The sequence below is a fragment of the Seonamhaeicola sp. ABD4_175 genome (assembly GCF_056160885.1).
The window spans coordinates 576714-634384 of the sequence record NZ_JBSWYC010000003.1 but is presented as its reverse complement, the minus strand read 5'-3'; the positions used below and the strand labels follow the sequence as shown (position 1 = coordinate 634384).

General features: G+C 33.7%; 59 protein-coding genes (2 of these 59 cut by a window edge). 36 read left to right on the top strand and 23 right to left on the bottom strand.

Features of this window, described 5'->3' with window-relative positions; genetic code table 11:
- From ACXAG4_RS12550 to ACXAG4_RS12520, 7 genes are all read right to left on the bottom strand, one after another.
- Positions 1-92, bottom strand: the 5' portion of a protein-coding gene (locus ACXAG4_RS12550; protein ID WP_475296423.1) for a CatB-related O-acetyltransferase. Its footprint begins 550 nt before the window's first position; 92 of the gene's 642 nt are visible here — the first part of the coding sequence; its start codon is at positions 90-92; the stop codon falls past the left edge of the window.
- Between the two features lie 6 nt (positions 93-98).
- Complete coding sequence (locus ACXAG4_RS12545; protein ID WP_475296422.1) at positions 99-1634, bottom strand: lipopolysaccharide biosynthesis protein; 1536 nt, start codon at positions 1632-1634, stop codon at positions 99-101.
- A gap of 2 nt (positions 1635-1636) precedes the next feature.
- Entirely contained in the window at positions 1637-2593 is a 957-nt protein-coding gene (locus tag ACXAG4_RS12540) for a glycosyltransferase family 2 protein (protein WP_475296421.1), read from the bottom strand.
- Complete coding sequence (locus ACXAG4_RS12535) at positions 2580-3878, bottom strand: nucleotide sugar dehydrogenase (RefSeq protein ID WP_475296420.1); 1299 nt, start codon at positions 3876-3878, stop codon at positions 2580-2582. Before ACXAG4_RS12535 ends, ACXAG4_RS12540 begins: the two co-directional genes overlap by 14 nt.
- Positions 3879-3890: 12 nt before the next feature.
- The gene (locus tag ACXAG4_RS12530; RefSeq protein WP_475296419.1) at positions 3891-5270 is read right to left on the bottom strand and encodes a nucleotide sugar dehydrogenase; all 1380 of its coding nucleotides are present in this window, start codon (positions 5268-5270) and stop codon (positions 3891-3893) included.
- Positions 5271-5285: 15 nt separating this feature from the next.
- Positions 5286-6269, bottom strand: coding sequence for an SDR family oxidoreductase (locus ACXAG4_RS12525; RefSeq protein WP_475296418.1), 984 nt, complete (start codon positions 6267-6269; stop codon positions 5286-5288).
- Positions 6270-6376: 107 nt separating this feature from the next.
- Positions 6377-7405, bottom strand: coding sequence for an NAD-dependent epimerase (locus ACXAG4_RS12520; protein ID WP_475296444.1), 1029 nt, complete (start codon positions 7403-7405; stop codon positions 6377-6379).
- A gap of 530 nt (positions 7406-7935) precedes the next feature.
- Between ACXAG4_RS12520 and ACXAG4_RS12515 the strand changes: the two genes are divergently transcribed.
- From ACXAG4_RS12515 to ACXAG4_RS12500, 4 genes are all read left to right on the top strand, one after another.
- Positions 7936-9069 carry a DegT/DnrJ/EryC1/StrS family aminotransferase gene (locus ACXAG4_RS12515; RefSeq protein ID WP_475296417.1) on the top strand — a complete coding sequence of 378 codons (1134 nt, stop codon included), beginning with the start codon at positions 7936-7938 and terminating at the stop codon, positions 9067-9069.
- The gene (locus ACXAG4_RS12510; RefSeq protein WP_475296416.1) at positions 9066-11027 is read left to right on the top strand and encodes a polysaccharide biosynthesis protein; all 1962 of its coding nucleotides are present in this window, start codon (positions 9066-9068) and stop codon (positions 11025-11027) included. The genes ACXAG4_RS12515 and ACXAG4_RS12510 overlap by 4 nt, the downstream gene beginning before the upstream one ends.
- Positions 11028-11116: 89 nt before the next feature.
- On the top strand, positions 11117-11842 hold the full coding sequence (locus ACXAG4_RS12505) for a polysaccharide biosynthesis/export family protein (protein WP_475296415.1): 726 nt from the start codon (positions 11117-11119) through the stop codon (positions 11840-11842).
- A gap of 15 nt (positions 11843-11857) precedes the next feature.
- Positions 11858-14230, top strand: coding sequence for a GumC family protein (locus ACXAG4_RS12500; protein WP_475296414.1), 2373 nt, complete (start codon positions 11858-11860; stop codon positions 14228-14230).
- Between the two features lie 362 nt (positions 14231-14592).
- On the opposite strand, the gene ACXAG4_RS12495 is transcribed toward ACXAG4_RS12500, so the two are convergent.
- The 3 genes from ACXAG4_RS12495 to aroB all read right to left on the bottom strand — a co-directional run bounded on the left by ACXAG4_RS12495 (position 14593) and on the right by aroB (position 16439).
- Complete coding sequence (locus ACXAG4_RS12495) at positions 14593-14763, bottom strand: type II toxin-antitoxin system RelE/ParE family toxin (protein ID WP_475296413.1); 171 nt, start codon at positions 14761-14763, stop codon at positions 14593-14595.
- 3 nt (positions 14764-14766) lie between these two features.
- On the bottom strand, positions 14767-14985 hold the full coding sequence (locus tag ACXAG4_RS12490; RefSeq protein WP_475296412.1) for a hypothetical protein: 219 nt from the start codon (positions 14983-14985) through the stop codon (positions 14767-14769).
- A gap of 386 nt (positions 14986-15371) precedes the next feature.
- Positions 15372-16439 (bottom strand): 3-dehydroquinate synthase, encoded by a 1068-nt coding sequence (gene aroB / locus ACXAG4_RS12485; RefSeq protein WP_475296411.1) that lies wholly within the window; start codon positions 16437-16439, stop codon positions 15372-15374.
- A 97-nt stretch (positions 16440-16536) separates the two neighbouring features.
- On the opposite strand from aroB, the gene ACXAG4_RS12480 reads away from it, so the two are divergent.
- Entirely contained in the window at positions 16537-17715 is a 1179-nt protein-coding gene (locus ACXAG4_RS12480; RefSeq protein WP_475296410.1) for a proline dehydrogenase family protein, read from the top strand.
- Between the two features lie 188 nt (positions 17716-17903).
- Here the strand turns inward: ACXAG4_RS12480 and ACXAG4_RS12475 are convergent, their stop codons facing one another.
- The 7 genes from ACXAG4_RS12475 to ACXAG4_RS12445 form a co-directional block, all read right to left on the bottom strand.
- Positions 17904-18227, bottom strand: coding sequence for a type II toxin-antitoxin system PemK/MazF family toxin (locus tag ACXAG4_RS12475; protein ID WP_475296409.1), 324 nt, complete (start codon positions 18225-18227; stop codon positions 17904-17906).
- Positions 18218-18463, bottom strand: a complete 246-nt coding sequence (locus ACXAG4_RS12470; protein WP_475296408.1) for an AbrB/MazE/SpoVT family DNA-binding domain-containing protein — start codon at positions 18461-18463, stop codon at positions 18218-18220. Before ACXAG4_RS12470 ends, ACXAG4_RS12475 begins: the two co-directional genes overlap by 10 nt.
- A gap of 222 nt (positions 18464-18685) precedes the next feature.
- A complete protein-coding gene (locus ACXAG4_RS12465) occupies positions 18686-19750 on the bottom strand; it encodes an SDR family NAD(P)-dependent oxidoreductase (protein ID WP_475296407.1) in 1065 nt (354 codons plus the stop codon).
- A gap of 69 nt (positions 19751-19819) precedes the next feature.
- Entirely contained in the window at positions 19820-20581 is a 762-nt protein-coding gene (locus tag ACXAG4_RS12460; RefSeq protein WP_475296406.1) for an NYN domain-containing protein, read from the bottom strand.
- Positions 20582-20726: 145 nt separating this feature from the next.
- Complete coding sequence (locus tag ACXAG4_RS12455) at positions 20727-21320, bottom strand: sugar transferase (protein ID WP_475296405.1); 594 nt, start codon at positions 21318-21320, stop codon at positions 20727-20729.
- A 1-nt stretch (position 21321) separates the two neighbouring features.
- A complete protein-coding gene (locus tag ACXAG4_RS12450) occupies positions 21322-21675 on the bottom strand; it encodes a hypothetical protein (RefSeq protein WP_475296404.1) in 354 nt (117 codons plus the stop codon).
- Between the two features lie 21 nt (positions 21676-21696).
- Positions 21697-22896 (bottom strand): alanine dehydrogenase, encoded by a 1200-nt coding sequence (locus tag ACXAG4_RS12445; RefSeq protein WP_475296403.1) that lies wholly within the window; start codon positions 22894-22896, stop codon positions 21697-21699.
- Positions 22897-23080: 184 nt separating this feature from the next.
- On the opposite strand from ACXAG4_RS12445, the gene ACXAG4_RS12440 reads away from it, so the two are divergent.
- Positions 23081-25507, top strand: a complete 2427-nt coding sequence (locus ACXAG4_RS12440) for a TonB-dependent receptor domain-containing protein (RefSeq protein ID WP_475296402.1) — start codon at positions 23081-23083, stop codon at positions 25505-25507.
- A 1-nt stretch (position 25508) separates the two neighbouring features.
- Here the strand turns inward: ACXAG4_RS12440 and ACXAG4_RS12435 are convergent, their stop codons facing one another.
- The 4 genes from ACXAG4_RS12435 to porX form a co-directional block, all read right to left on the bottom strand.
- Entirely contained in the window at positions 25509-26030 is a 522-nt protein-coding gene (locus ACXAG4_RS12435; protein ID WP_475296401.1) for a hypothetical protein, read from the bottom strand.
- On the bottom strand, positions 25993-26136 hold the full coding sequence (locus ACXAG4_RS12430; protein ID WP_475296400.1) for a hypothetical protein: 144 nt from the start codon (positions 26134-26136) through the stop codon (positions 25993-25995). Before ACXAG4_RS12430 ends, ACXAG4_RS12435 begins: the two co-directional genes overlap by 38 nt.
- A gap of 207 nt (positions 26137-26343) precedes the next feature.
- On the bottom strand, positions 26344-26748 hold the full coding sequence (gene tsaE, locus ACXAG4_RS12425) for a tRNA (adenosine(37)-N6)-threonylcarbamoyltransferase complex ATPase subunit type 1 TsaE (RefSeq protein WP_475296399.1): 405 nt from the start codon (positions 26746-26748) through the stop codon (positions 26344-26346).
- Positions 26749-26840: 92 nt separating this feature from the next.
- Positions 26841-28394 carry a T9SS response regulator signal transducer PorX gene (gene porX, locus ACXAG4_RS12420; RefSeq protein ID WP_475296398.1) on the bottom strand — a complete coding sequence of 518 codons (1554 nt, stop codon included), beginning with the start codon at positions 28392-28394 and terminating at the stop codon, positions 26841-26843.
- 65 nt (positions 28395-28459) lie between these two features.
- Here porX and ACXAG4_RS12415 point away from each other — a divergent pair, with 65 nt between their 5' ends.
- The 27 genes from ACXAG4_RS12415 (at position 28460) to ACXAG4_RS12285 (ending at position 53255) form a co-directional block, all read left to right on the top strand.
- Positions 28460-29683: an HD domain-containing protein gene (locus ACXAG4_RS12415; RefSeq protein WP_475296397.1), complete on the top strand. Its 1224-nt coding sequence runs from the start codon at positions 28460-28462 to the stop codon at positions 29681-29683.
- 96 nt (positions 29684-29779) lie between these two features.
- Positions 29780-30790: a UDP-3-O-(3-hydroxymyristoyl)glucosamine N-acyltransferase gene (gene lpxD / locus ACXAG4_RS12410; protein WP_475296396.1), complete on the top strand. Its 1011-nt coding sequence runs from the start codon at positions 29780-29782 to the stop codon at positions 30788-30790.
- A 2-nt stretch (positions 30791-30792) separates the two neighbouring features.
- Positions 30793-32199, top strand: coding sequence for a bifunctional UDP-3-O-[3-hydroxymyristoyl] N-acetylglucosamine deacetylase/3-hydroxyacyl-ACP dehydratase (locus ACXAG4_RS12405; protein ID WP_475296395.1), 1407 nt, complete (start codon positions 30793-30795; stop codon positions 32197-32199).
- A gap of 54 nt (positions 32200-32253) precedes the next feature.
- On the top strand, positions 32254-33039 hold the full coding sequence (lpxA, locus tag ACXAG4_RS12400) for an acyl-ACP--UDP-N-acetylglucosamine O-acyltransferase (protein WP_475296394.1): 786 nt from the start codon (positions 32254-32256) through the stop codon (positions 33037-33039).
- A gap of 4 nt (positions 33040-33043) precedes the next feature.
- Positions 33044-33610, top strand: a complete 567-nt coding sequence (gene efp, locus ACXAG4_RS12395; RefSeq protein WP_475296393.1) for an elongation factor P — start codon at positions 33044-33046, stop codon at positions 33608-33610.
- A 75-nt stretch (positions 33611-33685) separates the two neighbouring features.
- A complete protein-coding gene (locus ACXAG4_RS12390; protein WP_475296392.1) occupies positions 33686-34630 on the top strand; it encodes a UDP-3-O-(3-hydroxymyristoyl)glucosamine N-acyltransferase in 945 nt (314 codons plus the stop codon).
- A 93-nt stretch (positions 34631-34723) separates the two neighbouring features.
- A complete protein-coding gene (gene sucD, locus ACXAG4_RS12385; protein ID WP_475296391.1) occupies positions 34724-35596 on the top strand; it encodes a succinate--CoA ligase subunit alpha in 873 nt (290 codons plus the stop codon).
- Between the two features lie 162 nt (positions 35597-35758).
- Positions 35759-36505, top strand: a complete 747-nt coding sequence (gene fabG, locus ACXAG4_RS12380) for a 3-oxoacyl-[acyl-carrier-protein] reductase (RefSeq protein ID WP_475296390.1) — start codon at positions 35759-35761, stop codon at positions 36503-36505.
- An 81-nt stretch (positions 36506-36586) separates the two neighbouring features.
- Complete coding sequence (locus tag ACXAG4_RS12375; RefSeq protein WP_475296389.1) at positions 36587-38623, top strand: VWA domain-containing protein; 2037 nt, start codon at positions 36587-36589, stop codon at positions 38621-38623.
- A gap of 11 nt (positions 38624-38634) precedes the next feature.
- The gene (locus ACXAG4_RS12370) at positions 38635-39450 is read left to right on the top strand and encodes a prohibitin family protein (RefSeq protein WP_475296388.1); all 816 of its coding nucleotides are present in this window, start codon (positions 38635-38637) and stop codon (positions 39448-39450) included.
- Between the two features lie 285 nt (positions 39451-39735).
- On the top strand, positions 39736-40593 hold the full coding sequence (hisG, locus tag ACXAG4_RS12365) for an ATP phosphoribosyltransferase (protein WP_475296387.1): 858 nt from the start codon (positions 39736-39738) through the stop codon (positions 40591-40593).
- Between the two features lie 56 nt (positions 40594-40649).
- Complete coding sequence (gene hisD / locus ACXAG4_RS12360; RefSeq protein ID WP_475296386.1) at positions 40650-41939, top strand: histidinol dehydrogenase; 1290 nt, start codon at positions 40650-40652, stop codon at positions 41937-41939.
- Positions 41940-41999: 60 nt separating this feature from the next.
- Entirely contained in the window at positions 42000-43052 is a 1053-nt protein-coding gene (hisC, locus tag ACXAG4_RS12355) for a histidinol-phosphate transaminase (RefSeq protein WP_475296385.1), read from the top strand.
- A gap of 24 nt (positions 43053-43076) precedes the next feature.
- The gene (hisB, locus tag ACXAG4_RS12350) at positions 43077-44213 is read left to right on the top strand and encodes a bifunctional histidinol-phosphatase/imidazoleglycerol-phosphate dehydratase HisB (RefSeq protein ID WP_475296384.1); all 1137 of its coding nucleotides are present in this window, start codon (positions 43077-43079) and stop codon (positions 44211-44213) included.
- Positions 44214-44274: 61 nt separating this feature from the next.
- Positions 44275-44856 (top strand): imidazole glycerol phosphate synthase subunit HisH, encoded by a 582-nt coding sequence (gene hisH, locus ACXAG4_RS12345; RefSeq protein ID WP_475296383.1) that lies wholly within the window; start codon positions 44275-44277, stop codon positions 44854-44856.
- 64 nt (positions 44857-44920) lie between these two features.
- Complete coding sequence (gene hisA, locus ACXAG4_RS12340) at positions 44921-45676, top strand: 1-(5-phosphoribosyl)-5-[(5-phosphoribosylamino)methylideneamino]imidazole-4-carboxamide isomerase (protein ID WP_475296382.1); 756 nt, start codon at positions 44921-44923, stop codon at positions 45674-45676.
- A 64-nt stretch (positions 45677-45740) separates the two neighbouring features.
- Complete coding sequence (hisF, locus tag ACXAG4_RS12335) at positions 45741-46496, top strand: imidazole glycerol phosphate synthase subunit HisF (protein WP_475296381.1); 756 nt, start codon at positions 45741-45743, stop codon at positions 46494-46496.
- 72 nt (positions 46497-46568) lie between these two features.
- Positions 46569-47174 carry a bifunctional phosphoribosyl-AMP cyclohydrolase/phosphoribosyl-ATP diphosphatase HisIE gene (hisIE, locus tag ACXAG4_RS12330; RefSeq protein ID WP_475296443.1) on the top strand — a complete coding sequence of 202 codons (606 nt, stop codon included), beginning with the start codon at positions 46569-46571 and terminating at the stop codon, positions 47172-47174.
- 52 nt (positions 47175-47226) lie between these two features.
- A complete protein-coding gene (locus ACXAG4_RS12325; RefSeq protein WP_475296380.1) occupies positions 47227-48633 on the top strand; it encodes a right-handed parallel beta-helix repeat-containing protein in 1407 nt (468 codons plus the stop codon).
- A gap of 18 nt (positions 48634-48651) precedes the next feature.
- Positions 48652-49440, top strand: a complete 789-nt coding sequence (locus ACXAG4_RS12320; RefSeq protein ID WP_475296379.1) for a tRNA pseudouridine synthase A — start codon at positions 48652-48654, stop codon at positions 49438-49440.
- Positions 49441-49592: 152 nt separating this feature from the next.
- On the top strand, positions 49593-50099 hold the full coding sequence (locus ACXAG4_RS12315; protein WP_475296378.1) for a Dps family protein: 507 nt from the start codon (positions 49593-49595) through the stop codon (positions 50097-50099).
- Between the two features lie 47 nt (positions 50100-50146).
- On the top strand, positions 50147-51049 hold the full coding sequence (locus ACXAG4_RS12310) for a mechanosensitive ion channel family protein (RefSeq protein ID WP_475296377.1): 903 nt from the start codon (positions 50147-50149) through the stop codon (positions 51047-51049).
- Between the two features lie 220 nt (positions 51050-51269).
- Positions 51270-51431, top strand: a complete 162-nt coding sequence (locus tag ACXAG4_RS12305) for a DUF1328 domain-containing protein (RefSeq protein WP_475296376.1) — start codon at positions 51270-51272, stop codon at positions 51429-51431.
- A gap of 49 nt (positions 51432-51480) precedes the next feature.
- Positions 51481-51642, top strand: a complete 162-nt coding sequence (locus tag ACXAG4_RS12300) for a hypothetical protein (RefSeq protein ID WP_475296375.1) — start codon at positions 51481-51483, stop codon at positions 51640-51642.
- 37 nt (positions 51643-51679) lie between these two features.
- Positions 51680-51892: a hypothetical protein gene (locus ACXAG4_RS12295; protein WP_475296374.1), complete on the top strand. Its 213-nt coding sequence runs from the start codon at positions 51680-51682 to the stop codon at positions 51890-51892.
- A gap of 20 nt (positions 51893-51912) precedes the next feature.
- Positions 51913-52476, top strand: coding sequence for a hypothetical protein (locus tag ACXAG4_RS12290; protein ID WP_475296373.1), 564 nt, complete (start codon positions 51913-51915; stop codon positions 52474-52476).
- Positions 52477-52571: 95 nt separating this feature from the next.
- Entirely contained in the window at positions 52572-53255 is a 684-nt protein-coding gene (locus ACXAG4_RS12285; protein ID WP_475296372.1) for a DUF2461 domain-containing protein, read from the top strand.
- Positions 53256-53267: 12 nt separating this feature from the next.
- Here the strand turns inward: ACXAG4_RS12285 and ACXAG4_RS12280 are convergent, their stop codons facing one another.
- Positions 53268-54578, bottom strand: a complete 1311-nt coding sequence (locus tag ACXAG4_RS12280; protein WP_475296371.1) for a T9SS type A sorting domain-containing protein — start codon at positions 54576-54578, stop codon at positions 53268-53270.
- A 209-nt stretch (positions 54579-54787) separates the two neighbouring features.
- Positions 54788-55204: a glyoxalase gene (locus ACXAG4_RS12275; RefSeq protein WP_475296370.1), complete on the bottom strand. Its 417-nt coding sequence runs from the start codon at positions 55202-55204 to the stop codon at positions 54788-54790.
- A gap of 125 nt (positions 55205-55329) precedes the next feature.
- On the opposite strand from ACXAG4_RS12275, the gene ACXAG4_RS12270 reads away from it, so the two are divergent.
- The 3 genes from ACXAG4_RS12270 to leuC all read left to right on the top strand — a co-directional run.
- The gene (locus ACXAG4_RS12270; protein ID WP_475296369.1) at positions 55330-56217 is read left to right on the top strand and encodes a DUF72 domain-containing protein; all 888 of its coding nucleotides are present in this window, start codon (positions 55330-55332) and stop codon (positions 56215-56217) included.
- A 45-nt stretch (positions 56218-56262) separates the two neighbouring features.
- Positions 56263-56649 carry an acyl-CoA thioesterase gene (locus ACXAG4_RS12265; RefSeq protein ID WP_147132975.1) on the top strand — a complete coding sequence of 129 codons (387 nt, stop codon included), beginning with the start codon at positions 56263-56265 and terminating at the stop codon, positions 56647-56649.
- 236 nt (positions 56650-56885) lie between these two features.
- Positions 56886-57671, top strand: partial view of a 3-isopropylmalate dehydratase large subunit gene (gene leuC, locus ACXAG4_RS12260; protein ID WP_475296368.1) — the 5' portion only. Its footprint extends 618 nt past the window's final position; 786 of the gene's 1404 nt are visible here — the first part of the coding sequence; the start codon lies at positions 56886-56888; its stop codon lies off the right edge, out of view.

Sequence of the window (57671 nt, the reverse complement as noted above, 5' to 3'; positions counted from 1 at the left end):
TTTTTTAAAAATACATAGTCATGAATTTTTAGTGTGTGATTGTAATCTACACCTAATATTCGCCATAAAATGTATCTTATTTTTCTTAGCATTTATTTTTATTTTATAAAGTTTACTATTAAAGATTTAACTCTTTCAAATACAAATCGAAAATGTTTAACCATGATTAACATCATTATTACATAAATGGTAAATGACATTAAACATATTTTAAATGCATATATAAAAAATTCAAAAAAGCTATTTATGTTTGTATCTAGAAATTTATTTTTAAATACAAAAACAATAACGACAGATATTGATAAAACAAATGTATTATATATAAAGCCTTTCCAATACAGCATTACATTTAAATTAAAACCATTTTTAAAAAGGTAATATGGTTTCCACATTAGCACAATAATACTCATACTAATAAATGTGCCAAGCATAATACCCAGCATGCCAAAATTTTTAGCTAAAATTATAGATAATATCAAATTTAATAAACCTTCAGTAATAGGAGCCCAAGTGTCATCATATAAGCCATATGCTTGTATGAAATTATCAACAGTGCCTCGAATTTGAAGAATAAATAAATTAAGAAGCATGAATAAGAATATGTTTTTATCTAGCAAATATTTGTCTCCAATCCATAAACTTATAAATTGTTCAACGGTAGAATAAAGAATAAAAAAGCTTATACCAGCAATAAAAAAGCGTAAGGACATAATTTCCCAAAACACTTTATTAATTTTATTTTTATCATTCTCTGCTACTAAATTGCCAACTCCAGCGCCAACTCCTGAGAAGAAGTTGTTTATTACTTTTGAAAAATTATTAATAATTAATTGATAATTTCCAAAAAATGCAACACTGGATACACTAATAAAGATAAAAATTAATAATTGATCAGTACCAACTAGTATAAAAGAACTTAGTCTATGAACTGACATTTGTTTAATTTTTTTAATTATTACAGGATATTCTTTTAACAAAGAAAGTTTGTTTGTGTTATACTGTAACCAAGGATAATTTTTTTTAATAGCTTTCCTTAAAAAAATACAGTTTAATGTTGATATTAAGACATCTATTAGAATATATCCTATAAAACTCTTATAGTGATAAACAACAATAATTTGTATAATAATTTTTAGTAAATTAAATAACGAGAAATATGACGTTATTATGTAGTTTTTTTGATCTGCTTGTAATAAAATTATATTATAGTTATAAAAATAATTTTGTAATGTTGAATAAAGTAGAGCGTAGAATAAGATATAAACAAGATATAATGGCAGATTTAAACTTTCAAATATATAAGGGAAGAAAAAAGATAGAATAACACCACAGATAAAAACCACATAACCAATTTTTTTATATATGGAACCAAAAAGGTTAATAATATCATTTATTTTCTTGTGATTATTTTTGAAAATAGGTTCATACAATGTAAAACCTATAGCAGAACCAATACCTAATTCAGCTAAATTTAAAAAACCTAGAAAACCTAAAAGTGTACCATTTAAACCTATGAATTCATCACCCAAATACTCTAAAAATAATTTTCTAGAAAAGAAATAAGCAGGAATACTCAATAAGGAGAAAAAAACTCCAAATTTTGCATTTTTAACTATATTAGAAACTCTAGACATAATTAAAAAACAGATTTAATATTTAAAATCATACCGTATAGTTTTATAGGTAGCAATTTTATCAGCTTTACTTTTGTTTTTGTTTTAAGAGGTAACTTATAATTAGAAATTATTTTCTTTATTTGCTTTCTATATGAGAGGTCTTTATCTAAAAATTTATTTTTAAAAATTTCATCATAAGTGTTGGCTAAAAAAATTATTTGTAATTTTTCAGCTTCTTCTTTTGCTTTTATTGTAAATAAGTCACTGTACTTGTTTAAACTTAAAACGCATTCAATTGAATCTAACCTGTTTTTTGATAATTTTGACCTAATAGCACTACTATCTTCAACAAAATATGTGTACAATTTTTTATTTAAGTAACCTATTGAATCAACTTGTTTCATTACCTCCATCGTAAAAGGTATGTCTTCGTAAATTTTATTAGGTACAAAACGCAAATTTTCAAGTATACTTTTTTTATATAGTCTACGCCATACAGCAAATTTTTTGTGTTTAATGATTCTTTCTACAGCGTCTTTTTTTGATTCAATTATAAAATTTTCTTCGTAATTGACATCAAAATCATTGATTGCATCTGATTTTATCATATCACATTCAACAACTGATAACTTTTTACTAATTGAAAAATTAACAAGGATTTCTATCATTTCTTTAGAGACCCAGTCGTCACTATCAACAAAACTTATATATTCCCCTCTAGCCGCAATCAAACCACCATTTCTTGCATCACCAATGCCACTTTTTTTTTGTTTAATAAGTTTAATTCGGTTATCTTTTTTTTGTAATTCAGTGCATATTTGAAAAGTATTATCTGTTGAACCATCATCAACTAAAATGATTTCAATATTCTGATAAGTTTGATTTAAAACACTGTTAACGCATCTAACAATATACTTTTCCCTATTAAAAAAAGGAATAATAATACTTACTAAAGGGTGTGTTTTAGAGTCTACCATCAATATTCATTTTTAACACCCCTTTAACATCATATAATACCCCTTTAGGCGCTAAGAGGCGCTGGAGGTTTTGTTGTAAAAAGGCTTGGTGTGCTACGGTTAACACCACGGCATCATAAGTACCTGCTTCGCCAGCCTTAGTAGCTTCAAGGTTTTGGGTGGTTTTTAAACCGTATTCATGCATAACCTCCTCGGGGTTTGCCCAAGGGTCATAAATGGTGATGTTTGTACCATAGCTTTGTAATTGGGTAATGACATCTACCACTTTGGTGTTTCGTACATCGGGGCAGTTTTCTTTAAAGGTAATGCCCAATACCAAGATGTTGGCATTTTTAATAGTGATGTCGTTTTTAATCATCAGTTTAATGACCTCTGAGGCTACATACTGCCCCATACCGTCATTAACGCGGCGGCCTGCTAAAATAATTTCTGGGTGGTAGCCCACTTCTTGTGCTTTTTGCGCTAAATAATAAGGGTCTACACCTATACAGTGGCCACCTACCAAACCGGGTTTAAAGGGTAAAAAGTTCCATTTGGTACCTGCGGCTTCTAATACAGCATGGGTATCAATGTTCATGAGGTTAAAAATTTTAGCCAACTCATTCACAAAGGCAATGTTAATATCGCGCTGTGAATTTTCTATCACCTTAGCCGCTTCGGCTACCTTAATGGTAGGGGCTAGGTGGGTGCCTGCGGTAATAACGCTGGCATATAAGTCATTCACCTGTTGGCCAATGGCTGGTGTAGAACCGGCAGTCACTTTTAATATTTTTTCAACGGTATGTTCTTTATCACCGGGGTTGATGCGTTCTGGCGAGTAGCCTGCAAAAAAATCGGTGTTAAAACGCAAACCACTCACTTGTTCTAAAATAGGCACACATTCGTCTTCAGTAACTCCGGGGTATACGGTAGATTCATAAATAACAATATCGCCAGCTTTTAAAACCTTGCCCACGGTTTCACTAGATTTGTACAGCGGTGTTAAATCGGGGCGGTTGTTTTTATCAATGGGTGTTGGTACGGTTACAATGTAATAATTGCAGTGTTTGATAGCCTCTAGGTCTGTGGTGCAGTACAAACCGTTTTGCGCATTGGCTTGTGGTTTGATAACTGCTTGCAGCACGCTGTTGTCTACTTCTAAAGTGCTATCAACGCCTTGCATGAGTTCGTCTACACGAGCTTGGTTAATATCAAAACCTACCACTGGGTATTTGGTGGCAAATAAACGGGCGAGGGGCAAGCCTACATAGCCCAAACCTATAATGGCAATATTTGGTGTATTCATGAGTGTGTGTTGTTATTGGCCAATGGCATGGTATTCAAAACCAATGGCTTCCATAGTCTGTTTATCTAATATGTTGCGGCCATCAAAAATAAAGGCCGGTTTTTGCATGCTGTTGTAAATAGCGTCCCAATCTAAGCTTTTAAAGGCATCCCATTCCGTCATAATGGCAATGGCATGGGCCTCTTTAACCGCGTCATACGGATTTTGCAATACCGCTACGTTGTTTTGGTTCTCATCTTCGGTACGGGTGTTTAAATAATTAAGGTCGGCATATACTTTTTGTGCCGGTACCTTGGGGTCGTACACCGCTATATGCGCTTGCTCGTTCAATAAATGATCGGTGACGTAAATGGCGGCCGACTCGCGGGTATCATTGGTGTCTTTTTTAAAGGCCCAACCTAATACGGCTATTTTTTTACCCGATACAGTGTTGTATAGGGTTTTAATTAAACGATCGGCAAAACGGCGCTTTTGGTGGTCGTTCATAATGATAACCTGTTCCCAGTAATTGGCCACTTCTTGTAAGTTATACGAACGGGCAATGTATACCAGGTTTAAGATATCTTTTTGAAAACACGACCCGCCAAAGCCTACCGAGGCTTTGAGGAATTTAGGGCCTATACGCGAATCTGTACCGATGGCTTTGGCAACCTCATCTACGTTAGCACCCGTGAGCTCACAGAGTTCTGAGATGGCATTGATAGACGATACGCGTTGCGCTAAAAAGGCATTGGCCGTAAGTTTAGATAACTCTGACGACCATAAATTGGTACGTAAAATACGGTCTTGCGGCACCCAACTGGCATAAACGCTGGCCAAACTTTCAATAGCGGCCTCGTTTTCGCCGCCTATAAGCACACGATCGGGCTGTAATAAATCATCAACCGCCGTTCCTTCGGCTAAAAACTCAGGATTGGATAAAATATGAAAATTAATACCATTACCGGTATTGTGTAAAATGCTTTTAATGGCCTCGGCCGTACGTACGGGAAGGGTTGATTTTTCAACCACAATTTTATCGGTAGTAGCCACTTTGGCAATGTTACGGGCACATAGCTCAATATATTTTAAATCGGCCGCTTGCCCTTTGCCTTTACCGTAGGTTTTGGTAGGGGTGTTTACCGAGATAAAAATCATATCGGCCGCATCAATGGCTTCATCAATGGCTGTAGAAAAAAACAGGTTTTTACCACGGGTAGCGCCCACAATATCGGCCAACCCCGGTTCATACACCGGTAATTTTGTTAGGTCTGCATCATTCCAGGCCGCAATACGATCGGCATTGATGTCAACAATGGTTACCTTGATATTAGGATTTTTTTGTGCGATGACCGCCATGGTAGGCCCGCCGACGTAGCCAGCCCCAATACAACAAATGTTTTTAATAGTCATGTAATTATAGTAATATTATAAATGCTCCCAATACCAACGTACGGCGGCTTTTAAGCCTTGGCTAACGCTGTATGCGGGATTGTAATTGAGTAATGTTTTTGCTTTATCTATAGAAGCCAAAGAATGTGGAATATCGCCCGCTCTGTTATCACGGTGTTTGATGGCCACATCGGCTATTTTAGGGTCAAATTCCGACAAATAGTCTTTTAATAATGTGGTAAGTTCTAACAGTGTAGTACGCTCACCAAAGGCCACGTTATATACCTGGTTAAGAGCTGCTTGATTGGTTGTAGTGATGGCCTTAAGGTTCATTTGCACCACATTATCAATATAGGTGAAATCGCGTGAGTAGCTGCCATCACCATTAATATACGGCGATTCGTGTTTTACCAATTGTTGCACAAACTTTGGTATAACGGCTGCATAGGCCCCGTTAGGGTCTTGGCGCTTGCCAAATACATTAAAATAACGCAAGCCAATGGTATCTAGGCCATAGGTTTTGTTAAAAATATCGGCATACAACTCATTTACATATTTGGTGATGGCGTATGGCGATAGTGGTTTACCAATAGTATCTTCTACTTTAGGTAAGGCTTCATGGTCTCCATAGGTAGAAGAGCTTGCGGCATATACAAAACGCGTTACTTGAGCATCTCTAGCCGCTATAAGCATGTTTAAAAAGCCTGAAATATTCACATCATTGGTGGTTGCCGGATCGTTAATAGAACGTGGCACCGAGCCTAAAGCCGCTTGGTGTAACACAAAATCAACGCCTTTACAGGCTTGGTGGCAGTGGTTGATGTCTCTGATATCGCCCTCTATAAGGGTAAACAGGGTATTGTCTAGAAATGGCGCGATATTATGGCGTTTGCCCGTGGCAAAGTTATCTAAACAGACCGTTTTAATGTTGTTTTCTAATAAGGTTTCAATAAGGTTTGAACCGATAAAGCCAGCACCGCCTGTAACGAGTACGGTTTTATCTTGTAATGCTTGTAACATGCAATTTGGGTTTATTAATAGCTGCGCAAATATGTAAAAAAATATTAAACCAGCATACTTATTATGTTAATGATTCATTTTTTCCGACGAAATCCCCTTGTTAACCATTAGGTAACATTGTAGTGCGTTTTATACCAATTTACAAACGCTTTAACGCCTTGGTTGATGGGGGTGTGGGGTTGGTAATTATAATCGTGTATTAAATCGTCTACATTGGCCCAGGTACGCGCCACATCACCAGGTTGCATGGGTAGCATGTGTTTGATGGCGGTTTTACCTAAGTGGGTTTCAATAGCTTCTATAAAGTCTAGTAATTTTACGGCGTTGTTATTACCTATATTATAGACCTTATATAAGGTGTTGCTGTCTATTCTTGGTTTTGTGTCTTTTTCAATGATGCGTACAACACCCTCTACAATATCATCTACATAGGTGAAATCGCGGGCCATATCACCGTGGTTGAATACCTTTATGGGTTGGCCTTTAACAATGGCATCGGTAAATAAAAAGAGTGCCATATCGGGTCTGCCCCAAGGCCCATACACGGTAAAAAAGCGTAAGCCTGTGGTAGGTATTTTAAATAAATGGCTGTAGGTATGCGCCATAAGCTCGTTACTTTTTTTACTGGCGGCATATAAACTGATAGGGGTATCTACTTGTTGGTTGGTGGTAAAAGGTATTTGGGTGTTCAGCCCATACACGCTAGAGCTGCTGGCGTAGACCAGGTGTTTGATGTGATGGTGACGGCAGCATTCTAAAATATTTAAAAACCCTACAATATTAGCATCAATATAGGTTTCAGGGTTTTCAATACTGTAACGCACCCCTGCTTGAGCGGCTAAATTACAAACAATGTTTATATTATGGGTGCTAAATAGCTGGGGGAGCGCCTCCCGGTCTTCTAAATGCATGCGCACAAAGGTGAACTGCGGGTGCGCGGTGCTGCTTGTTTGTTTTAAAAACACCGAAGCATCGTTTTTAGAAATGCCTAGAGCTTCTAGACGAGCGTATTTTAAGTTGACATCGTAATAATTGTTGATATTGTCTAAACCAATAACCTGATGCCCTTTGTTTAGAAGTACTTGGCATACGTGAAAGCCTATAAAACCGGCAGCGCCTGTAACCAATATTTTCATATCTATCATGTATTGAGACCTCAAAGATGCTAAATTGTATTGAGTTATGCTGAAAAAAGCCTAAAAAATAACGTTTGTAGTATATTACCTAAGATTACATAAGGGTTTATGAAGCGCATAGACCTTATCAAAATCGACCATCCGCATAAGAATCCCTACCTATCACACCGCTTGATGTATTTAACCGAATTTAATATCGCTTTTGGCGAAATAAGTAAAAACCGTGTTTGGCAGATAAAAAGTATTACTAAATTTACACCCGGAAACAAACAAGATTGAATTGATTAATAGCAAGTTGATTTAATTGTTTAATACAGTACTTAAAAGTTCTTTTAGATTAAAAAGTCTCTCTGAGTTGATGTTTCATGCTGCAAGCACAAAGGCTTTTTAGGTATTTTATGGCAATTATTTACACCATTGATTTGATATTAACTATTTATGATTAAGAGGGAACATACCACAAACTTTAATTTTTTACTAGCCAGTGAGGGGTTACGTTTTTATGTTTTGTCTTATAAAACATATGATACATGCTAACCCAAACTAAAATATACTTATCATCTCCCCACATGGGCGGTACGGAGCGCCAATATGTGAATGAGGCTTTTGATACCAATTGGATTGCGCCTTTAGGACCTAATGTGAATGGTTTTGAAGAAGCCATACAAGCGTATTTAGGAGGTACGAAGCATGTAGCTGCCTTAAGCGCCGGTACAGCAGCTATTCATTTAGCATTGCAGTTATTAGATGTTGGTGCAGGTGACGAGGTATTATGCCAAAGTTTTACCTTTTCAGCATCAGCCAACCCTATTGTGTACCAAGGCGCCACACCTATTTTTATTGATAGTGAACGTGATACTTGGAACATGTGTCCTGAGCTTTTAGAAACTGCTATTAAAGCACGTATACAGCAAGGTAAAAAGCCTAAAGCTATTATTGCCGTGCATTTATATGGTATGCCCTACAAGGCCGAGGCCATACAAGCCACTGCGAACACCTATGATATACCCGTGATTGAAGATAGCGCCGAAGCTTTAGGGAGTACTTATAAAGGACAGGCTTGTGGTACTTTGGCTGATATGGGGGTATTATCATTTAATGGCAATAAAATTATTACCACATCGGGTGGTGGTGCGTTAATAACAAATACCCAAGCCTTGAAAGATAGGGCGGTATTTTTAGCCACCCAAGCCCGCGATGAGGCACCGCACTATCAACATTCGGCTATTGGTTACAATTACCGCATGAGTAATGTGGTAGCTGGTATTGGTAGAGGCCAAATGGAAGTACTAGACGACCGTGTTGCTGCCAGACGCCGCAATTACGACTTTTATAAACAACACTTGTCACATTTTAAAAACGTGACGTTTTTAGAGGAGCCTGCTGGTTTGTTTTCAAACCGTTGGTTAACCTGTATTTTAACCGATTCATACAGCACGCGTGAGGCCATTCGCCTTACGTTATTAGAAGACGCTATAGAATCTAGACCTTTATGGAAACCTATGCATACGCAACCCGTATTTAAAGATTGTGCGCATGTTACCAATGGTGTATCTGAAGACCTTTTTAATAGAGGCCTTTGTTTGCCTAGTGGTTCTAATTTAACCCCCAGTGATTTAGACCGTATTTTACATACTATATTAAAAACCCCCAATTTATCATGATGCAAAATTACCTCTTTAAACTATCGCAACGCTATGCCTCAAAATGGCTGGTATTTGCTATTGACCTAGCTATTGTTTTGGCTACCTTATTTGTGGCCTATGTGATACGTTTTAATTTTACGCTTAACTTTGACACCAACCAGTTTTTTGTGCAATTACCATTTTTAGCACTTGTAGCTGGTGTGAGCTTTTTATTAGTAGGCTCTTATAAAAGTGTGATTAGGCATACCGGCTTTACCGATGTGGTCAATGTATTTAAAGCCGTACTGCTTATTGCAACTATTTGTAGTGTTGGTGTGTTAACCAACAGAGCCTTTGGTATCTTGCCTAAGTTTACCATTCCGTTAACCATTATTGTCATGCATGCCTTATTAAGTTTTGTAGCCTTAGCAGGGAGTAGGTTAGCATTTAAATTAATTTACAACACCTTAAAATGCAAGTTTAAAACCTCTAAAAACATTTTAATTTATGGGGCGGGCGATTCTGGTATTGTAACCTATAACGCCTTATTAAGTGGTACCGATAAAAAGTTTAACATTATTAACTTTATTGATGATGATGCTAAAAAACGTGGTAAATTAATAAATGGTATTAGTATTGTACCCTCAAAAAATGTAGATACCCGTTTTATTAAGAAGCATGGTATTGATGAAATTATTGTAGCTGCCCAAACGATTGAACCAAGACGTATTATACGTTTGGTAGATAGTTTAACAGCTTTAGATGTAGAAGTTAAAAAAGTACCACCTATTGAAAAGTGGATTGATGGCGAGTTTAGTGCGAACCAAATTAAACAATTCCAGATTGAAGATTTATTAGGCCGTAAGCCTATAGAAATAGAAAATCCTAACTTAATTAATGAATTTAAAGGCGAAACGGTTATTGTAACGGGCGCTGCAGGTTCTATTGGTAGTGAGTTAGTAAATCAAATTTCTAATTTTGATGTGAAGCATTTAATATTGGTAGATCAAGCCGAATCTGCTTTATACGATGTACAACAAGATTTAAAACGTGCTGGTAAACACAATTTTACAGCCATTGTAGCTGATATTAGAGATGGTTTACGTATGGACAGTATTTTTCAATACTACAAACCTACTATGGTGTTTCATGCGGCGGCTTACAAGCATGTGCCTTTAATGGAAAAATCGCCTTACGAGGCTATTAAAATAAATGTAAACGGTACGAAGTTATTGGCCGATACCGCGTCTAGATATAACGTTAGAAAATTTGTGTTTGTATCTACTGATAAAGCGGTGAATCCTACCAGCGTGATGGGGGCTACCAAGCGTATGGCTGAAATGTATATTAGCTGTTTACAAAAAGAAAGTAAAACCAAGTTTATTACTACCAGATTTGGTAATGTACTAGGGTCTAACGGGTCTGTTATACCATTGTTTAAAAAGCAAATAGAACAAGGCGGACCGCTAACATTAACTCATAAAGATATTACGCGTTACTTTATGACCATACCTGAAGCCTCACAATTGGTATTAGAAGCAGGTACAATGGGTAAAGGCGGTGAGATCTTTATTTTTGATATGGGTGATTCTGTTAAGATTTTTGACCTGGCTAAAAACATGATTAAACTATCAGGCTTACATTACCCTGATGATATTGATATTAAAATTACAGGTTTACGCCCTGGTGAAAAATTATACGAAGAGTTATTGGCTAATGGTGAAAATACCTTATCTACCTACCATAAGAAAATTATGATAAGTAAAACCAGAGACCTTGACCACGCAAATGTAAAAGCACAAATAGAAGAGCTTTGTATTACCAACCGTTTTCAAAACAACAACATTGTTTTAAAAATGAAGGAGTTAATACCAGAATATAAATCAAATAACTCAGATTATGAGCGTTTTGATAAGCGTGTGCAAATTTATAAGAAAGCCAAAAGCTTAACTGAAGGCCAAAGTAACAAACCAAACAAAACCTCTAAGAGCCTTTAATAACTGGTTAAAAATTATTATTTTCCCCAAATATATTATATTGTATGATCCGCTATTTTAATAGATGCAAGCTTGTATGCCTGTGTGTTATGTTGTTAGCTCTCACATCTTGCTACACCAAAAAAGATGTGGTGTATTTTCAGAATGCTAAAAATTTTGAAACCATTGTTGATACCGATACCTTTAAAGCCAAACTTAAAATTGGCGATATTTTAAGTATTAACGTATCTACTTTAAACCTTGAAGTAACCAAACCTTATAACTTAGTAGAAGCTACAGGTGGTGATGGTGGTGGCCAGTTAATAGATTATCTTATTGATGCCGATGGTAATATTGATTACCCGGTATTAGGGAAGATTAAAATGGTAGGCCTTACGGTTGAAGAAGCCAAGGAACTTTTAAAAAAGAAATTTGAACAAGGGCAACTCCTTAAAGACCCGGTGGTTATTATGCGTATAAAAAATTACCGCGTGAGTATTTTAGGTTGGGTAAATAGCCCGGGGGTTTACCCTATAAGTGGTGAGCGTATTTCAATATTAGAAGCTATTGCCATGGCAGGCGACCTTAATATTAACGGGCAACGTAAAGATATTATGGTGATTAGAGATTTTAACGGCACCAAGACCTATACAGAAATAGATTTAACCAGTAAAGAAGTGTTTAACTCGCCGGTGTTTTACTTAACGCAAAATGATATTGTATATGTAAAACCTAATAAAGGTGGTATAAGTAGAGCGTCTGGTGATTCCCGTATTGGCGTTATATCTTCTGTAGCCGGTATTATAGTTAGTTTAGCAGTTTTACTTACCCGATAAGACAATTACTATTATATGGAACCTTTAAACCAGCACCCTAAAGGAAACGGATTTCAAAATTTTGATTTTAAAAAATTTATAAGCGGCTATACCAAGCATTGGAAATGGTTTGTACTTTCAGCACTCGTTTGTTTGGTGTTTGCCTATTTTCAAATTCGTTCTTTAGTACCACAATATACCGCCATGGCTAAAATTATGGTGTTAGATGATGGTGAAAATGAAACCGGAAAAGCAGCTATTAAAGATTTAACCATTTTTTCTGGCGATGAGGCCGCTAAAATAGATGATGAAATTCAGGTAATTAAGTCTAGAGAGTTTTTACGTAATATTGTGGATAAACTGGATTTAAACATTCAGTATTTTTCTATTGGGCGTGTTAATGATTATGAATTATACAGCAATAAGCCATTTCAAATTAATTTTATAGCATCAGATTCGTTAATTAATGAAGTGGGGTTTACCTTTTATGTAGAAGCAACATCTAACACGCATTTTAATTACAGGTTACATGAAGATGATGCCCCCAAACCACTGGCCTTTGGTGAAAAAATTGATACGCATTTTGGTGGGATGATTTTAACACCTAACACCAATATTAGTGGTTATAACAATCAAATTATTAAAGTAAACATCATTCCTGTTGAACGTATTGCGCAAGGTTTAAAAGGCCGTATAGGGGTGTACCCCAGTGGGGAATCGTCTAAAGTATTAAATATTACAATGGACGACCCTGTGGAGAAAAAAGCCATTGATATTATAGGGACGCTTATTGATGAATACGATACCTCGTCTATTAATAAAAAACGCCGACAAGCGATTAACACGGCTAACTTTATTAATGAGCGTGTACAATCTATTGCATCTGATCTTGAAAACGTAGATGATAGTATTGTAGGGTTTAAATCGCGTAACCGTATTGCAGATATGGCCAGTTCATCGGAACAGGCGTTTAGCTCTAGTGTGCAAAATGAAGAAATGATTCAAAGTGCTAAAACCCAGCTGAGTTTGTTAGATTATATGGGCGGTGCTTTGGGTGATAATCCTTATGAAAGCATTCCGTCTAACATAGGTGGTGGTGATGCCGCTATTAACAATATGGCGTCACGCTACAACGAGTTGTTAGCGCAACGCAGTAATTATTTAAAGAGTGCTGGCGAGAATAATGCCGTGGTGGTAGAATTAGATAATACGCTTGGGCAAATACGCGGTAACCTTTTGCAAAGTATTAACAATACCAAACAAACCTTAAACATACAATTAGGCGCTTTACAAAATAGTTCACGTAAAATAAATTCAAAATTATACTCTGCACCTAACCAAGAGCGTACCTTACGTTCTATACAACGTAAGCAGGGTATTATAGAATCGATGTACATTTTTCTTTTAGAAAAACGTGAGGAAGCCCATATATCTATTTCATCGATTTCACCAAAAATAAAAGTGGTTGAAAGCCCTTATAGCTTGGGTAGTTTTATAGCGCCACAGCCTACAGTGCTTATTTTTGGGGCTTTATTTTTAGGTTTGTTTATACCGTTTGGTGTTATTTACGTGAAAGATTTATTAGATACTAAAATTCATAGTAAAGAAGACTTGCAACAGGAAATTCCTAATATTACGGTACTGGGTGAAATACCAAATTTTGGCAATAAGGCCAATGGTTTGGTAACCAAGCACGACCGTTCTATTATGTCTGAATCGTTTAGAATTATACGTACCAACCTTGACTTCATCGCGCGCGGTAGACAAGTAAAAACGCATAACAATGTGATTTTTGTAACCTCTACTATTAGTGGCGAAGGAAAATCGTTTGTGAGTTTAAACTTGGCATTAACAATGGCCAATGCAGGTAAACGCGTGTTGTTACTTGGGGCTGATATACGAAACCCACAAATTTATAAAGCTATTAAACGCCGTGTAGATACGGAAGAAGCTGATATTGGTTTAACAGATTATTTAGTAGATGATACCTTAGGTATTCAAGATGCTGTAAACCCGTATGATATTAATGACGTGTCTATTGATATTATGCTATCTGGTAAAATACCACCAAACCCTGCAGAGTTATTGATGAGTGACCGCATGAAAGTATTATTTGATACTGTTTCTGAACAGTACGATTATGTTATTGTAGATACAGCTCCTGCCATGTTAGTCACAGATACATTATTAATAAGCCAATATGCGGGTCATACCATATATGTAACCCGAGCAGGCTATACCGAAAAGCGCATTTTAAACTTTGCCAAAGAATTACATACCGATAAGAAATTAAACGGTATGATGCTTGTGGTGAATGATGTACAAGAATCTAACTATGGTTACGGTGGTAATTATGGGTATTATGCAGCACCCCAAAAGAAACGTTGGTTTAAAAAAGGGAAGGCTTAAAAACGACATATTTTAATATAAAAAACGTCTGTGATATTATAATTACAGACGTTTTTTTTTGTTTGTGATATGGCATGATGATATCAACGTATGAGTGTGTTTATAGCGTTTGGTTTTTGATACAATGCCTTGTGCCCAAAATTACGCGAGCTGATGTGATAAGAATTTGAAAAGTGTTGTTTAACTGTGTTTGTAATGATGTCGTTTTTCGCTGTTTTTATATGGTTTAATTTATATCTTTTTTCAGCTTTTCAGGTTGTTGTCGGCTATCAAAAATAGTAATGATTTCAACTTCATTTTTAGGGAAATTAATCTGATAATATAAGGTTGTTTGTTTTGTTACAACACATTTATACAGGTTTTTAGAATTCAGATGATTTCGGAAAGCTTTCTGGATGCACTGAAATTTGGTTGATTTTTTCAGTTAATTTAGTAATAAAATCATCTCTTGTTTTTGAATTCCAATGTTTTATTAAGTATTCTGATAGTTTTAGAAGCTTAGTTTCTGCAAGAGCAGATAAAAATACAGTCATTATTTACGACATTTTATTTAAAAAATCCTCGTAAGAAATCCTTCGTCCTTCTTTAAGGTCTTGAATGCCTTTTTTTATTTCTGCTTGCTCAGAGGCAGTAAGGTCATACCAAAAATCTTTTTCTTCTTTTTTTACAAAATCAGCTATACGTTGAATAAATTCAGCGTTTTCGTTTTCTAAAATGATTTTTAATAATTCTAGTTTTGTGGTTTGTATGCCCATGTAAATAAAAATTGTCTTAAACAAATTTACAAAAAAACAGCTCAATTTTAATACCAGGTTTTTGATACCATGCTTTGTAGTGAGATGTAACGCGAACTGAGTTGCTAGGATTATAGGTTATATTGAGGGGGACTGTACAAACTTCGGCATATTTTTTAGCGTGCTTTACTAGATAGTGTAGGCATCACGTAAATCTGAAAAGTTTACACCTTTTACGGTGCGACCATTTTAATACCTAGGCAAGGAATTATTCTTTTTGTAAGCATAATTTTTTGCATCATCATCAGTTCGCGTGATGCGATTTTATTGGTATCGTATTGTGTACTATGACTTCTCGATCAATGCCTTGTGCCTCAAAATCACGTGAACTGATGCCATATTAGTATTTAACTGGCGTAATATGCAAAGGCATCAATAATAATGGCATCATCTACTTTGCAATCTATTTTAGGTTTTCCTATGGCTTCTAACAATACAAAATTAATATTGCCGTGGTTATTCTTCTTGTCATATTTAAGAAGCTCCATTATTGGTTCATATTCAGAGGCATCAATTTTCACTTTGCCATAGTAACTAACAAATAATGCTTTAATTGCATCTGTAGTTTCTAGAGGAAACCCTGTTAATTGAGTAGAAATATAGTTTGCTAAAATCATGCCTATTACAATAGCTTCGCCATGCAATAGTGTTTGCTTGTTTGGGTGACTTAAAAAATAAGATTCTATGGCGTGCCCAAGGGTATGCCCATAGTTTAGGGTTTTGCGTATACCATCTTCAAAAGGGTCTTCGCTAACCACATGCTTTTTTATAAGTACCGATTCATAAATAAGCATGTCTAAATCGGCCAAGGTTAATGCGGCTAAATCTTGAAACTTTTGCCAATAGGTATCACCGCTAATGAGGCCGTGTTTTAGCATTTCGGCAAGACCAGAGCGCATTTGGTTTGCTGGTAGTGTATTTAAAAAATACGGATCTATAAGTACCATATCTGGGTCGCTAATAACCCCAATTTGATTTTTTAAATGCCCTAAATCTACGCCTGTTTTTCCACCTACCGAAGCATCAACCATAGATAATAGGGTAGTAGGCACATTAACATAAGCAATACCTCTTTTAAAGGTACAGGCTACAAAACCACCAAGATCTGTAATAACGCCACCGCCAATGTTTATCATAAGACTTTTTCTATCGGCATCAAGATCAGACAGGGTGTTCCAAACGCCCACACAAGTGTCTATGGTTTTATGTATTTCGCCCGATGCTATTTCAATAATCTCAATAGCAACATTGGTTTCTAAATGTTTTAAAAATAAAGGTAAACAATGGGTGTGCGTGTTTTCATCTACTAAAATGAAGATTTTAGAGAAATTATGTTGTGTAATGTGCGCATTTATAGAAGTGTAGCACGTATTGTTAAAATGAATTTTACAATTTTTATAACTAATAGAATCCATAAAAAAAAGTTAAAATTTTTAAAGCCGTGAAATTACGGCGTTTTTATATAAAATGATAGCATAAGGTTAATTATATTTGCCGAAAATTTTGAAGATAATGCAACAAAACAATCAAATCTTTAATAATACTGAAATTGCGTTTTCATTAAAGAACAATACCGCTTTAAAACGCGCGTATTATTTGTTTAGAATGATTTCTATAGCGCCCTTGGTTAAAATAGGCACTGCACTTACCCATGTTGCTATAAAATTACGTTTGCCTATTGATGGTTTAATACGTGCTACCGTATTTGATCATTTTTGTGGCGGTGTTAACGAAAACGATTGCGTACCTGTAATTAATGCGATGTATGACAAAGGGGTGTGTTCTGTATTAGACTATTCTGTGGAAGGCAAAAATGATGAAACACATTTTGATGCGTCATGCGAAAAAATACTAGAGATTATTGAATTTGCCAAACATTTAGAAGCTATACCTATTGCGGTTTTTAAACCTACGGCATTTGGTAGTATACGTTTGTATGAAAAAGTAGGTGCTGGCAGTACATTAAGCCCTGATGAACAAGATGCATGGCAACGTATTGTAGCGAGGTTTGATGCCGTTTGTAAAAAAGCCAAAGCTTATGACGTTGCTATTTTAGTTGATGCCGAAGAAAGCTGGATGCAAGATGCCGCCGATGGTTTGGTAACACAAATGATGCAAACTTACAATACCGAAAAAGCGCTTATTTTTAATACACTGCAAATGTACAGACACGACCGTATGGCGTTTCTAAAAAAAGAACACGAAAAAGCTCTTGCCGAAGGTTATTTTTTAGGTTATAAAGTAGTACGTGGCGCGTATATGGAAAAAGAAAATGACAGGGCTGAAGACCGCGGCTATACATCACCTATATGCAAAGACAAGTTTACAACCGATGAAAATTTTAATGCAGCTTTAAAATACATTATGGCGCATATAGGTACCATTGCTTTATTTGCCGGAACACATAACGAAAACAGTTCATACTTGCTTATGGATTTAATGCAAAACCAACAAATAGCCCATAATGATGCCCGCGTATGGTTTGGCCAATTGTACGGTATGAGTGATCATATTAGTTTTAACTTGGCACACCATAGCTATAATGTGGCTAAGTATTTACCGTTTGGCCCTGTAAAAGATGTGATGCCTTATTTAATTAGAAGGGCTGAAGAAAACACCTCGGTAGCAGGACAAACCAGTAGAGAATTAACGCTAATAACCAAGGAGATCCAACGCCGAAAAGAGGCGTAGTTTTATAGTGGGTTACAATCGGCAACACACAGGCAACGTCAGTATTTATTGTTTGTTTCTTAAATTTTATATTTTGCAACAACACAATCTAATTATTTACTGTCAACATGTACCAAAAGCAAATTACCAAAAATTGTAGTCTTATAACTAAGTAATTAATTTGCACATTGTAGGCATAAGTGCTTTTTTTAATCTACAAAGGTTTCTTTTATTACTTCTTTGCAATTTCTGATTTCTGATGTTGTCAAACATTCAAAAACTCGGACGATTCTGGTTTTATCAACTGTCCGAATTTGGTCTATTGCAATCATTCCCTTTTTTCCGTTATGTTTTACTGAAACTCTTGTTGGATACTTTTTCAGGTTTGTAGTCATTGGAGCAAGCACGATGGTGTTTAAGTATTTATTCATTTCATTTGGAGAAACGATAACACAAGGTCTTGTCTTTTTTATTTCACTCCCAATTGTTGGGTCAAGATTTACAAGAACTATTGCATATTGTTTTAAATCCATTCTTCAAGGTTTTCATCATCGAACACATCATTCATAAGTAATTTGTCGTCACCGTTTTCACTCATTTCCTTAAATTTCTCTTCCCAATTTTTTCTTGGTGAAATAACAGGTTTTATGATTATCTGCCCTTTTTCAAGAATAAGTTCAACCTTGTCTTTTATGTTATATTTTTCCAAAATGGTCTTGCTTAAACGAAGCCCTTTTGAATTTCCAATTTTGATTATTGATGTTTCCATAATATCTTAGTATGTTATTACAAAGTAAATACATTTTATTACGATATCAAAATTTGTTCCGTATTGATGTTAATAATCTATAAATGCCATTACTGCATAGTCAACTACCTCTAAGAATTCACCCGATATTGCTAGCGTAACTGTAAAACCGAAAAATTTTGTGTATTTTCAGTAATTGATGGTTATGAGTAATCGTTTCAATGAAAAAAATGCAAATGCGTTTTAGATATGTGCTTTAAGTAAGGCTTTTATAGTATGTGCAGCAGTATGCGGTTTTACTGTTTTAAACACTGAAATATCTGTAATGTTATTGCATGGTGTTTGCGTGCTAATTTCAAAAATATCTTTATGGGCGGTAGGTATTAAGGTTTCATGAGCAGCAACTAAGATTTCTGAAAACTTTTCACCTGGCCTAAGGCCTGTAATACGGATATGATCTTCTATATTTTTATGATTACGCTGTAAAAGCTTTTTTGCGATATCTATAATTTTAATGGCTTGCCCCATGTTGAAACTGTATAATGTATAGCCTTTACTTTTATATGTTGCTATTTGTAAAATAAGTGCGGTAGCCTGTTGCTTGGAAATAAAATAGCGTGCAATATTGGTATTTGTAATGGTTAGCGGTAAACCCAACGCTAATTGTTGTTTAAACTGGCATACCACAGAACCATTAGAACCAAAAATATTACCAAACCTTGCTGTTATAAAGGAGGTAGTACTGGTTTTAGATAGGGTGTGTAGATAGTTTTCGGCCACCTTTTTACTCATGCCCATAACACCCGATGCTTGCACAGCTTTATCGGTTGATATAAACACAAATTTTTGTACCTTAAATGTATGCGCCATATTAGCTACACGATGTGTACCTAAAATATTTACTCTAACAGCATTGTATGGCGCGTTTTCCATAAGGGGCACATGCTTGTAAGCGGCGGTATGAAATACCAGTGTTGGTTGGTGTGTTTTAAAAATGTGCAACAATGCATCTTCATCTAAAATATCTAAAAGTGCAAAAGTTATGTGGTTGTTTGCTGTGTTTTCTAAGGCTTTGCTAAGATTATAAAGAGGGGATTCTGCAACATCAACAGCTATTAATTTTTTAACATTTGAAGCAGCCAATTGATTGGTTAATGCACTGCCAATGGTGCCTGCAGCGCCTGTTATTAAAATGGTATGTTGTGAAAAATCTAGTGTTTTATTTCGTGTAGCATAGGTAGTTTGTGCAGAGACCTCTTCATAGCTATTAAAAAGTTGGTCTAAATAATTGGGCGTATTTGGTTTCATGTATGCGCACTATGAAATTAATTTATTGTATGGTAACGTATAAATATACGATGTTTTAAATTTAAATTTTTAATTACGTGTCAACCGCTTTTCTTTATTTTTCACATAAACTAATTTGTATTTTCCTTTTTGGTTTTCGCGTTTTTCAATATCAAAAGAAGCTGTTGCATTTATTAGTGGCGTTAACTTTTGAAACCCATAGTTTCTAGGATCAAAATTAGGACGTTTTTTTTGAATTAAACTTCCAACGTCTCCTAAAAAAGCCCAACCATCATCATCTGACACGGCATTAATAGAATCCGCAATAAGTTTCAGCTCTTTATTTGTTATTTTTTCAACTGATTCTGTGTCTTGTTCTTTAGCTTCTTCAGATTGTTTTTCTTTTGATTGTGTTTTAAGAATTTCAATATATATAAACTTATCACAGGCCACTATAAAAGGGTTTGGTGTCTTCTTTTCACCAATACCAATTACCTGCATACCTGCTTCTCTTAATCTTGTTGCTAATCTGGTAAAATCACTGTCACTAGAGACAATGCAAAACCCATGTACTTTATTAGAGTATAAAATATCCATAGCATCGATAATCATGGCTGAATCTGTAGCATTTTTACCAGAGGTATAACCATATTGTTGGATAGGTGTTATGGCATGTTCTAATAACATGTTCTTCCATTTAGATAAATTAGGCTTAGTCCAATCACCATAAATTCTTTTTATTGTGGGGTTGCCGTATTTTGCTATTTCTTCCATCATTTCTTTTACGTATGCAGAAGGTATATTATCGCCATCAATAAGAACGGCAAGGTTTATGTTTGTTGTCTGTGACATGGTTTTTATGTGTATTTTAAGCTTAAATTGCTTAATTATGATGTAAATTAAATTTTTATTTTGTGTAGATGTTTTTTACTAAACGTATAAAATTTGTAATGTAGTCATAAAAATAGAAACGGCAGCATTTATAATTAAAAGTATATTATTTAGTTATGACTTTAAAAATTGTTTGCGCTATAAGTTTTATATCTAAAAAAAAGCTTTGATTTTTAATGTAGGTTTTATTGTAACGCAGTTTATCAGGTATTATAGTATGTATAAAAAAATGTTCAGGATCATCGGCTGCTTTTAAAAGTTCAACCTCATTCCGATATTTTAAAGAGGCAAGCCCTGTAATACCTGGGCGTACCGCAAAAATTTTCATGTCATCTTCAGTATAAAAATTAACGTAATATCGTAGTTCGGGTCGTGGCCCTACAAAACTCATATCGCCTTTTAAAATATTGAATAACTGTGGAAATTCATCTAATTTATACCGTCTTAATACATAACCAACTTTCGTGATTCTATTATCATTATTACCAAGGGTGAGCAAGCCCGATGTTTCAGAACGCACACGCATGGTTCTAAATTTATAAATATTAAAATCTGTGTTGTGCTTCCCAACACGCCCTTGTATGAATAGGATAGGGCCTTTAGAGTCTAGTTTTATAAGTATGGCAATAATTGCAAGTAAGGGCGCCGTTATGATAATACCAATAACCGAAAAAACAATATCAAAACCTCGTTTTAGCATGTTAGGGGGCGTGCTTAAAATTTTTAACGGTAGCTATACTATCGCAGTTTTCAATGGTTAATTCATACAGAAAGTCATTGTGCTGCCCTTCAATACAATAAGTGCCACAAGGTGTTTGCCTAGGGTTGCTTTTTGAAAACACCACATTACCAGTATGCAAAATTTGTGTAATTACTACAGAATCTTTTAAAAACCTTGGTGTATAATGAAGGGTTTTAGAGTTTATGTTTTTTAAAACGCGTGCTTCTGGTCCGTAACTACACGAGGTTTTTTTACCACTTAAAAAAAAGGCTAAAATGATTAAACCTACTGAAAAGCCACCCAAATAGTAGCCTAAACGTTGCATTAATTTCATGTATTGTGTTTTAGGAAGCTGTTAAAAAATAAGCAAATTGGCATCATTATACCCTAAATCGAACCATTCGCCAACGGGTTTACTGGTTAAAATGCCGTGGTAAAAATACAACCCATTTCTTAAACCGCGGTCTATTCGTAATGAATTTTCTAAACCACCATCTTCTGCAATTTGCATTAAGTAGGGCGTGAAAATGTTACTTATTGAAACTGAAGCAGTTTTGGGATATCTGGCAGGAATATTAGGCACACAATAATGTACCACACCATGTTTTTCAAAGGTGGGGTTTTTATGAGATGTTACTTCACTGGTTTCAAAACAGCCACCCATATCAATACTAACATCTATAATAATAGCGCCTTTTTTCATAGATTGTACTAAACTTTCAGAAACCACTATAGGCGATCTGTTTTTACCTCTAACAGCACCAATAACCACATCGCAACGTTTTAAGGCTTTGGTTAAATTTTTAGGCTGAATGGTAGATGTGAAAAAAGGCCTACCCAAATGTGTTTGAATGCAGCGTAATTTGGTAATAGAATTATCAAAAACCTTCACGTTAGCCCCTAATCCCATGGCGCCTCTGGCAGCAAATTCACCTACTGTACCTGCACCTAAAATAACCACCTCAACCGGTGGCACACCACTAATATTACCAAACATAAGGCCATTACCCGTATGGGGGTTTGATAGCAATTCTGAAGCAATTAATACCGAGGCAGTACCCGCAATTTCGCTTAATGATTTTACCGCAGGGTATGTGCCATCGGCATCTTTTATAAACTCAAAAGCCAGAGCTGTAATACGTTTGCTTGCTAAGGTTTCAAAGTATTTTTTTGTTTGTGTTTTTAATTGTAATGCCGATATTAGGATGGTACCGGGATTTATAAGTTTTATTTGCTCTAGTGTTGGTGGCTCTACTTTTAAAATCATAGGACAGCCAAATACTTTGGCGGTATCTTTGGTTATTTCGGCACCTGCTTCACTGTAATCTTTATCTGTAAAACTAGCGCCTTCACCAGCACCGGCCTCTAATAATACGCGGTGGCCATTATTTACTAGCGCATAAACAGCATCGGGCGTTAAACAAATACGTTTTTCTTGAAAAGCGGTTTCTTTTGGAATACCTATAAATAAATCACCCTTTTTTTTAAAAATTTCTAAGGTTTCTTCTTGCGGAATAAGCTGTTGCTTAGTAAAAGGCGATAATGGATTTGACATGGTGTTGTTTGTTTATAAAAATCAAATTACAAATAAATTTTTTAATGCGAATTAAAACAAAATATAATTATTGATTAAAAAAATCACAAATTAATAAAAGTGATGTTTGTTTTGCCGTTTTCTGTGGTTTTTCCGAAGTCCATAAATGTTAAATTATGTATTTTTGTAATCAGAATTTAACCTAATGATAAAAAAAATACTACTTCTCTCTATTATATTTTTTAATAGTCTAGTGTTTTCTCAAACATATACTGTAAGCGGTAAAGTTATAGACGAGCAGCAAATGCCTATAGCGTTTGCTAATATTGTTTTATTGCAAAATGAGGTGATTATAAAAGGAACCACTACAGACGACCATGGTAATTTTGTGGTGCAACATTTAAAAAGTGGTGTATATACCTTAGAAGTACGTTTTTTGGGGTATAGCACGTTAAAAAGATCGTTAACAGTTTCTAGTGATGTTAACGTGAATACTATAATATTAAAAGATGCCGTAGAATCTCTTGATGGTGTTACGGTTGTTGCTAAAAAACCTACTATAAAGCGTATGGTAGATAGGTTGGTGTTTCAAGTTGAAAACTCCACCCTTTCTAACAATACCATGTTAGATGTGTTAAAACATACGCCTAGTGTTTTGGTGTTTGATGGCCGTATATCTATTAAAAATTCAGAACCTACCATATACATAAACGACCGTAAAGTACATTTGTCTGCCAATGAAGTGTTACAGCTTTTAGAGGCAACACCGGCCAATAACATAAAATATGTAGAGGTTATTACCAATCCGCCAGCAAAATATGAAGCTGAAGGCGGTTCGGTTTTAAATATTGTAACTACTAAAAATTTAATCACGGGCTATCACGGTTCTGTTTATGGTAATTATAAACAGGGGTTTCAGTTTCCTAAGTTTTCTTATGGTACGAGTCATTTTTTTAAATCAGATAAGCTGAATACGTATGTTAATTTTAATGATAATCCGCAAAAAGCCTACAGAAACAATTTAGAGTTTGTAAACTTTTACACCAATAACGCCCAAACAACCGCTTGGGAAACAGATTATAAACGTACCAGACAATCGGCTAACAAAACCATTAATGCGCAAATAGATTATAGTATAGATGCCAAAAATAGTTTAGGGTTAAGTACCAATATGCTTATTTCACCAAGGCGACCTTCGCAAACCGATGTAGATTCCTATACCGAAGTTTTTGATGCTAATAAAAATTTAGATTCTACATTTCACACCACTAACAATGCTGTTTTAGAGCTTTTTAATATGGCATTTACGTTAGATTACAAACATCAATTTAATAAAGAAGGTGCACAATTATCGGCCAGTTTGCATCATACAAATTATGATTTTTCTAACTTTCAAGATGTTAATACTGGTTATTTTTTACCAAATGCAAACAGCCCTTTTAGAAATAATAAATTTCAAACCTTTTCTAGTCAGGTTATAAAACTAAGTACAGCACAAACTGATTTTGAATGGCCTTTGGCTAATGATGCTTTGTTTGAAACAGGGGTAAAGGTGTCACATATAAACTCTGAAAGTGTTTTAAATCAGTTTTCTTTTGAAAATGGAATGAAAGAAACAGATTTAGAAAATTCTGATATTTTTGATTATGAAGAGGGCAATTACGCCGCCTATGTTAGTTTTGAAAAAGATTGGCAAAATTGGAGTTTAAAAGCAGGCTTTCGTGGTGAATATACTACAATAAATAGTGTGTCTGCATCACAAAATCAAGATAATGACACTAATTATTTTAAGTTGTTTCCATCGGTTAATCTTTTGCACCATATTAATCAAAATCACGAAGTGTATGCCAACTATAAAAAACGTATTTATAGGCCTAGATATAACCAGTTAAACCCGTTTAAATTCTTTTTAAACGATAATACATACATTACAGGAGACCCAGGGCTATTACCACAAATTGATGACGTGTTTACATTAGGATATACCCTAAATAATACCTTTACTTTTGAGTTATACTACCGCTATGAAAACAATCCTGCGTTAGAAGTTAGTTTTCAAGATAATAACGAAAACCTTATAAAATACATAAATACTAATATAGACAACAGCGTGTCTTATGGTTTCGATTTTACAACCTACACGCCAATACTTAAAGATTGGAGTATTTATGTATTATCTAGTATTTTTTATTATGATAATACGTTTATTGCTTTAGAAAACAATAACGCAACGTTAAATTTTGAAAAGTGGACATTATTAGCACAAATGGTGAATTATGTTAGCTTTTTAAAAGATAAAAGTTTAAGTGCTGAAGCCTCTTTGTTTTATATATCGCCTATAGTTGATGGCCCTTCGGAAGCAAGTTCGCGATTGGGAGTAGATTTAAGCCTAAGAAAAACGTTTTGGGACAATAAAGCGTCATTAAGTTTAGGAGTTACCGATATTTTTAACACGCTAAACTTTAATTACAACACCAATTATTTAAACCAAGATATTTTAACAAAATCGAATATAGAAAACAGGTTGTTTACTGTTGGCTTTAACTACAAGTTTGGTAATACAAAACTAAAAATTAAAAAGCGCACCATTGAATTGGAGGAAAGAGACCGCTTAGAGCGTAACGATAAGTAATTTAAAAGTATTGTTTAATTTTTTGCCAAAAGTTTTTTGGCGATAATTTTAATTCTTCTTCTAATTCTTCTAACGATTTTTCAGCATCGTTAATTTTGTTAAAAATACGCGCCCTTATTAAATAAATTGACGGAATAATTATTGCCATTATTGGAATTAAATATATCAACTGATTAGAGTCAATGTATTCTTGATCCTCATTAAGCGTATTGAATATTTGGTATGCATACATTGCAATTGGAACCAGTAAAACATGATACCACCAATGCCTGCATGTAAAAAACCACAATAGCAGTAGTATAAGTGGAATTGTTTTGCTAGCAATAATCCACATAGCTACATTAGCATTTTCGTAAAAAATACTTCTGTATGTAAAAAAAGAAGTGCTCCAAACCTTTTCGTTTGGAACACTTTCGTATAAGTAAAATAAATAAGGCGTACTTGCTATTATGGTAGCAACAACACTGCCTATTATTAAGCCTTTTTTATCCGTGCGTTGGAACTTTGATTTTTGCTTTTTCAACTTTTGCTGTTTCTGCTCCATTTTCGTTTAAAGAATCTGCTGCTTGTGCTACAAATAACATGCCTCCGAAAATCGCTAAAGCGATTAAATACTTTTTAGTTTTCATTTTTTTAAGGGATTTAAATTAATTAATTATTTACCTCAAAAGTAGCTAAAGACTAAAATTCAGTTGGCTTCAAAATGTTAAAGAAATGTTAAAAAGAGGGTTTTTGTAAAATTTAGCTATGGTTTTTCCGTACATAGCAAAAAGTACACTCATTTTAATCATTTGGTTTAGCGTTACAAATGCAACAGTATTCTGCTTTTTTGTTGGTTACTGTAATGTTAACGTTCTTGAATTGTCTGGGTTTAAAACAATTTTAATACAATTAACAGGGTTATCAATATGTTTTTCTATTAATTCTGGCCATTCAATTAGTATGTAGTTTTCACTATATAAATAATCTTCAATACCAAAATTATAAGCTTCTTCAATATCTTTTATTCTATACAAATCAAAATGATATATTAATTTATCATTTGTTTCATATTCATTGACTATTGAAAACGTTGGGCTACTAACATCGTCATGACTACCTAGGGTTTTAACCAAATGTTTTACCAATGTGGTTTTACCAACGCCCATGTTGCCATATAATAGTATGATGTTGCTAGTTAAATTGTTAACTATGTTTTGCGCTATAGCATCAATGTTTTCAATGGTATAATCAACTTTCAAAATCTACCTATTTTAATGCAAGTATAAGTAATTAATTTATCTTTTCCTAGCAGCCCAATGCATTTCATCGGGTGTTTTGTGTATTATGTGGATTATTTTGGTGAAAGCACCGTAAACGGAATAATCATTTCTTCCATGGAAATACCCCCATGTTGATATGTGTTTCTGTAATAGCTTACATAATGATTATAATTATTGGGGTAAGCAAAAAACGAGTCGCTTTTAGCAAAAATAAACGAACTGCTCATAGTTATTGCAGGCAAGTGTAATGCTTTGGGGTTTTTAACTTCAAAAACTTCTTTGGAATCATAGGTTAAACTTCGGCCTGTTTTATAGCGTAAATTTAAGCTGGTTTCTCTATCGCCTATAACTTTTGAAGGGTTTTTAACATTTATAGTACCGTGGTCTGTGGTTAAAATAAGTTTAAACCCAAGTTGTTGTGCTTGCTGAATCATGTCTAACAACGGTGAGTTTTTAAACCAACTTACGGTTAATGATCTGTAAGCTTTATCATTTGAAGCTAACTCTTTAACTACTTCCATTTCGGTTTTAGCATGCGATAGCATATCAACAAAATTATAAACCACCACAGTTAAATCGTTGTTTTTTAATGTACTAAAGTTTTCTGCTAGTTTTTTTCCGTTTTTTAGGTTGGTTATTTTATGGTATTCATAGTTTAAGTTGTTTAAGCCTAAACGTTTCATTTGGGCGTCTAAAAAATCGGCTTCGTGCAAGTTTTTGCCACCATCATCCGTATCATTTTTCCAAAACTGCGGAAATAAGGTTTCCATATCACTAGGCATTAAACCTGAGAAAATAGCATTTCGCGCATATTGGGTTGCCGATGGTAGTATGCTAAAAAAGGCATCTTCTTTGTCTTTTTTATAATAATTATTAATTATAGGTTCAAAGGCTTTCCATTGGTCGTATCTTAAGTTATCAATTACCAAAAGTAATGTAGGTTGTTTAGGTGAAATCTCGGGTAGTACCTTTCCCTTAAATAAGGTGTGAGACATAACCGGCGCATTGGTATTTGGTTCAAACCATTTGGGGTAATTTTTTTCAATAAACTTACCAAATTGTATGTTGGCTTCGTTTTTTTGCGATTCTAAAATTTCAAACATCCCGGTGTCTTCAATATCTTCTAATTGAATTTCCCAATAAATAAGTTTTTGGTATAACTCTACCCATTCTTCATAGGTGTTTACCATGGCCAAATCCATAGCTATTTTTCTAAACTCTTGTTGGTAATTAGAGGTGGTTTTTTCAGAAACCAGTCTGGAGTGATCTAAATTCTTTTTTAAACTTAATAATATTTGGTTAGGGTTTACGGGTTTTATAAGGTAATCGGCAATTTTATTACCAATAGCTTCTTCCATTATATATTCTTCTTCGCTTTTTGTAATCATTACAACGGGCAAATTGGCCTTTTTTTCTTTGATAGCATTAAGCGTTTCAAGACCTGTTAAACCGGGCATGTTTTCATCTAAAAAAACAATGTCAAACGCTGTATCTGCTATGGCATCTAGCGCTTCGGTACCGCTTTTGCATTTGGTGACTTTATAATGGCGTTGTTCTAAAAAAATAATATGAGGTTTTAGTAAATCTATTTCATCATCAACCCAAAGTATATGTATTGTATTCATTAAAGCTACTGTTAAATGTTATTGTAATAATTATATTTGTAAAATATAACCGCAATTTTAAAAGTTTGAATAAACTTAAAATATTAAACGACCCAATTTACGGATTTATTACCATTCCAAATTCGTTAATTTTTGATTTAATTCAGCATAAATATTTTCAAAGGCTTAGGCGTATTACCCAAATGGGTTTATCGTATTTAGTTTATCCTGGTGCACATCATACCAGATTTCATCACGCTTTAGGTTGCATGCATTTAATGCAGCAGGCTGTAAATGTGCTTCGTTTTAAGGGTGTTAGCATTTCTGAAGACGAAGAAAACGCGCTTTACATTGCTATTTTATTACATGATATTGGGCACGGGCCTTTTTCACATGCTATGGAACATAGTATTGTAAACAACGTATCACATGAAGAAATTTCATTGCTTTTTATGGAGCGTTTAAATGAAGAATTTAACGGAACTTTAACGCTTGCCATTGCGGTTTTTAAAGGTGAATATCATCGAAATTTTCTGTGTCAGCTTATTTCTGGTCAGTTAGATATGGATAGGGCCGATTATTTAAAACGCGATAGTTTTTACACAGGCGTTGCCGAAGGAAACATAAATAGTGAGCGCTTAATAACCATGTTAAATGTAGTTGATGATGAATTAGTGGTTGAAGAAAAAGGTATTTATAGTGTTGAAAAATTTATTGTAGCCAGACGTTTAATGTATTGGCAAGTGTATTTACATAAAACCAGTTTGGTGGCAGAACAGTTGCTAATAAGGGTGTTAAAACGCGCTAAAGAATTGCATGAAAGCGGCCATAAATTATACGCTAGTAAAGCACTTATGTATTTTTTAGATACAAAAATTACAAAAGAAAACTTTACTACTGAAACCTTAGAGGTATTTGCGCGTTTAGATGATTATGATATTATTTCGGCAATGAAACACTGGCAGTACGAAGACGATTTTGTGCTAAGCAACTTATGCGAAATGATTATTAATAGAAACCTTTTAAAAATAAAACTTAAAAAGAAACCCGCTAAAACAAGTAGTTTAGATAATCATACAACGGCATTAATGCATAAGCATAATATTAGTAGCGAAGAAGCGGCCTACTTTGTATTTACTGGAAGTATATCAAACCAAGCCTATCAATTAAAGCATAAGGGTATTAACATTTTGTATAAAAATGGCAAAATTGAAGACATCGTAAAAGCTTCAGATCACCTTAATTTGAAAGCACTTTCAAAACCTGTTACTAAGTATTATTTGTGCTATCCTAAAACAGATATCAGCTAATTAAAAATTAATAAGAAATGGTACATAGCAAATTTTAGCACATTTTTTCTATTTTTGCGCTACCAAACTAACAAATAACTACAAACTCAAGACAGTGTGAAATTTACAGCACAACAAATTGCAGGTATTTTAGAGGGCGATGTAGTAGGCAATCCAGACGCCGAAGTATCTAAATTATCAAAAATAGAAGAAGGGACCGAAGGAGCATTAACCTTTTTGGCAAACCCTAAATACACCGCACATATTTACACAACAAAAGCTACTGTGGCTATTGTTAATAAAAGTTTTACACCCGAAGAACCTATAAGCACCACTTTAATTAAAGTAGATGATGCTTATAAAGCCTTTTCAAAGCTTTTAGCGTATTATAACGAAGTTAAAAACAATAAAGAAGGTATAGAGCAACCTCATTTTATAGCAAATACAGCCTCTTACGGCAGTGGCATTTATATTGGTGCTTTTTCTTATATAGGTGAAAATGTAAACATTGGCGATAACGTTAAAATTTTCCCCAACGCTTATATTGGTGATAATGTCACTATAGGCAATAATACTGTTGTATTTGCAGGTGCTAAAATATATTCTGAAACCGTTATAGGTAATAATTGCGTGGTAAACTCAGGGGCTATCATAGGAGCCGATGGTTTTGGATTTACGCCTAATGAAAAAGGGGAATACCATAAAGTGCCTCAAATTGGTAATGTAATTCTTGAAGACCATGTTGATATTGGTGCTGCAACTACCATTGATAGAGCTACCTTAGGTTCAACCATAATACGCAGCGGTGTTAAACTAGACAACCAAATACAAATAGCACATAACGTAGAAATTGGTAAAAATACTGTAATAGCAGCACAAACGGGTGTTGCTGGCTCAACTAAAATTGGCGAAAATTGTCAAATAGGAGGGCAGGTTGGTATTGTTGGTCATATTACCATTGGTAACAATGTGAAAATACAAGCCCAGTCTGGTATTGGACGCAATGTAAAAGACAATGAAGTACTGCAAGGTTCGCCAGCTTTACCGTATTCAGATTATAACAAATCTTACGTACACTTTAAAAACTTACCAAAAATAGTTAAGAAACTAAACGATATAGAAAAATAATAATGGGAATTATAAACACTGATGTAAAACAGAAAACCATTGATAACGAAGTATCTTTAACAGGTGTAGGCTTGCACACCGGTAAAGATGTTACACTAAAATTCACACCAGCACCGGCAAACTTTGGGTTGGCTTTTAAACGCGTAGATTTAGAAGGCGCTCCAATTATTGAAGCAGATGCCAATTATGTTACCAACACACAACGTGGTACCTGTTTAGAAAAAAACGGTGTTAAAATTCAAACCTCTGAACATGTTTTAGCAGCCTTTGTTGGTTTAGATGTTGATAACGCCATTATAGAATTAAATGCCTCTGAACCACCAATTATGGATGGGTCTTCAAAGTTTTTTGTTGAAGCTATTGAAAAAGCAGGTATTGTTGAACAAGATGCGTTTAGAGAAGAATTTGAAGTTACTGAAATAGTATCTTATACTGATGAAGAATCTGGTAGTGAAATATTAGTGATGCCTGCAAAAGCATACCAAGTTACTACCATGGTAGATTTTGGTACTAAAGTTTTAGGTACCCAAAATGCTACATTAAAACAAATGTCTGATTTTAAAGAAGACATAGCAAGCTCTAGAACCTTTAGTTTTTTGCATGAACTTGAAATGCTTTTAGAACATGGTTTAATTAAAGGCGGCGATTTAAACAATGCTATTGTGTATGTAGACAAACCACTGTCTGAAGACACTATGGAAAAACTAAAAGTAGCCTTTAAAAAAGATAGTATTGCTATAAAACCTAATGGTATTTTAGACAACCTTACATTGCACTACCCAAATGAAGCTGCAAGACATAAATTACTTGATGTTATTGGAGATTTAGCTTTGGTTAGAACCCGTATTAAAGGTAAAGTTATAGCTAACAAACCAGGTCATTTTGTAAACACACAATTTGCTAAAAAATTAGCTAAAATTATAAAAAACGAGCGTAGAAACAACGTTCCTAATATAGATTTAAACCAAGCGCCATTAATGGATGTTACCCAAATAATGGCTATGTTACCACACAGGCAACCATTTTTATTAATAGATAAAGTTTTTGAGCTTACAGATAACCATGTTACAGCAACCAAAAACGTTACTATGAATGAAGAGTTTTTTAAAGGACACTTCCCGGGAGCACCTGTAATGCCAGGTGTTTTAATAGTAGAAGCTATGGCGCAAACTGGTGGTATTTTGGTTTTAAACACCGTGCCAGATCCTGAAAATTACTTAACATTTTTCATGAAAATGGATAATGTAAAGTTTAAACAAAAAGTAATGCCAGGAGATACGTTAATTTTTAAATGTTCATTAATAACTCCTATACGTCGTGGTATTTGCCACATGCAAGGGTATGCTTATGCCAACGGTAAACTATGTGCCGAGGCAGAATTAATGGCGCAAATAACAAAAGTAAAATAATATTAACTTTTTATTGCGCATAACATTTATACTTACTAAATAAAAAAATAAAAAATGAATCAACCCTTAGCGTATGTGCACCCCGGTGCTAAAATTGCTAAAAATGTAGTGATTGAGCCTTTTACTACCATAGATAACAATGTTGTTATTGGTGAAGGCACTTGGATAGGAAGCAATGTAACCATCATGGAAGGTGCCCGTATAGGTAAAAATTGTAGTATATTTCCAGGTTCTGTTATTTCTGCAAATCCGCAAGACTTAAAGTATAACGGCGAAGATACCATAGTACAAATAGGCGATAATGTTACCATAAGAGAATGTGTAACCATTAATAGAGGTACAGCCGATAGAATGAAAACCGTAATTGGCAATAATTGTTTAATTATGGCCTATTGCCACATAGCGCACGATTGTATTGTGGGTAATAACTGTATTTTTTCAAACAATAGCACATTAGCAGGCCACATAACCGTGGGCGATTATGTAGTGTTGGCAGGTATGACAGCGGTACATCAGTTTGTTTCAGTTGGAAACCATGCCTTTGTAACAGGCGGGTCTTTAGTTAGAAAAGATGTACCTCCATTTGTAAAAGCAGCTAGAGAACCATTATCATACGTTGGTATTAATTCTGTAGGCTTAAGAAGACGTGGTTTTGATACCGAAAAGATTAGAGAAATTCAGAATATATACAGAATTCTGTACCAAAAAAATTATAATAATACACAAGCTTCTGAAATTATTGAAGCTGAAATGGAAGCAACACCAGAGCGTGATGAAATTCTTCAATTTATAAAGAATTCACACCGTGGTATTATGAAAGGATATTTTAAATCAAATTAATTATATGGCAAGTACTAGTGATATTAGAAACGGATTATGTATACGATACAATCATGATATTTTTAAAATTATAGAATTTTTACATGTAAAACCAGGCAAAGGACCTGCTTTTGTAAGAACAAAACTTAAAAGTGTAACTACAGGTAAAGTTATTGATAATACGTTTTCTGCAGGACATAAATTAGAAGATGTAAGAGTTGAAACGCATAAATTTCAATATTTATACAATGAAGGCGAAACCTATCATTTTATGAATACAAGTGATTATTCACAAATAGCATTACAAAAAGCCACTTTAGATAGTCCTGATTTAATGAAAGAAGGTGAAGTTGTAACCGTTTTAATAAACACAGAAGATGGTATGCCATTATCAGTTGAAATGCCAGCAAATGTTATTTTAGAAGTTACACATACAGAGCCTGGTGTAAAAGGAAACACAGCTACAAATGCTACAAAACCAGCAACTGTAGAAACTGGTGCTACTGTTAACGTGCCTTTATTTATTAATGAAGGTGATAAAATTAAGGTTGAAACCGATAAAGGTACGTATAAAGAACGTATAAAAGAGTAATTTAAAGTGGTCTGTTTCAGTATTAAATAGTAAGTATTACTTCTGAAAACAGACTATTTTTCATCAGTATTAAGCATGAAATTTCCAAAACCACACACCTTACAGCAAATAGCGCAATTAATAGATGTAGATTTTGTTGGTGATGCTCATTTTCCAGTATTAGGCATGAACGAAATTCATGTTGTTGAACCTGGAGACATTGTATTTGTTGATCATCCAAAATATTACGATAAAGCACTACAATCGGCCGCTACCATTGTTTTAATTAATAAAAAAGTTGATTGTCCCGAAGGTAAAGCATTGTTGGTTAGTGATGACCCTTTTAGAGATTTCAATAAACTATCAAATCACTTTAAACCCTTTAAAGCAGCCAATACGCAAATTTCAGAGTCTGCTAAAATAGGTAAAAACACTGTTATTCAACCCAATACATTTATTGGCAATAACGTTGTTATTGGCGAAAACTGCGTAATTCACTCCAATGTAAGTATTTATGATGATGTTGTTTTAGGTGATAATGTTACCATTCATGCAGGCACTGTTTTAGGTGCTAATGCCTTTTACTATAAAAAAAGACCCGAAGGTTTTGATAGGTTACTATCATGCGGCAGTATCTGTATTGAAAACCATGTTGATATTGGCGCTAATTGTACCGTAGATAGAGGTGTTACAGGTGATACAACTATAAAAGAAGGTACTAAAATTGATAATTTAGTGCAAGTTGGTCATGATACCATTATTGGTAAAAAATGCTTAATAGCCTCGCATGTTGGTATTGCTGGTTGTGTTGTTATTGAAGACGAGGTTACCATTTGGGGGCAAGTTGGTATAACAAGCGGCATAACCATAGGAGCTAAGGCGGTAATTTCGGCAAAATCGGGTGTTAGTAAATCTTTAGAAGGCCATAAAAGTTATTTTGGTGTGCCTGCCGATGATTTTAGAAGCAAATACAAAGAAATTGCTTCCATTAAAAAAATTCCAGAGATTTTAGATTATATAAAAACACAAGCAAAGATTTAGTTTTTTCTAAAAATAATTGCATTATTCCTTTAAAAAATTAATTCAAAAAATTACATTTGCTCGTATTTATTCAATAACTTCAAATAGTCACGTATGAGTGTTTTAGTAAATAAAGATTCAAAAATAATAGTTCAAGGATTTACTGGTAGTGAAGGTACATTTCACGCTAGTCAAATGATAGAGTACGGTACCAATGTGGTTGGTGGTGTTACACCTGGTAAAGGAGGGCAAACACACTTAGATAAACCCGTTTTTAACACAGTTGCTGAAGCTGTAAAAGAAGTTGGAGCAGATACTACCATTATTTTTGTTCCGCCAGCATTTGCTGCCGATGCCATTATGGAAGCTGCTAATGCAGGTATTAAAGTAATTATAACTATTACAGAAGGTATTCCTGTTGCCGATATGATTAAGGCTGCAGATTATATAAAAGGAAAAGACTGCCGTTTAATTGGTCCTAACTGCCCAGGTGTTATAACTCCAGGTGAAGCAAAAGTAGGTATCATGCCAGGGTTTGTTTTCAAAAAAGGTAAAGTAGGTATTGTATCAAAATCTGGTACATTAACTTATGAAGCTGCAGACCAAGTTGTAAAACAAGGTTTAGGCATTACTACAGCTATTGGTATTGGAGGCGATCCAATTATTGGAACAACTACCAAAGAAGCTGTTGAATTATTAATTAATGACCCAGAAACTGAAGCGGTTGTAATGATTGGTGAAATTGGTGGGCAATTAGAAGCTGATGCTGCTAAATGGTATAAAGAAAGTGGTAGTAAAAAACCAGTTATTGGTTTTATTGCTGGTGAAACAGCTCCTGCGGGACGCACCATGGGTCATGCTGGTGCTATTGTAGGCGGTAGTGATGATACAGCACAAGCAAAAAAAGCTATTATGAAAGAATGTGGTATTCACGTAGTAGATTCTCCAGCAAAAATAGGTGTAAAGGTAGCTGAAGTTTTAGCATAATTAAACAAAGCACAACATAATATAAATCCGTTGATTAGTTAAATCAACGGATTTTTTTATTTCTGCAAAAAATAGTGCATTAATTTTACAGTTTTGTTATTTCATACAACAGGTAATTAGTATATTTGATATCAACTATTTTAAAAATTACATAGTATTAAAATGAAATTATTAGAAGGAAAAACGGCTATAATTACTGGTGCAAGTAGAGGTATTGGTAAAGGTATAGCAGAAGTGTTTGCTAAGCAAGGTGCTAATGTGGCATTTACTTATAGCTCATCGGTAGATGCAGCAAAAGCATTAGAAACCGAATTAATTAATTTAGGCGTAAAAGCTAAAGGTTACCAAAGTAATGCTGCTAGTTTTGATGAAGCACAAACTTTAGCCGATGCTGTTGTAAAAGAATTTGGAAGTATTGATATATTGGTTAATAACGCTGGTATTACTAAAGATAATTTATTAATGCGTATTAGTGAAGAAGATTTTGATAAAGTAATTGAAGTGAACCTAAAATCGGTTTTTAACATGACCAAAGCTGTACAACGCACCATGTTAAAACAGCGCAAAGGTTCTATTATTAATATGAGTTCTGTGGTTGGTGTTAAAGGTAATGCGGGTCAAACAAATTATGCAGCAAGTAAAGCTGGTATTATAGGATTTTCAAAATCTGTAGCTTTAGAGTTGGGCTCAAGAAACATAAGGAGCAACGTGATTGCACCTGGTTTTATAGAAACTGAAATGACAGCCAAATTAGATGAAGATGTTGTAAAAGGATGGCGTGCAGGCATTCCATTAAAACGCGGTGGTTCACCTGAAGATGTAGCCAATGCTTGTGTGTTTTTAGCTAGTGATTTATCGGCGTATGTAACAGGGCAGACTTTAAATGTTGATGGCGGAATGCTTACTTAATTTTACGAATTTAGATGGCCTAAATATATTTTCAATTTTATTTTGAAAGTGCACTAATATTCGTAAATCTGAACTTTTTACATGTCTTTACAAACATTAATATATATTATTATATCTGGAATTATAGCGCTATTTATAGCGCTTTTTCAGTATGGGTATAAATCAAAATTAAAAAGTAAAAGGCACGCTATTATTTTTACTTTTTTAAGATTTACATCAGTATTTGCACTATTATTGTTACTGGTAAACCCAAAGTTTAACAAAATAAAATACTATACTGAAAAACCTAATTTGGTTATTTTAGCCGATAATTCTTCATCTATTCAGCATTTAAAACGAGATGCACAAACAGTTAAACTATTCAATAATTTAAAAAATAATTCTTCACTTAAAGAAAAGTTTACTATTACAACATACACCTTTGGAGGTGGTTTAAATACTTCTGATAGTTTACAGTTTTCTGAAAAGGAAACCAATATACATAACGCATTAGAGCAGCTTGAGCCTATTTATAAAAACACTACAACACCTACCATTTTAATAACAGATGGTAACCAAACTTATGGTAGTGATTATCAATTTATAACATCGCGTTTTAAACAACCTATTTACCCTGTAATTGTTGGAGATACAGTTACTTACACCGATTTAAAAATAGAACAACTAAACGTTAATAAATACGCTTACTTAAAAAATAAATTTCCTGTTGAGGCTATTTTAGTTTACAAAGGAAACACAACGGTAAACAGCAAATTAGCCATTTATAAAGGCACTAGGTTGGTACATTCAGAGCCTGTTACGTTTTCAAAAGTAAATAATTCAAAAATTATTAATATTACTTTGCCTGCAAACTCTATTGGTACTAATACGTATACAGCTAAATTAACACCTTTAAAAAACGAAAAAAACACCGTAAACAACGTTAAAAATTTTGCAGTAAATGTTATAGACCAAAAAACAAACATAGCCATTGTTGCTAATATTTTACACCCAGATATTGGAGCTATTAAAAAAAGTATTGAAACTAATGAACAGCGTGCTGTAACCATACTAAAACCTAAAGCGTACATTGCAAAGCAAAATGATTTTCAGTTAGCCATTTTATATCAGCCAGATGCAGATTTTAAGCAAGTATACGCGTTATTAAATAGTTTGAATTTAAATAGGTTAGTGGTTGTTGCTACTAAAACCAATGTAAGTTTTGTTAATGAAAATACAACGGCTTACACCCATGAATTATTACCGCAAATTGAAGAATACCAAGCCAATTTAAATACTAATTATGCACCTTTTCAAATAGATAACATAGATTTTGAATCGTTTCCTCCACTGCAATCCAATTACGGGTCTGTTAATTTTTTTGTGCCTTATCAAAATATTTTAACTAAGCGAGTAGCTGATGTTGCTACCAAAGAGCCTTTATTAGCAACCATTGAAAATGAAGGCAGAAGAGAAGCTGTTTTATTTGGAGAAAATATTTGGAGATGGCGTGCGCAAAGTTATTTAAACACTAAATCGTTTAACGCTTTTGATAATTTTATGGGCAGATTGGTGCATTATTTGGCCACTGCAAAAAAACGTAATCGTTTAAATGTAGATTTTGAATCGTTTTATATTGGCAATAATAATGTTGTTATTAATGCGCAGTTTTTTGATAAAAATTATGTGTTTGATACCCGAGAAAACATATCAATAACCGTTACAAATACTAAAACTAATAATAAAAAAGAGTTCCCTTTAATACTAAAAAACGCCAATTATCAGGTAGATTTGAGTAGTTTACAAGCAGGTGAGTATAATTTTACGGTTAAGGCAAATACAGCAAATATTAGTAAATCTGGCAGTTTTACCATTTTAGAATACAATGTTGAGCAACAATTTTTAAATGCCAATGTAACAAAACTACAACAGGTAGCTACTAATAGTCAAGGTAAAAGTTATTTTATTGATAACACTAATAATTTGGTTGAAGATGTTATTAATAACAAAAACTACACAGCCATACAAAAGAGTACAAAAACCACCATACCATTAATTGATTGGAAAATTTTATTAGCAATAATAGCTGTAGCACTAAGTGTAGAGTGGTTTTTAAGAAAATATAACGGATTAATTTAAACAATAAAAAAATGAACAAATTACCCAAAATTGGATTGCCTATAATAGTGGCAATTTTTATTATTATAATTGTATTAGTTAAATCTGCTGTTACTATAGATGCAGGACATGCAGGAGTCCTATATGAAACTTTAGGAAATGGTGTCGACTCTGAAAAAGCGCCTTTAGGTCCGGGTTTTCATATTATAGCACCTTGGAATCGTGTTATTGATTATGAAACACGCCAGCAAGAAGTACCAGAAGCCATGTCTGTATTATCATCAAACGGGTTAGATATTAAATTAGATGCATCGGTTTTATATGAACCCGATGTTAATAATTTAGGAAGACTTCACAATGAAAAAGGAGAAAATTATTTAAGAAGAGTTTTACAACCAGCAGTTAGAAGTGCAGCAAGAAGTGTTGTTGGCCGCTACACGCCAGAGCAATTATATTCTAGTAAACGCGATGCCATACAAGAAGAAATATTTATGGAAACCAAGAAAATTGTTGAAAGTCAATATATTCAACTAAATAGTATTTTAATTAGAGACGTAACGTTACCACCAACCATAAAAGATGCTATTGAGCGTAAGCTAAAACAAGAACAAGAATCTTTAGAGTATGAGTTTAGATTAGTAACCGCTGAAAAAGAAGCAGAAAAACAACGTATTGAAGCAAAAGGAAAAGCCGATGCCAACAAAATACTAAGCGCATCACTAACCGATAAAATTTTACAAGACAAAGGTATTGAAGCTACAATAAAACTATCAGAATCTTCAAATAGTAAGGTTATTGTAATTGGCTCAGGTGATAGCGGAATGCCAATAATTTTAGGAAACCAATAAACATTTTAAATAAATATATTACAAATACTTAAAAATTGTAAAATGTTTCAAAATTTACACTTTAGAGTTTGAAATATTATTTAAAATTTTGATATTTGCTGAAGAAATAAAAAAAGACATGACTTTTATTCATTTACATCATCATTTTCACATTTGCTCTCAAGCGAAGTAAGAATGTATTGATTTTAATGAAAAACATATATTTAAACCCGTTTGAGACAATCAAGCGGGTTTTTCATTTAAAAAAACCAACAAGATTGTTTCAAACTCATATAAAAAACAACAATGAGTAAACTAAAAATTGCAGTACAGAAATCAGGACGATTAAACGAAGAATCGTTAGACCTACTAAAAAATTGTGGAATCTCTATCGATAATGGTAAAGACCAACTTAAAGCCGAAGCTAGAAATTTCCCTATGGAAGTTCTTTATCTTCGTAATGGCGATATTCCGCAGTATTTGCGCGATGGCGTTGTCGATATCGCTATTTTAGGCGAAAACACGTTAATTGAAAAAGGAAACGATTTGCCAATTGTAGAGCGTTTAGGGTTTTCAAAATGCAAAGTGTCTATTGCTGTACCTAAAAATGCCGAGTACAATTCTATTGAAGATTTACGCGGTAAAAAAATAGCAACATCTTACCCAAATACCGTAAATCAATATTTTGAAAAGAAAGGCGAAAAAGCCGATATTCATGTTATTAACGGTTCGGTAGAAATTGCGCCAAATATTGGGTTATCGCACGCTATTGTTGATATTGTTTCAAGCGGAAGCACGCTTTTTAAAAACAATTTAAAAGAAGTAGAAGTGCTTTTTAAAAGTGAAGCCGTATTAACTTCGGCTCCGGAATTAACCGAAGACAAGCAAGCCATTCTAGACAAGTTGTTATTTAGAATGAAAGCCGTTTTAAAAGGGAAAAACTCTAAATACGTTTTATTAAACGCGCCAAACGATAAGCTTGATAAAATTGTGAGTTTAATACCAGGTATGAAAAGTCCAACTGTATTACCATTAGCGCAAGAAGGATGGAGCTCGGTACATTCTGTAATTAATAAAAACGATTTTTGGGAAGTTATTGATGAATTAAAAGCCAACGGCGCCGAAGGCATTCTTGTTTGCCCAATTGAGAAAATGGTGCTTTAATAGATAGTTTGTCATTCTGAACTTGTTTCAGAATCTCAAAAAACAGATAAAAACAAATGCAAATAATTAACAATCCAGATAAAAGCACATGGGCTGATATTTTAAAACGCCCAACACAAACCGTTAACGACATTGAAGGTGTTGTAAGCGAGGTGTTTAAAGATATGCAAAACAATGGCGACAGTGCTATAAAAAATTACACAGAACGTTTCGATAAGGTAACTTTAGAAAACAATTTAGTTACTACTGAAGAGATTGAAGACGCTGTTAAAACCATTCCAGAAGCTTTAAAAACTGCAATTGCAAACGCAAAAGTAAATATTGAAGCTTTCCATAGCGCTCAAAAAACACAAAAAGTACATTTAGAAACCACAAATGGTGTACAATGTTGGCAAGAAAAACGTCCTATAGAACGTGTTGGTTTGTATATTCCTGGTGGTACAGCGCCTTTGTTTTCAACCGTTTTAATGTTGGCTGCTCCTGCACAAATTGCAGGTTGTAACGAAATTGTATTGTGTTCACCACCAAATAAACAAGGCAAACTTGCTCCAGAAATTTTATACGCAGCAAAACTTTGTGGTGTCACTAAAATATTTAAAGTAGGAGGCATTCAAGCTATTGCAGCCTTAACCTTTGGTACGGAAACCATTCCGCAGGTTTATAAAATTTTTGGTCCGGGAAACCAATTTGTAACCGTAGCAAAACAATTGGCTACAAAGTTTGGTGTGGCTATTGATATGCCGGCAGGCCCAAGTGAATTGTTAGTAGTTGCTGATGATAGCGCCAATGCAAGTTATATTGCATCCGATTTGTTAAGTCAGGCAGAACATGGCGTTGATAGTCAGGTGATTTTAGTAGCAACTTCAAAAGCGCTGATTGCTAAGGTTTCAGAAGAAGTTGAAGCACAATTACAAGTGTTACCACGCAAGGAAATTGCTGAAAAAGCTATCGCGAATTCAAAATCTATTTTTGTTGAAACCGATGAAGTTGCTTTAGAATTAATCAATCAATACGGTCCAGAACACTTCATTATTTGTTCTAAAAATGAAGATTTTTATGTTAACAATATAAGAAACGCAGGTTCTGTTTTTATAGGGGATTATACACCCGAAAGCGCAGGCGATTATGCTTCTGGAACCAACCATACATTACCAACAAACGGATTTAGTAAAGCTTATTCTGGTGTGAATTTAGATAGTTTCATGAAGAGTATGACCTTTCAAAAAATATCAAAAGAAGGTATTTTAAATATAGGTAAAACTATTGAATTAATGGCCGAAGCCGAAGGTTTACAAGCGCATAAAAATGCGGTATCAATAAGATTAAAAGATATTAAAAACGAGTAAAAAACACTGTCACTTCGAGTGATTTCGAAGCACGAGAAATTGTATCGAGAAGTAATAATAATGAATAAGTTTAATCTACAAAATATAATTCGTGAGAACGTAAAAGCAATGAAAGCTTACAGTTCGGCACGTGACGAATATGTTTCCGATGGTTCTAAAATGATTTTTTTAGACGCCAATGAAAATCCGTTCGAAAATGGTGTAAATCGTTATCCAGATCCGTTACAGCGTTCATTAAAAGCTGTTTTAGCGCAGCAAAAAAACGTTTCTGAAAATCAGATTTTATTAGGAAATGGCAGTGATGAAGTCCTAGACTTATTATTCAGAGCTTTTTGCAATCCTAAAAAAGACAACATTATAACCTTGCCGCCAACATACGGAATGTACACGGTTTTAGCGAATTTAAATGAAATTGAAGAACGAAAAGTTGAGTTAAACGCAGATTTTCAACCGAATGTTGATGCCATTTTAGAAGCCGTTGATGTAAACTCTAAAATGCTTTTCATTTGTTCGCCAAATAACCCAACTGGAAATTTAATAGCTTCAGAAAAAATAAAAATATTACTTGAAAATTTTAATGGGTTAGTAGTTATTGACGAAGCGTATATCGATTTTTCAAATCAACAAAGTTGGATTTCAGAATTAAACAATTACCTGAATTTAATTGTTACACAAACACTGTCTAAAGCTTATGGTTTAGCCGGAATTCGTTTAGGGGTGTGTTACGCTTCCGCAGAAATTATTGCGGTTTTAAACAAAATTAAACCGCCTTATAATGTTAACGAACTCACGCAAAAACGAGCGCTAGAGCGTATTTCTGATTTAGAAGCGGTGAAAAACGAGGTAAATTTGGTATTAAAAGAGCGCAATATTTTAATTGAAGCTTTAAAAAACATCAATTTTGTAGAAACTATTTTTCCAACCGAAGCTAATTTTGTGTTAGCCCGCGTTGATGATGCTACAAAACGTTACAATCAGTTACTCGAAAAAGGCATTGTAATTAGAAACCGAACTATACAGCCACTTTGTGAAAATACGTTGCGTTTTACAGTGGGAACTCCAAATGAAAATAAAAAATTAATTTTTGCTTTAAGGCAGTTAGTAAATAGCTAAAAGCCAAAAGCCAAAAGCATAAATATGAAAAAAGTATTATTTATAGACCGTGACGGCACGTTGGTGTTAGAACCACCAGTAGATTATCAATTAGATAGTCTTGAAAAGCTTGAATTTTACCCAAAAGTATTTCAATACATGGCTAAAATTGCCAGTGAATTAGATTTTGAATTGGTTATGGTTACCAATCAAGATGGCTTAGGAACCGATTCTTTTCCCGAAGACACCTTTTGGCCAGCACAAAATAAAATTATTGATGCGTTTAAAAAAGAAGGTGTAGAGTTTACTGAAATTCATATAGATAAAACCTTCCCGCATGAAAATGCCGATACTCGTAAACCAAGAATAGGTTTGTTAACAAAGTATTTTTCTGAAGATTACGATCTAGAAAACTCTTTTGTTTTAGGTGATCGTATTACCGATATGGAATTGGCTAAAAATTTGGGTGCAAAAGGCATTTATTTATCTGAAGATCCAAAATTAGGAGCTGATGAAATAGAATCTTCTAAACAAGATATTTTAAATTGTATTGCGTTAACAAGCACCGATTGGAAAGCTATTTATGAGTTTTTAAAACTTAAAGATAGAGTTGAAGAAATTACACGTAACACCAATGAAACTCAAATTTATATAAAATTAAATCTTGATGGATCAGGTAAAAATGATATTGATACAGGTTTGTCGTTTTTCGATCATATGTTAGACCAAATTGGTCGCCATGGCGCCATGGATTTAACCATAAAAGTAAATGGCGATTTAGAGGTTGACGAACATCATACCATTGAAGATACCATGATTGCTTTAGGCGAATTATTCAATAAAGCCTTAGGTAATAAATTAGGTATTGAACGTTACGGCTTTTGTTTACCAATGGACGATTGCTTAGCGCAAGTTGCGGTAGATTTTGGTGGAAGAAACTGGTTAGAATGGGATGCCGAATTTAAGCGCGAAAAAATAGGCGATATGCCCACCGAAATGTTTTATCATTTATTCAAATCGTTTACCGATGGTGCAAAATGTAATTTAAATGTAAAAGCAGAAGGTGTAAACGAGCATCATAAAATCGAAGGCATTTTTAAAGCCTTTGCAAAAGCCATGAAAATGGCTGTTAAACGCGATGCCAATAAAATGTTTTTACCAAGTACAAAGGGAATGTTATAATTAGTGATTTGCTCTTAGCTGTTTGCCAATAGCTAAAAGCCAATAACTAAAAGCTATAAAAATGAAATTAGTAATAATAGATTACGGTGCAGGAAATATAAAAAGCATACAATTTGCTTTTAAACGTTTAGGTGTTGATGCCGTTTTATCGAATAATCCTGAAGAAATAAAAGCTGCTGATAAAGTTATTTTTCCAGGAGTAGGCGAAGCAAGTTCTGCCATGAAAATGCTTAAAAAAAGTGGTTTAGATACTTTAATTCCTACGTTAAAACAACCTGTTTTAGGCATTTGTTTGGGTATGCAACTTATGTGTTTACACTCCGAAGAAGGCAATACCAATGGTTTGGGGATATTTCAAACTAAGGTGAAGCGTTTTTCAAACAATGTAAAAGTGCCACAAATGGGATGGAATGTTGTAAAAAATTTAAAATCCGATTTATTTAAAGGCATTAAAGAAAACGAATACATGTATTTGGTACATAGTTTTTATGCTGAACATTGCAACGAAACCATTGCTGCTACCGATTATGAAATTAATTACGCATCAGCATTACAACATGAAAATTTTTACGGAACGCAGTTTCACCCAGAAAAAAGTGGCAATGAGGGTGCTAAAATTTTAGAAAACTTTATTAATATGTAGCTTTTAACAATATGCCTTTAGCTTTTGCTAATGGCCAATTGCTAATAGCCAAAAGCTAAAAAAAATGAGAATTATACCAGCCATAGACATTATAGAAGGTAAATGTGTAAGACTGTCAAAAGGTGATTATAACACAAAAAAAATATATAACGAAAACCCGTTAGAAATTGCCAAACAATACGAAGCTCATGGTATTGAATATTTACATTTAGTTGATTTAGATGGCGCAAAAGCCAGCCATATTGTAAATCATAAAGTGTTAGAAACTATTGCAACTAAAACCAATTTGAAGATTGATTTTGGTGGTGGTTTAAAAACTGACGATGATTTAAGAATTGCTTTTGAATCTGGCGCAGGACAAATTACTGGTGGTAGCATTGCTGTTAAAAAACCAGAAGTTTTTGAAAGTTGGTTAACTAAATTCGGAAGCGAAAAAATTATTTTAGGTGCCGATGCCAATAACGAAAAAATTGCCATTAGCGGTTGGTTAGAAGAAAGTGACGAAGAGTTAATTCCGTTTGTTCAGAATTATATGAGCAAAGGTGTAAGCTATGTAATTTGTACAGATATCGCTAAAGATGGCATGTTACAAGGACCTTCATTTGATTTGTATAAGAAGATGCTCGAAGAATGTCACACTAAGCGTAGTCGAAGTGAAAACGAATCAGCTCTAAAATTAATAGCTTCCGGAGGTATTTCAAAATTTGATGAATTACCAAAACTAGCCGAAATAGGTTGCGAGGGTACCATAATTGGAAAAGCTATTTACGAGAATAAAATAAGTTTAAAACAATTAGAAAAATATATATTGAATAAATAAGCTACTTGCCTATTGCTGTTAGCATCTGCAAGCAGCCAAAAGCCAAAAGCTAAAAGCTTAAATTATGCTAACAAAACGAATTGTTCCCTGTCTAGATATAAAAAACGGTCGCACAGTAAAAGGCGTGAACTTTGTAGATTTACGTGATGCCGGTGACCCTGTAGAACTTGCCAAACAATATGCCGAAGTTGGGGCAGATGAATTGGTTTTTCTTGACATTGCAGCCACTTTAGAAAATAGAGGAACCACTTTAGATATGGTAACGCGTGTTGCCGAACAAGTTAACATTCCGTTTACGGTTGGTGGCGGTATTTCGTCTGTAGAACACGTTGATGCCCTTTTAAAATGTGGTGCCGATAAAGTGTCAATCAATTCATCGGCAGTAAAACGACCAGAATTGGTAAACGAATTGGCAAACAAATTTGGTAGTCAGTGTGTTGTAGTTGCTATTGATGCTAAACAAGTTGAAGGACACTGGAAAGTACATTTAGCAGGAGGTACCATTCCTACAGACATCGATTTGTTCGAATGGGCAAAAGAGGTTGAAACACGTGGTGCGGGTGAAATTTTATTCACTTCAATGGATCACGATGGTACAAAAGCAGGTTTTGCAAATGAAGCGTTAGCACAATTGTCCGAAACCTTAAATATTCCTATTATTGCATCAGGTGGTGCGGGAAATGTTCAGCATTTTGTGGATACTTTTGTAGAAGGAAAAGCAGATGCGGCCTTGGCAGCAAGTGTGTTTCATTTTGGTGAAATTCCTATACCAGAATTAAAAAAAGAGTTAAAACAAAACAATATAGAAGTACGATTATAAATCATTCCGAGGAAGAATGACGACGTATTCTGTTTAATAGATTGCCACATCGCTACGCGATTCGCAATAACAATAACGATTAAAATGAAAATTAAATTCGATTCAAACGGCTTAGTACCAGCAATAATTCAAGATGCCACAACAAAAAATGTATTAATGTTGGGTTATATGAACGAAGAAGCTTACCAAAAAACAATAGAAACTAAAAAAGTTACTTTTTTTAGCCGTAGTAAACAACGCTTATGGACAAAAGGCGAGGAGAGTGGTAACTTTTTAAACTTGGTTGAACTTAAGAACGATTGCGATAACGACTCGTTGCTAATTCAAGTAAATCCTGCAGGACCAACCTGCCATAAAGGAACTGGAAATTGTTGGGGCGAAGAAAATACGCCTAATTATGGTTTCTTTTCAACCTTAGAAACTGTAATTGCAGAACGTGTAGCGAATAAAGACACCGCAAAATCGTATGTGGCAAGTTTGTTTGCAAAAGGCATTAATAAAGTGGCGCAAAAAGTAGGCGAAGAGGCCGTTGAAACCGTTATTGAAGCAATGGATAATAATGATGAACTGTTTTTATATGAATCGGCCGATTTGTTGTTTCATTACTTAATGTTACTTCAAGCTAAAGGCTTCACACTCAAAGACATTGAGGCAGAATTAAAAGGCAGGCATAAGTAAACTTTATTTCGGTTTTAATCGTATATTAGGTGTAACATTAAACCCCAAATTAATGAATGCCTACTTTACTTTTAAAAATTGTTGTTTGTTAACTGTTTTAGGTCTTATTATTTGTGCCTGTGCTTATGATTTAGATGATAATCCTTCCTTTAACCCAATAGTTTTAAGTGATACAGATCCTAATAATCCTTTTCCTTTTAATGGTCCACAAGCACCAATTGATAGAATACCTTACGCAGAAATTTCAAGCGCTAAGTATTGTATAGATATTGAGTTATGGGATATACCAAACAATAGAACAAACCCCACAAAAACTACTGAAAACTTACAGAAAGCTATTGACTGGGCTGTAAACGAAGGTTACGGAATTATTTGTATTCCTGAAGGTCATTATTTAATAGGAATTGAAAAAAATAACATTTATTACGGTGGTTTAGAGTTAAGTAGTAACGTAGCTTTAATGTTAGATCAAAATGCAATTATTGAAATGTCACCTAATAACAAATGGAATTATTGTGCCATTAAAATTAGTAACCAATCTAACGTTATAGTTTCTGGTGGAACTATTCTTGGAGATAGAGATAACCATGAATATACCCAAAGAGATGATGGCTCCAGAGCTCATGATGAAGGACATCTTATTTGTATTGAAGGAGAAAGCACTTTTGTTACCGTAGAAAACACCATTCTTGGTAAAGCCAATGGCGATGGTGTTTTAATAGTAGGCAGCGGCGTTGGAGAAAATCAAAAATTAGCTAACATTAACATAAGCAGAAATAATTTTTCTGATAATAGAAGGCAAGGAATTTCAATTGTAGGCGGTAAACATATTTTAATAGAAAACAATGAATTTCACCATACTAATGGTACTGCACCACAATTTGGTATTGATTTGGAAGGAGCTGGCAGAATAAACGATAGTGTGGTTATAAGAAGTAATTATTTTCATAATAACAGAGGCGGTGATATTGTAAATACAGATGGTACTCATGTTGTTATTGAAAATAATATTTTATTACAAGGTAATGAAAGTGAGTATATTGATGGCCCTTTGGTATACTGGAAAAACGCAAGTGCTACAATAAAAAATAATAGCATTACCATGCGAACAGTATCAGTTAATAACTGGAATGGTATTATAATGTATTCAAATGACACCCCTAAAAGCAATACAGATACAACATTTATTGAAAATAACACACTTAATAATTGCGGTATGTACATGTATAAAGGCGCTAATTTAACCATTAAAAATAATAATATGATTAATGGGCATTTAGCTTTTAAAGAAATGGTAAATTTAATTTTAGAAAATAATGCCGTAACACACCCAAATATGTGTTGGGCATACCGTTTTCTAGAGGTTTCAGGTAGTGCTAACGGAAACACCTATAACAATGAGCCTTTTGATATTCCGTTGCAACAAAACACTCCTTGGAATGGCTGCTGGATTAATTAAAAGTAGTATTATTGCCAAATGCAATTTCAGCCCAAAAAATATTATTATTTAGTAAACTTTCAGTATTTAGGCTACAGGTTTCATGGTTGGCAAAAACAACCTAATGTAAAAACCTTGCATTTAATGGTAGACAGAACCTTAAATTATATTCTTGAAGGTAAATATTTTAAAACCTTAGTGTCGGGAAGAACAGATGCAATGGTATCTGCTGAAAATGCTACGTTTGAGTTATTTCTTCAGCATGAAATTGAAGATTTAGATACTTTTTTAGCGCTTTTCAACTACAATCTTCCGCAAGATATCAGAGCATTAAGTATTAAAGAAGTTGATGCTAAATTCAATATAATAAATCACCCAAAAACAAAAGAATATTTGTATTTATTCACTTTTGGTGAAAAATGTCATCCGTTTTGCGCGCCCATAATGACTACTATTTTAGATGATTTAGATATTGAAATAATGAAACAAGGCGCAAAATTGTTTGAAGGCGAACATCATTTTAAATCGTATTGCTACAAACCTACCGATAAAGGTATTTACACAAGAACTATTGAAACCTGTGAACTTGTTGAAAATACTATTTATACGGCAAATTATTTCCCGGAAAAATCATATATACTTCGTGTAAAAGGTAAAGGTTTTATGCGCAACCAAATACGCCTCATGATGGGAACATTGTTTGATTTGGGTAAAGGCATTTTAACTTTACAAGATATTGAGCATAGTTTACAGCCAAATGTGTATGTAAAAATGACTTACATTGCACCTGCTTCTGGCCTAATTTTAAATACCGTAGCGTTTAATTAAACGGTATTATTCTTCTTAAAAAAATTAACAGCTGCAAAAAGTTTTAACATAATTTAAGTTAATTAAAACTTAACACCGTTAAACCCTGTTAAAGCGCTTGACAAAACGAGTTTATGCCCTAACTTGAATGGAGAACTTAAAAAAAATAAATTATGAAGTATTTGAATATGAACGACGAGAAATTATTAAATGTAGTGGTAGAATTAAACATCCTTTTAGCTGATTACCACGTATATTACCAAAAGTTAAGAAGCAATCATTGGAATATTACAGGTAAAAACTTTTTTGATTTACATGAAAAGTTTGAAGAAATGTATAACGATGCCAAAGTTAAAATTGATGAAATTGCAGAACGCATTTTAACACTAAAACATCACCCAATGAGTAAGTATCAAGATTATTTAAAAACAGCTTCAATTAGTGAAGATACACCTTTAAAAACAGATACTGAAATGGTGAAAGAAACATTAAGTGACCATAAAATTCTGTTAGAACAAATGGGCAAAGTGGTTGATGAAGCCAATGCCATTTCAGATGAAGGTACTGTAGATTTAATTGGTGCATACATTAGAGAACTTGAAAAAACGAGCTGGATGTTAACAGCGTGGAGTAAAAAAACAACAGAATCTTTAAAAGAAAATTTAGTAGAGGTTAAATAATAATTTCTGTTTAAAACTTTAATTATTAACCTTAAAAACTAATAAAAATGATAGATACAATAACAGAAGCACTCAATAGTTTAATAGACAAACTTCACGGTTGGTTAAGTGCTTTTATTCAAAATATACCCAATTTAGTATTAGCAATTTTAGTAATGGTAGCTTCATATTTTATAGCTATTTATACTAGAAAGCTGGTTTTAAAACTAATAAGTAAACGTGTAAGTCAAGCATCTGTTGCAAACATGATTGCTAAAATTTCAGCAGTTGTAGTTGTAGCGGTAGGGTTATTTTTATCATTAGGTATTTTAAATTTAAGTAAAATGTTAACCTCTTTACTAGCTGGTGCTGGTGTTGCTGGTTTAGCTGTTGGTTTAGCCTTACAAGGCACGCTATCAAACACCTTTGCAGGTGTGGTTATATCTTTTAGAAAGCGCATTCAATTAGGTAATTGGGTAGAAACCAACGGGTTTTCAGGAGAGGTTGTTGATGTAAATTTAAAAGAATTTGTATTACGAGAAGCCGATAATAATTTAGTTATTATACCTAATAAAATGGTTTTAGAAAATCCGTTAAAAAACTATTCATTAACCAATAAAATGCGTGTTAACCTAGAATGCGGTGTTGGTTATGAATCTGATTTAGAAGCGGTAGAAAGCCTAACCAAACAAACTATAGCCAATACTTTTAATGAGGTTGGCGGCTCTGAAAATGTAGAGTTTTATTACACTGAATTTGGAGACAGTTCTATTAATTATTTATGTAGATTTTGGATAGAATCTGAAAGTATGCTAGAAAAACTTAAAGCAAAAACCAAAGCTATTATTGAAATTAAAAAGGCCTATGATAGTAATGGCATTAACATTCCGTTTCCTATTAGAACACTTGAATTTAATAATAAATTGGCTTTTGATGAAGCTTCAATTCAAAATCAATTCTCAAACAACTAATCTGTTGTGAAGGCATCAGTTGCGCCTATTTCTTAATTAATTTAACACTTTGTGAAACAAAATCACAAACTATGTTAACAAAGCATCTGGCTGCTAGTAACTACCGTAAATTAAGTATAGTACTTATTTATTAGCTAGCTATTACAATTCTCTAAAACATAGAGTAGACTTGCGTTTTTTTTTGCAAGTTATTAATAACAATCATTAAAATATTAGAATTATGTTACGTTGGACAATCACATTTGTAGTAATTGCATTAATAGCCGGAGTTTTGGGCTTTGGCGGTATAGCAGGAGCATCTGCAGGCATAGCAAAAATATGTTTCTTTATATTTTTAGTGCTATTTGTTTTATCACTATTAAGAGGGCTTGTTAGAAAGTAGAATAAGCACCTTCAAAAAAAAATCAATTAACAAATCAAAAATTAAAATCATGAAAAAAATCATATTAGCCATAGCACTTTTATTTACAACATCAATAGTATTAACAGGTTGTAGAGATCAAAAAAGTACAGAAGATAAAATTGAAGAAGGTGTAGAAGAAGTTAAAGATGGTGTTGAAGACGCCGTTGATGAAGTAGAAGATGAGCTTTAAGCCAACTTGCAATTAAGTTTAACCAAAACCAACAAAAATGAAAAAAGTAATAATAGTATTAGCCTTAATTTTAACATCATCAGCAGTGTTTGTTGGGTGCAGAGATAACAAAAAAACACCCGATGAACACATAGAAAAAGCTATTGATGAAGTTGAAGATGATGTAGAAAACGCTTCCGATGACGTGCAAGATGCCATTGAAGATGTGAAAGATGAAATAGAAGAAGCAAAAGAAGAGGTTGAAAAATAGAATTATAAAAAAATAAAGCAATGAAAAATTTAATATATACAAGCGCTTTTATACTTATAACAAGTGCTGCAGTGTCGCAAGAAAAGCCAAAAGAAGCCAAAGAAGAAACCGAAGTTAAGGTAGTAAAAATTAAAGATGGCGAAAAAACTACCGAGAAAAAAGTAAAAGTAATTACCAGAGAAACGGCTCAGGTTACTTTAAATGAAAAAGACAAAAATAGTGTTAACCAAAGCAGGGTACAGTCGGCATCAAAGGTTGAAAAAATGATTATGGTTGATAATGATACTGATGGTGATTATGATATGTTAACCAAAGAAACCTACTATCAATTAGGAGAAAAAAAGTATTTATTTACACCCAACAATCGTGGTTTTAAAATAGCATTTAATAAAGACGAAAATAAATTTGTAACCATTGAAGAAGCTATAACCACCGATGCTAATGGCCATTATTTAGTAAATGGTGAAACTTATGCAGGTGTTGGTTACTTTAATACAGAAGGCGATTTTGTTATACAATATTACAACAAAGAGTCTGATACCATTGAAACCAAGGTTTATAAACTAGCCGATGAAAGCAGCTAGTATAAAACGCTATGAAATAGAAAGATTAAAAAGTCCTAAGTTACTTAGGACTTTTTTGTATTTTTAAATTTCATTCACATTAAATAACAATATAAATGTCTGTAAGCATACCAGAAGCCGTTTTCAAATTTTTAAAAACCTTAGAAAAAAACAACAATAGAGATTGGTTTAATGAACATAAAAAAGAATTTAAAGCTTTAGAAACAGACGTAAAACAGGTATATGCTGCTATTTTTGACGCGCTTAACACGCACGACGATATAGATAAAATGAAACTGTTTAGAATATATAGAGACGTGCGTTTTTCAAAAAACAAACTACCATATAAAACCCATTTTGGAGGTTCGTTTAATAGAACAAAACCCAAATTACGCGGTGGTTACTATTTACACATACAACCCAACAACCAAAGTTTTATTGCCACAGGTTTTTGGGAGCCTGTTAAAGAAGATTTGTTGCGCATAAGAAAAGAGTTTGAAATGGATGATGAAGAGATACGAGCCATATTAGCTAACAAAAAATTCAGTTCTGTTTGGGGCAATACCTTTGAAGGCGATGAAGTAAAAACAGCCCCCAAAGGTTTTAGTAAAGACCACAAAGCCATAGATTTAATAAAGAAAAAACAATACATTTTCACTAAAAAATATACTGATACTCAAGTGTTATCGGCTACGTTTATTGATGATGTAAATGCATCATTTAAAGCAGTACGTCCGTTTTTTGACTACATGAGCGATGTGTTAACTACAGATTTAAATGGTGTTTCTTTAATTGATTAAAACAGAGCTTATTTAATTCTTCAATATTTTAAAAGAATTATTTGCTATAGTAGCAATGTACATTGCAGGTTTTAAACGGCTTAAATCTACATTGTTTTTATAAGGTGAAATGGTAGTTTCCATAACTTTTTGTCCTGTAATTGTGTTTAATGTAAATGTTTCTGAATGTTTTAAATTTTTTATATGTAAAACATCTTTTGTTGGGTTAGGGTACAAGCTAAATGTATTTTTAGCAACATCGTTGGCAGAAAGGGCGCTTACAACTTCTAACTCTATATTATTAGCATTGTAGTTTACTGCAAATGTTTTTGAGCTACCTAAATTTGGTAAAACGGTTGTGCCGAATGTACCGTTTATACCAGTGTCTGCCTGTAAAAAGGTTAATTTAGTACCTATTGCAGGATCATAACCATCAACCAAACGCACTTCTAAAATACCAGAAATAGATGCTGTTCCGCCAATCATAATTTTATCATAATCGTTATCTGCTTTTAAATCTATTTCAATTCTTGAAGAATTTTGCAATGTAGCATTATCATTTAAAGTATATGTGCCAATGGGGTTTGCAGGAAAAATGGTGTTGTAATTAGCATCAACCATTGTTTTAGGAGAAATTCTGTTTGTAAAACTATTATTACCTGTATGTGATACATTATTTCCCATTAAATAAAATACGCTATTACTAAACGTTATGGTGCCAACATCATTAATAATAGTATTATTATTAGTAAAAGTGTAGCTATTTATAATGTTTTCATTTGTAATAGTACCGTTATTTGAAATACTAGCGGTATTGGTATTGTTAATTGTACCTGTATTTACTAAACTGCCACCAAACTCAATTTTAATAGACGATGTGTTGTTTAAAGTAGATTCAATTTTAGTTATACCAGCATTTTTAGTAACTAAAGATGAGTTGTTATCAAAAGTTGATTTAAAAATAGCCGTTCCTTCATTTGTAAATACCGATGTGCTTGTTACCGCATTATTAAAAGTAGAGATACCAAAATTTGAAAAAAGCGAATTATTAGTAAATGTTCCGTTACAAATAAACGTGCCAACAATATTAAAATTTGAAGCGTTTTTTATAGAGCCATCAACGGTAATTTTTCCATAAATAGATGTAGGTGTATCTACGGTAATACTTGATCCTGATGGAATTGTTACCGTGTATGATTGGGTTACCATAGTTCCAGGATATGTAGGCGACCAATTAGCCGTATCTGTCCAATAACCAGTACCATTGTACGTGTAGTTAAAATTTACTTGTGCATTAAATTGTAATGTAAAAATACATAACGAAAAAAATAGTAGTGTTCTCATAGTTAGTAGGTTTAGGGCGTTCTACTTAAAAATATAAAGGTTAAATACTTTAATATTTGATTACAAAACTTTAGGTACTACTAATTTCTAAAAACAGTAAAATAAAATATGTTAAAGAGGCTTAATTATCGATGAAACGCCTTGTTTTTTTCGCTGAAACGCAAATAAATTGGTTTAAGTGGTTTTTTTTAGAGGAAAAATAGTAAAATTTAAACAGCTTTTAATAAATCAGGTTTTTCAAAAAGTTGAATTTGACTAAGCAACCTATCTTTTACTAAATTCATCATACGTTTATTTAATGCCGAAGAATTTTTAATGTACAACGTATATTCTTCAATGGTGAACATGCCAATAATCATACCTTTAACAGAGTTTCTAAATTTCATGTCTTTATGTATAGCATTTTCAATATAATCAATACGTTTTTGCATGGTTAATTCATAAAACACAGCCTTGTGTTTACTAATATAATTTTTAAAAACAGCTATTAACAAATCATTTTGAAGTTTAATTACAGGTCTTAAAACTGAATTTTGAAAACGCTCGTCGCTGCTCATATTATCATTTACTTTTGATGAAGCAATTTCAGGGCGCATGCTTTTTAGGTTAATGTCTCGTGGGCTCATTTTTGTAGTTTTAATAAAATTATTAATTAAAATGGCATATAAACACTAAGGTAAATATAGTTTTCAACGGTATTATTAACAATTAAATTATTGTAATTTTACCATGTATTAAATATTATCTTTTTATGAAGTTTGGAAGTGTTAGCAACCCGCAAGACATTAATTTTACCTTACCACCAGATCATCCCAAAACAAAACCTGTTTTAAATAGAGTGAAAGATGATAATATACCTGAAATATTTGTAGGGTGTGCTAAATGGAACAGGGCAGATTTAAAAGGGTTTTATCCAAGAGGTACAAAAGATGAATTAGCATACTATTCAAAACAGTTTAATGCCATTGAGTTAAATGCCACTTTTTATAGAATATTTCCAGCAGAGCAGTTTGCTAAGTGGTATGATAAAACACCTGCTAACTTTAAGTTTTTTCCAAAATTAAATCAAGAAATAAGCCATTGGAAACGCTTAAATGATACAAAAGAAGTAGTAGAACATTATTTATACAATGCTTCAAACTTAAAAGAAAAATTAGGCACTATATTTTTACAAATGCACAATAATTTTGCGCCCAAAGATTTTGATAGAGTAGTTAATTTTGTTGAAACGTGGCCAAAAGAAGTGCCCTTGGCTATAGAGTTCAGACATACCAATTGGTACAATGATGAAACCGTAGCCAATGAACTAAATGACCTTTTGGAAGCCAACAATATTTCGAATGTATTGGTAGATACTGCCGGTAGACGTGATTTAATGCACATGCGACTGACCAATCCAACGGCATTTGTGCGCTATGTTGGCGCAAACCATGAGAGTGATTATACGCGTTTAAATGATTGGGTTGCGCGCCTTAAAACGTGGCAAGATCAAGGTATTAAAGAAATAGATTTTTTTATTCATCAAAATATAGAAAAAGAATCTCCATTATTATCGGCTTATTTCATCAAAGAACTTAATAAAACATTGGGTTGCTCATTAAAAATTCCTAATGAAGATGAACAACAAGCATTATTTTAAAAGGTATGCAATACATCTTCAAAACAATAAAAACAATACACACATATGAGATTTCACACCAGAAAATGGATTAAACCGGAAGATTTAAATGCAAACGGCACTTTATTTGGTGGCCGCTTATTAGAGTGGATAGACGAAGAAGCTGCACTTTACACTATTATACAATTAGAAAACCAAAAAGTAGTTACAAAATATATAAGTGAAATAGATTTTAAAGCTTCTGCACGTCAAGGCGATATAATAGAAATAGGTATTGATGTTGTAAAGTTTGGCAAAGCTTCACTTACATTAAGCTGCGAAGTTAGAAATAAAATGACCCATGAAACCATTATTACGGTAGCAAGTATTGTAATGGTAAACCTTGGTAAAGACGGTAAAGCTTTGCCACACGGAAAAACCAAAGTAGAATATGTTGCCGATAGATTAAAATAGTAAACATAAAATCAGCCTATTTTTAAAATTTTATTTTTTGGCTTTCGTAAAATAATGCTTCAATTTATCTTGTAAAATTTTCAGCAAACACGCTATTTTATTGAACTTATTAGCGATTTGCTTAAAATGATTAACAATTATACAAAAATGTTGACTATCGTATCAGAGATTCTCGGTTTTCCTAGTAAAACAAGCTATATTTTATAAATTTGGCAAAAATTAATTCAAAACATTTTATGAGCAAAACACTGTTTGATAAAGTATGGGATTCCCATGTTGTTAGAAAAATAGAAGATGGTCCAGACGTATTTTTTATAGACCGTCATTTTATTCACGAAGTTACCAGTCCTGTAGCCTTTGTTGGTTTAAAAAGTCGTGGTATTGGCGTAATGTATCCTGAAAAAACATTTGCTACTGCCGATCATAACACACCAACTTGGAATCAACATTTACCAGTGGCAGATCCATTATCTGCAAATCAACTTGAAGCTTTGGCCAACAATGCTGAAGAACATGGTATTTCGCATTGGGGTTTAGGCCACAGAAATAATGGTATTGTTCATATTGTTGGTCCTGAAAACGGTATTACTTTACCAGGTTCAACTATTGTTTGTGGAGATTCACATACATCAACACACGGTGCTTTTGGCGCAATAGCCTTTGGTATTGGTACTTCTGAAGTAGAAATGGTATTATCTACGCAATGTATCATGCAACCAAAACCTAAAAAAATGCGTATTAACGTAAATGGTAAATTAGGCTTTGGTGTTACACCAAAAGATGTTGCATTATATATTATTTCAAAACAAACAACATCAGGTGCTACAGGCTATTTTGTAGAGTATGCTGGCGATGTTTTTGAGGATATGACTATGGAAGGCCGTATGACTGTTTGTAACCTTTCAATAGAAATGGGAGCACGTGGAGGTATGATTGCTCCTGATGAAAAAACATTTGAATACATAAAAGGTAGAAAGCATACACCAAAAGGAGCCGATTGGGATAAAGCTATGGAATACTGG

Bases quoted from the DNA above. Each gene is read 5' to 3' on its own strand.
- ACXAG4_RS12440 (WP_475296402.1), top strand. From the start codon at position 23,081: ATGATAAAAAAAATACTACTTCTCTCTATTATATTTTTTAATAGTCTA.
- ACXAG4_RS12290 (WP_475296373.1), top strand. From the start codon at position 51,913: ATGAAAAATTTAATATATACAAGCGCTTTTATACTTATAACAAGTGCT.
- ACXAG4_RS12325 (WP_475296380.1), top strand. From the start codon at position 47,227: ATGAATGCCTACTTTACTTTTAAAAATTGTTGTTTGTTAACTGTTTTA.
- hisG (WP_475296387.1), top strand. From the start codon at position 39,736: ATGAGTAAACTAAAAATTGCAGTACAGAAATCAGGACGATTAAACGAA.
- ACXAG4_RS12515 (WP_475296417.1), top strand. From the start codon at position 7,936: ATGCTAACCCAAACTAAAATATACTTATCATCTCCCCACATGGGCGGT.
- lpxA (WP_475296394.1), top strand. From the start codon at position 32,254: ATGAATCAACCCTTAGCGTATGTGCACCCCGGTGCTAAAATTGCTAAA.
- ACXAG4_RS12280 (WP_475296371.1), bottom strand. From the start codon at position 54,578: ATGAGAACACTACTATTTTTTTCGTTATGTATTTTTACATTACAATTT.
- ACXAG4_RS12510 (WP_475296416.1), top strand. From the start codon at position 9,066: ATGATGCAAAATTACCTCTTTAAACTATCGCAACGCTATGCCTCAAAA.
- ACXAG4_RS12490 (WP_475296412.1), bottom strand. From the start codon at position 14,985: ATGGGCATACAAACCACAAAACTAGAATTATTAAAAATCATTTTAGAA.
- ACXAG4_RS12430 (WP_475296400.1), bottom strand. From the start codon at position 26,136: ATGAAAACTAAAAAGTATTTAATCGCTTTAGCGATTTTCGGAGGCATG.
- ACXAG4_RS12375 (WP_475296389.1), top strand. From the start codon at position 36,587: ATGTCTTTACAAACATTAATATATATTATTATATCTGGAATTATAGCG.
- ACXAG4_RS12270 (WP_475296369.1), top strand. From the start codon at position 55,330: ATGAAGTTTGGAAGTGTTAGCAACCCGCAAGACATTAATTTTACCTTA.
- efp (WP_475296393.1), top strand. From the start codon at position 33,044: ATGGCAAGTACTAGTGATATTAGAAACGGATTATGTATACGATACAAT.
- fabG (WP_475296390.1), top strand. From the start codon at position 35,759: ATGAAATTATTAGAAGGAAAAACGGCTATAATTACTGGTGCAAGTAGA.
- ACXAG4_RS12390 (WP_475296392.1), top strand. From the start codon at position 33,686: ATGAAATTTCCAAAACCACACACCTTACAGCAAATAGCGCAATTAATA.
- aroB (WP_475296411.1), bottom strand. From the start codon at position 16,439: ATGGATTCTATTAGTTATAAAAATTGTAAAATTCATTTTAACAATACG.
- ACXAG4_RS12445 (WP_475296403.1), bottom strand. From the start codon at position 22,896: ATGTCAAATCCATTATCGCCTTTTACTAAGCAACAGCTTATTCCGCAA.
- ACXAG4_RS12465 (WP_475296407.1), bottom strand. From the start codon at position 19,750: ATGAAACCAAATACGCCCAATTATTTAGACCAACTTTTTAATAGCTAT.
- ACXAG4_RS12500 (WP_475296414.1), top strand. From the start codon at position 11,858: ATGGAACCTTTAAACCAGCACCCTAAAGGAAACGGATTTCAAAATTTT.
- ACXAG4_RS12505 (WP_475296415.1), top strand. From the start codon at position 11,117: ATGTTGTTAGCTCTCACATCTTGCTACACCAAAAAAGATGTGGTGTAT.
- ACXAG4_RS12320 (WP_475296379.1), top strand. From the start codon at position 48,652: ATGCAATTTCAGCCCAAAAAATATTATTATTTAGTAAACTTTCAGTAT.
- ACXAG4_RS12405 (WP_475296395.1), top strand. From the start codon at position 30,793: ATGGGAATTATAAACACTGATGTAAAACAGAAAACCATTGATAACGAA.
- ACXAG4_RS12470 (WP_475296408.1), bottom strand. From the start codon at position 18,463: ATGGAAACATCAATAATCAAAATTGGAAATTCAAAAGGGCTTCGTTTA.
- ACXAG4_RS12540 (WP_475296421.1), bottom strand. From the start codon at position 2,593: ATGGTAGACTCTAAAACACACCCTTTAGTAAGTATTATTATTCCTTTT.
- ACXAG4_RS12545 (WP_475296422.1), bottom strand. From the start codon at position 1,634: ATGTCTAGAGTTTCTAATATAGTTAAAAATGCAAAATTTGGAGTTTTT.
- hisA (WP_475296382.1), top strand. From the start codon at position 44,921: ATGAGAATTATACCAGCCATAGACATTATAGAAGGTAAATGTGTAAGA.
- ACXAG4_RS12275 (WP_475296370.1), bottom strand. From the start codon at position 55,204: ATGAGCCCACGAGACATTAACCTAAAAAGCATGCGCCCTGAAATTGCT.
- sucD (WP_475296391.1), top strand. From the start codon at position 34,724: ATGAGTGTTTTAGTAAATAAAGATTCAAAAATAATAGTTCAAGGATTT.
- ACXAG4_RS12370 (WP_475296388.1), top strand. From the start codon at position 38,635: ATGAACAAATTACCCAAAATTGGATTGCCTATAATAGTGGCAATTTTT.
- hisF (WP_475296381.1), top strand. From the start codon at position 45,741: ATGCTAACAAAACGAATTGTTCCCTGTCTAGATATAAAAAACGGTCGC.
- ACXAG4_RS12300 (WP_475296375.1), top strand. From the start codon at position 51,481: ATGAAAAAAATCATATTAGCCATAGCACTTTTATTTACAACATCAATA.
- ACXAG4_RS12525 (WP_475296418.1), bottom strand. From the start codon at position 6,269: ATGTTACAAGCATTACAAGATAAAACCGTACTCGTTACAGGCGGTGCT.
- hisD (WP_475296386.1), top strand. From the start codon at position 40,650: ATGCAAATAATTAACAATCCAGATAAAAGCACATGGGCTGATATTTTA.
- ACXAG4_RS12295 (WP_475296374.1), top strand. From the start codon at position 51,680: ATGAAAAAAGTAATAATAGTATTAGCCTTAATTTTAACATCATCAGCA.
- ACXAG4_RS12455 (WP_475296405.1), bottom strand. From the start codon at position 21,320: ATGCTAAAACGAGGTTTTGATATTGTTTTTTCGGTTATTGGTATTATC.
- ACXAG4_RS12460 (WP_475296406.1), bottom strand. From the start codon at position 20,581: ATGTCACAGACAACAAACATAAACCTTGCCGTTCTTATTGATGGCGAT.
- hisC (WP_475296385.1), top strand. From the start codon at position 42,000: ATGAATAAGTTTAATCTACAAAATATAATTCGTGAGAACGTAAAAGCA.
- ACXAG4_RS12530 (WP_475296419.1), bottom strand. From the start codon at position 5,270: ATGACTATTAAAAACATTTGTTGTATTGGGGCTGGCTACGTCGGCGGG.
- ACXAG4_RS12535 (WP_475296420.1), bottom strand. From the start codon at position 3,878: ATGAATACACCAAATATTGCCATTATAGGTTTGGGCTATGTAGGCTTG.
- hisH (WP_475296383.1), top strand. From the start codon at position 44,275: ATGAAATTAGTAATAATAGATTACGGTGCAGGAAATATAAAAAGCATA.
- ACXAG4_RS12265 (WP_147132975.1), top strand. From the start codon at position 56,263: ATGAGATTTCACACCAGAAAATGGATTAAACCGGAAGATTTAAATGCA.
- ACXAG4_RS12315 (WP_475296378.1), top strand. From the start codon at position 49,593: ATGAAGTATTTGAATATGAACGACGAGAAATTATTAAATGTAGTGGTA.
- ACXAG4_RS12495 (WP_475296413.1), bottom strand. From the start codon at position 14,763: ATGACTGTATTTTTATCTGCTCTTGCAGAAACTAAGCTTCTAAAACTA.
- ACXAG4_RS12285 (WP_475296372.1), top strand. From the start codon at position 52,572: ATGTCTGTAAGCATACCAGAAGCCGTTTTCAAATTTTTAAAAACCTTA.
- ACXAG4_RS12480 (WP_475296410.1), top strand. From the start codon at position 16,537: ATGCAACAAAACAATCAAATCTTTAATAATACTGAAATTGCGTTTTCA.
- hisB (WP_475296384.1), top strand. From the start codon at position 43,077: ATGAAAAAAGTATTATTTATAGACCGTGACGGCACGTTGGTGTTAGAA.
- ACXAG4_RS12450 (WP_475296404.1), bottom strand. From the start codon at position 21,675: ATGAAATTAATGCAACGTTTAGGCTACTATTTGGGTGGCTTTTCAGTA.
- porX (WP_475296398.1), bottom strand. From the start codon at position 28,394: ATGAATACAATACATATACTTTGGGTTGATGATGAAATAGATTTACTA.
- ACXAG4_RS12305 (WP_475296376.1), top strand. From the start codon at position 51,270: ATGTTACGTTGGACAATCACATTTGTAGTAATTGCATTAATAGCCGGA.
- ACXAG4_RS12310 (WP_475296377.1), top strand. From the start codon at position 50,147: ATGATAGATACAATAACAGAAGCACTCAATAGTTTAATAGACAAACTT.
- ACXAG4_RS12520 (WP_475296444.1), bottom strand. From the start codon at position 7,405: ATGAAAATATTGGTTACAGGCGCTGCCGGTTTTATAGGCTTTCACGTA.
- ACXAG4_RS12475 (WP_475296409.1), bottom strand. From the start codon at position 18,227: ATGGATTTAAAACAATATGCAATAGTTCTTGTAAATCTTGACCCAACA.